This is a genomic window from Aliihoeflea aestuarii (genome assembly GCF_024105665.1).
GTDB lineage: Bacteria > Pseudomonadota > Alphaproteobacteria > Rhizobiales > Rhizobiaceae > Aliihoeflea > Aliihoeflea aestuarii.
The window spans coordinates 1-55,749 of record NZ_JAAAMK010000001.1; the positions used below are offsets into that span (position 1 = coordinate 1).

Consider the following 55,749-nt stretch of genomic DNA (forward strand, 5'->3'; position numbering starts at 1 on the left):
GTTGACGGTGGCAATGCGGGAAGGGACCCGGCCAAGCCTCGGTCTCGCCAGCAGGCGGATCAGGATTCCGACGGTATCCTTCCCGCATTCACTCTACACCACCCCGAACACACAGGATTCCTGTGACAAGCACAGGAATGACGGCATTAAAGTACCGCCGATCCACCAGTGCGATTGGCACCAGCATCTATACCAACCGTCATTCCTGTGCTCGCCTGCCCCCGTGCTTGTCACGGGGGGCACAGGAATCCATGCCTCACCATCTCAATCGATATACAGCATAACCTACCGCCCCTGCCGCTCCAGCCGCGTCAGGAACCATTGCGTCAGGCGCTGCCAGACTTCGTCCTTCTCGCCGGCATCTTCCACACCATGTTCGAGATTGGGATTGTCGTTGACCTCGATGACATAGATTTCGCCGCTTGGCATTTCCTTCAGGTCGACGCCGTAGAGCCCGTCGCCGACGCATTGCGCGGCGCGTACGGCCGTGTCGATCACATGGGCCGGTGCGTCGGTCAGCGTGAAGGCGCGGAATCCGCCCTCGTCCGGCTTGCCGCGCCGGTCGTGATTGACGATCTGCCAGTGCTTCTTGGCCATCAGATACTGCACGGCGAAGAGCGGCTGGCCGCCGAGCACGCCGATCCGCCAGTCGTAATCGGTCGGAGAGTATTTCTGAGCGATCAGCAGATCGGAATCCTCAAGCCATTTGGTGGCCAGCGTCTTCAACTCATCGAAATTGGCCGCTTTCTTCACGCCGCGCGAGAACGCGCTGTCGGGTATCTTCAGGACCAGCGGAAAGCCGAGCGTGTCGGCCGCGACCTGAAGATCGCTCACCCCGGCGATCATGACGGTCGGCGGAACCGGCACCTTGTTGGCGTCCATCAACTCGTTGAGATAAACCTTGTTGGTGCAGCGGATCATCGACAGCGGATCGTCGATGACAGGCATGCCTTCCTGCTGGGCGCGCCTCGCGAACCGATAGGTGTGGTTCGAAATCGACGTCGTCTCGCGGATGAAGAGCGCGTCGTAATTGGCGAGCTTCGGCAGGTCGCGCCGGGAGATCGGTTCCACCTCGACGCCCATCTTCGCCGCGATGCGCGACCAGTGCTTCAGCGACGCGATCGAGGATGGCGGCAACTCCTCCTTCGGATCGACCAGCGTGGCGAAGGAAAAGCGCGCGGGCGTGCGCTGCTTGGTGTCGCGCCATTCGCGCGCCGTGTAGATGTCGAGGCAATCGAGAAAGCGATTCTTGTCGTCCTCCTTCATGCGCGCCAGCGGCAGGAAGCCGATTTTGCCGATCGTCGCCCACTCACCATTGTCGCGGATGGTGACTTCGAGCGCAGGCGCGCGGAACCAGTCGAACAAAAGCCGTGCGAACCGGTCGCAGGCGCGCGACGGGCCGATACCGAAGAAGATGGAAATGCGAGCGGGGAAAATCCCGTCAAATTCCTTGCGGCAGCGGTTCAGCGTCTGTTCGAGTTCCGGCAGCGCGGCCTCGTAGAGCTTCTTCTCCGACAGGTCGATCATCGTCTCGACGGACGGAATGATCCTGTGGCCGCGCGAACCGGCCAGCAACGAGGCGTAGTAGCCACGGCTCTGATAGGCGTAGGAACCCGACAGATTGATGATCTTGGGGCGTTGCGCGCGGAAAAGCGAAGGATGCGTCAGGTAATCGCGATTGGTTATGATCTTGTGAGGCGTTTCGAACTGGTCGAGGTCGCTCTTGCGACCGGTCAGGATGACCCAGGTCATTTTCTCTTTTTGTCTCCGAGCATCACGGCGGCCCTCAAGGCGGGCTGTCCGAACTGAGCCATTCGCATGAACATCTCATAGGGAACCGGAACGTTCGCCGCGTCGGCCGCCGTTTCGCCATGCTCATCTTCGACCCACGGGTCGTGGATGAAGATGTGGTCGCCATCGTCGTCGATCGCCAGCACCCAATGCGGCACCTTCTTTCCGAACATCAGGAACCCGGAGATAAGAACCATCACGAGGCGTCCTTGTTTCAACGCCCTGCGAATATCGTCGAGAACGAAGGCTCGCTCATGGACCGGCACGCCATATTCCGCGATCCGCGCGCGAAAATCGATCTGCGCAAGCTGCATGACCCGCCGCTTTTCATGACTGCGCACCGATTGCAGGAAAAGGGGACCTTCCTGCGACACGAAGATTTCGGATTTCACGCCGTTCTCATGCGCCGCGACCGCCATTCCGAACGGCTCGCATCCGCCCGGCCCCGACATCATGAAGATCGTCGTCGCGTCGCGCCACAGCCGGATTTCCTTGACCGTGTCGGGAACATAGGCAGGATCGAAATGCGCCTTCGCCATCATCAGGCAGCAGGGGCCGCAGGTAAAATCGGCCGTCTGTTCGTAAAACGGCACCTTCGTCGAGCGGATTTCGCCGTGCAGCAGCTTTTCCATGCGGATCGCGGCGACACCGTCCTCGTAATAGCCCTTCTCGATGCCGATGCGGCGATAATGGTTCTTCTCGTAAAGCGAGATCGCGCGCGGGTTGTCCTCGCGTACCTCGAGCCGCAGGAGCATGCGGCCATGCTCATATGCCGCGTGCTCGGCGGCGGCCAGCAATATGCGTCCAAGGCCGCCGCGCCCCGACGCCGGATCGACGGCCAAGGAATAGAGCCGCGCCACGCCGCTGCCCTTTCGAAACAGCACCATGCTGTATCCGACGATCGCGCCCTGATGCTGCGCGACGGTCGTTTCGGCGGTCGGCCGTTCGATGAGCTGATGAAACGAGCGGCGTGAAATACGGTCCTGCTCGAAGACGCGCGCTTCGAGCAGTGCCAGCTCGTTCTCGTCGCCCACGCGCGCCGGGCGCAGGACAATACCGAACGTCGTCGTCGGTGCGGATGCCATTGCGGCGATTTCCTCGGGACAATCATGTACCGGCATCTGATCGATCATCCGGCCCGTCGGCAGCCTCCCGTGGCGCGACGGCAAATTCGCTTTCGCGCCTCCATTGCGGTCTTATTGTGGCCGACCGAACAAGGCCGTCAAGCCTGCTCATGGCGGCCTCGATATATGCTTCGTGCAGCCGCTTCTTGCTTCGACGGGTAGGCGCGCTAGAACAGAACTGCAAAGCGTTGGAGGGACACGACGTGCAGGAAATCGAAGCCACAACCGCCGAAATGATCACCTTCGGCCGAACGCTTTACGACGAAATCATGGCGCTCGTGATCACCTACGCCTTTTCCTTTCTTGGTGCGATCATCATCCTGATCGTCGGCTATACGATCGCCAATGTCGCGGAACGCTCGATCTACGCAGCGCTCAGCAAATTCAAGAGCTTCGACGAGACGCTGCGGCGCTTCCTGTCCAAGACCGTGCGCTATGCGATCCTGGTCGTCGTCGGCGTCACGGTGTTGTCGCAGTTCGGCGTGCAGACGGCCAGCATCATCGCCGCCATCGGCGCGATCGGCCTTGCCATCGGCCTTGCGCTGCAAGGCACGCTGCAGAACATCGCGGCCGGTATCATGCTTCTCGTCCTGCGCCCATTCCGTGTCGGCGAGTTCATCGCCACGCCGACAATCTCGGGCACGATCGAGGATATCGGGTTGTTCGCGACCGAACTTCGCGGCGCGGACGGCGTCTATATCTTCGCACCCAACAGCCTGCTCTGGAACGTGCCGGTCACGAACTCCTCGCGCAACGATTTGCGCCGCGCCGAGATCACGCTGACGGTGCCGGAAACGGAGGATGCCGAGAAGGTCCGCTTGAAATTGCTCGATCTTGCCTCGGACGACAAGCGCATCCTCGACAAGCCGTCACCGGAGGCGTTTCTCAGCACGGACAACGCTGCAATCGTCACGCTTCAATACTGGACCACGACGCGAAATTTCTGGCAGACGAAGGTTGATATGAGCCAGAAGGCGCGGGTCGTGCGTGCGGCCCCCACCGCGCTTCCATCACAATAGGGCGATGCCGGCTGCAATCTGGCGGATAATGACCTAGATTGATGGGCATGAGACACGCTGCCGCCCTTTTCATCCTCGTTCCGCTTCTGACAGCATCGCCGGCCCTGGCATGCCCCAGCACCATAACGATCACGCGCGGCGACACGCTGTCGGCCATGGCGGCGGCGTGCGGCATCAATGTCGAGACCTTGATGCAGGCCAATCCGGGCCTGCGCCCCAACCGGCTTCAACCTGGCATGATCGTGGATGTTCCGTCCCGCGCCCTCCCCTCGGCGCAGCTTCCCTATAACAGGCCGCAAGTCACAGTGGCCCCGCCGATCGCCTCCAGCGGACCGGGCATCCAGATGCCGACGAATATTCAAGGCCGCGAATACCGAACCGAGCGGCCGATCTATGTGGACCCAACCCGGCGGCTTTTTCCCAGTATCGTTCCCGGACCCGGCGAGCCCGGCTCGCCGGGGCGTCCGTTTCCGCTTCGATAGGTCGGAGTAGGACAGTTCAACGAAATTGAAGCATCCAGCGCTGCAATTCATTTCCGTTTGAAAAACCGCTCGGCTAGTGTCCCGCTTCAATCGAGACACGCGCCATGACCACGATTCCCGCCGACCGCCCAGCTACTCGCTCCGTGCCCTGGCTCCTCATCGTCTGCGGGTGCCTTATCGCGGCCATGGCGTTCGGCCCCCGTTCGGCGATGGGCTTCTTTCAATTGCCGATGCTGGCGGACAAGGGCTGGGACCGCACGACCTTCGGTCTCGCAATGGCGATCCAGAATCTGCTGTGGGGCCTTGGCCAGCCTGTCTTCGGCGCGATCGCGGACCGCTACGGCACATGGCGCGTGCTTTCCTTCGGCGGCCTTCTCTACGCGAGCGGTCTGGCGCTGATGTCGGTCGCGGACACGCCGACGATGCTGCATATCAGCGGCGGCGTGCTTGTCGGCCTCGGCGTGGCCGCAAGTTCCTTCTCCATCGTGCTCGCCTCGTTCGGGCGCAACACGCCGCCGGAAAAGCGCTCCGTCGTCTTCGGCATCGGCACCGCCGCCGGCTCCGCCGGCATGTTCATCTTCGCGCCCGTCAGCCAGGGCCTGATCGACGCCTATGGATGGTCCGACACGCTGCTCATCATGAGCGCGATGATGCTGATCATCCCCGTGCTCGCGATCCCGCTGGTGGGGAACTCGAAGACCGGCTCGGTGCCGCAGGCGCAGTTCGAGCAATCGATGGGCGAAGCTTTGCGCGAGGCGTTCGCGCACAAGAGCTACCTGCTGCTGGTCTCGGGCTTCTTCGTGTGCGGCTTCCAGGTCGCGTTCATCACCGCGCATTTCCCGGCCTATATCGGCGACCTTGGCATTGATGCCAGCTATGCCGTGCTGGCGCTGGCCCTGATCGGTTTCTTTAACATCATCGGATCGCTTGCCGCGGGCGTCATCGGCCAGAAATATTCGAAGCCGATGTTCCTCGTCTTCATCTATATCGGCCGCTCCATCGCCGTGACCGCTTTCCTTCTGTTGCCGCAGACACCTACCTCGGTGGTCGTCTTCTCGATCGTCATGGGCCTGTTGTGGCTGTCGACGGTGCCGCCGACCAACGCGCTCGTCGCCATCATGTTCGGCACGCGGTATCTGGGCATGCTGGGAGGGCTCGTCTTCCTGTCGCACCAGATCGGCTCTTTCCTCGGCGTGTGGCTGGGCGGCTATCTCTACGACGCTTTCGGTTCCTACAATCCCGTCTGGTGGCTGGGTGTCGCGCTCGGCATCTTCGCGGCCATCGTGCACTGGCCGATCAAGGAGCGCGCCGTCGACCGCCCCGCGCTGGTGGCTGCGGAGTAGGCTCGACAACGGACGCGCGCCATCGTCGCCGCGCCCGAAAGCCGGTTGGGGTGGGTCGGGAAGGCGACGGTCCGCGTCACGCTCTTTTTTGATTTTGTATGGTGCGATCGGCAGGACCGTCACCCGGCGCTGTCATGCTACGTCCCTTCTCCAGCGGCGGCGGGCAAGCCCGACGCTCTTGAGGATTGGTGCGCGGAATGGCGGCGCGCCGCTCGCTCGATCGTTTGAACGGAGCGCTGAAGTCCTGGCCGCAGCACGCCCGACTGAGCGGCTACGTTGGCCACACGATCGGAACGCCGGTCCCTCCCCGCATCAGAACGTCTCCGGACGCGTTCCCGGCGGGAGGAACTGAGGCGCATGATAAGGGAAGGTGGGGAGAGGATGGATAAGTTTTTGCGACGGGCGGGGATCGCCGTGCCCGTGGACATGGCGAGGCATAGATTCCTGTGACGAGCACAGGAATGACGGCATCAGGGTTTATGCCAATCTTCAGCGTTTGCGCTTTGCAAAGGGTTCCAAGCCACAAGGATGACGAGGCGGGACGGTTGGTGTCATGACCTCAGTCAGGACAACGAAGCAGGAAGGTTTTTGTCATGCCCCCTACCGCAGGAGCGGCGGGCGTTGCCCTCGGAAGGAGGAGCCGCGGTTCGGCGTTACGCGAATGGACAGGTCGAGGCGGGATTCCTGTGACGAGCACAGGAATGACGGCACAAGGGGTTTTGGAACCCAAAGCCGTCAGTGATTTGCAAAACCGCTACTCCCGTCATTCCTGTGCTCGTCACAGGAATCCAGGCCTCAACGTCCCGGCCGCGCTATCGGTGCCCAAAAACCAACACCATCACCGCGCAGCCAGATTTCCAATTGGAAAGATCGCGCAGGTTTCGGTGCCGATGGCGAGCAGTTTGCCGTTTTCATCCGTCATCCGCGCTTCCGAGACCGCCAGCGTGCGACCTTTGTTGACCACCTTGCCCTCGCAGGTGACCACGCCGGTCTTGTCGCTGATGGGACGCAGGTAGTTCACCTTCATCTCGACCGTGGAATAGCCCTCGCCCTTGTCCAGAAGCGTGTGGATGCAGCAGCCGAGCGCCGAATCCAGCACCGTCGCCGCCCAGCCGCCATGCACCGAGCCGAGCGGGTTGAAATGGCGCGCGCCGGGCATGCCCTGGAAGACCACCCTGCCCTCGTCCACCTCGACCAGACCGAAATTCATCCGCGCGGCGATGCTCGGCGCGGGATATTCGCCCTCAACGACGCGGCGCAGGAGTTCGAGCCCGGTATAGTGCGCGACATCCTCATGCGGGATGGTTCCCAACCCGCGCGGTGCGACATATCCGGGAAAAATCTCGACTTCGGTCATGCGGCATTCTCTCCGTTGTTCGATTTTGAAAAGGATTTTCGAAGCGCGCCCAGAAAGCCGATGCGCGAATCCGGTTCTTCCATTCCGCGCGGCTCATAAATATGCCGCGTCAGGAAAAAACCGGTCAGGCGGAAGGCTTCGGCGATCGTCGTCTCGTCGCAGCCCAATCGGGAGCCGCGTTGCAGGAATTCGGGCAGCGCCAGCATCTTGTCGCGCCACGGATCGCCCGCCGCCCGCGAGACGGCGCGGCCGCTCTTCGGCGAGACATAGGCAAGGTCTTCGCGCGCGCCCGTCGCAGCGCAGCGTTCGAGATCGAGGCCGAAGCCAAGCTCTTCCAGAATCAGCAACTCGAAACGGACGATCAGTTCGGCGGCCGAGGTGGGGTCTTCCAGATTGTCGAGCACGATGGAAAGCGTCTCATAAAGCCCTGAATGGGGGTCGCGCTCGGGCAGAAGGCGCAGATGCGCAGCCATCAATTGCAGGCCGTAGACGCTTGCCGCGCTCTCCATCAGGCGCGCCGCCTTCAGGTCCACCGGCTCGACGGCGAAGAAGCCCAGATGCTCGTCGAGCCGCGCACGCCAGACGAGTTCGACCTTGTTGCCGGGCTGGAGCACCGGTTGCATCCGGCGCGAGCGCCCGCCGCGCACGAGCCCCAGATGCCGGCCATGCGCCGGCGTCATCACTTCGAGGATGACGCTCGTCTCGCCATGCCGACGCGTGCCAAGGATGATGCCGTCGTCACGCCATTCCATCAGGCAACGTTCGGCGTCTTACCGGGGAAATTCAAGTCCCATCTCGCGGTAACGCTCGGGATCGTTGATCCAGTTCTCGCGCACCTTCACAAAGAGGAACAGATGGACCTTCTGCTCCATGATCTCGGTCAGTTCCTCGCGTGCGGCCTGACCTATGGCGCGGATGGTCTCGCCCTTTTTGCCGAGCACGATCTTCTTCTGGCTGTCGCGCTCGACATAGATGACCTGATCGATCTTGATCGATCCATCCTTCTTTTCTTCCCAGCGCTCCGTCTCGACATGGGACGAATAGGGAAGCTCCTGATGGAGACGCAGGAACAGCTTCTCGCGCGTGATTTCGGCGGCGAGCTGGCGCATGGGAAGATCCGAAATCTGATCTTCCGGGTAGTACCAGGGGCCCTCCTGAACGTTCTCCGCGAGATAATCGAGCAGGTCCGTGCAGCCCGAGCCATTGAGCGCGGAGACCATGAAGGTGCGCTCGAAGGTGACGTTTTCGTTGGCCTTGGCCGCGAGCGCCAGAAGGTCTTCGCGCTTGACCTGATCGATCTTGTTCAGGATCAGGATCTTCGGCTGACGGACGTTTTCCAGCCGCTGAAGGATCGTCTCGGCGTCGCCGCGAATGCCGCGTTCGGCATCGATCAGAAGCGCGACCATGTCGGCGTCCTTCGCCCCGCCCCATGCGGTCGTGACCATCGCCTCGTCCAGCTTGCGGCGCGGCTTGAAGATGCCGGGCGTGTCGAGGAAGACGATCTGCGCGCGGTTGTGGGTGGCAATGCCGCGCACGACGGCGCGCGTCGTCTGCACCTTGTGCGTGACGATCGACACCTTGGTTCCGACGAGCTGGTTGAGCAGCGTCGACTTGCCGGCGTTGGGCGCGCCAATCAGCGCCACGAAGCCGGAGCGCGTCGGGGCCTCGATGCCCGTTGTTTCGTCACTCATTCCGTTTCGTCCTTCCAGACGCCTTCACGCGTCAAAACCATGGCTGCCGCCGACTGTTCGGCCTCGCGCTTGGAGCGCCCGGTGCCCGCACCGGGCTTCACGCCGTCGATCAGCACGCTGACGGTAAAGACGGGATCATGATCCGGTCCCTCGCGACTGTCCACACGATAAGTCGGCGATGCCTTGACGCGCTGATGCGCCCATTCCTGCAATTCCGTCTTGGCGTCGCGCCGGCCGGCCGAAATGTTCTCAGCCCTGTCGCGCCAGTTCGCCAGAATGAAGGTGCGCGCCGCATCCAGCCCCTTTTCGAGGTAGATAGCTGCGATCAGCGCTTCCATCACGTCCGAGCGCGTGTTGACCCGCTTCCTGCCGGAGAGCGAGCCGAATTCGGCGCCGGCACGGATCAGCGGCGTCAGGGCGATCTCGTCGGCGAGTTCGGCCAGCGTCTCGGCGTTGACCAGCGCATTGAGGCGCACCGAAAGCTCGCCTTCGGCAGCGTCGGGGTAGGCTTCGAACAGCATCTCGGCAATGACGAGACCGAGCACGCGATCACCCAGAAACTCCAGCCGCTCGTAGTGACCGCCCGCCGCCGGCTGCGCGCTGGCATGCGTCAGCGCACGCGCAAGACGCTCGTGGTCGGACAGTGCGATGCCGGTTATCTTTTCCACGGCAGCGGCAAGCGCCGCGCCGTCGGGCGTTCCGCGTGCCATCAGTTGACCGAGTTCAGAAGGCGCGAGAAGCGCAGTTCGGTCGGCCAGCGCCAGATTTCCAGCGGGCTCGCGCCGCCGGCCATCGAGAAGAAGATGATGTTGGCGCGCCCGACCAGATGATCATAGGGCACGTAGCCGACCGAGAAGCGGCTGTCGGTCGAGTTGTCGCGGTTGTCGCCCATCATGAAGTAATGGCCTTCGGGCACGCTGAACTCGCGCGTGTTGTCACCGATCGAATTGGGCGTCAGGTCGAGCGTGTCGTAGGAAACGCCGTTCGGCAGGGTCTCGCGCCAGACCTCGACGGGCCGCGCCATCTCGGTGATATCGGGATTGTCGATCTCGTCGACCAGTTCGCGCTCGACCGCCTCGCCATTGATGAACAGCTGGCCAGCGCGCATCTGCACCGTGTCACCCGGCAGGCCGATCACGCGCTTGATGTAGTCGAGCGAGGGGTCCGGCGGGAACTTGAAGACCACCACGTCGCCGCGCTCGGGTTCCGCGCCCCAGATGCGGCCGTTGAAGAGCGGCGGTGAGAACGGCAGCGAATGGTTCGAATAGCCGTAGGCCCATTTGGTCACGAACAGATAGTCGCCTTCGAGCAGCGTCGGGCGCATCGAGCCGGACGGGATGGAAAACGGCTGGAAAAGAAGCGTGCGGATGACGAGCGCCAAAAGCAGCGCCTGCACGATGACGCTGACGGTTTCGCCGAAACCGCCCGATTTCTTCTTGTTCTGGTCAGACACGCAGCGATTCTTTCAAGGTTTTACGAAAAGCGGTCCGTCTTACCGCTTGCCGAGGTTTGCGGCAACGCCGTTGCGTCGCTTGGTCACGGCGCTGGTATGGCTTCGATGACGACGAAAGCCTGCGCCAGCGGGAAGTCGTCGGTGATGGTCAGGTGGATTGCGGCTTTGTGCCCGGGCGGCATCAAGGCGTCGAGCCGTGCGGCGGCCCCGTTCGTCAGCCGCATGGTGGGCTTTCCGCCGGGCAGGTTGACGACGCCCATGTCGCGCCAGAAGACACCGCGCGACAGGCCCGTGCCGAGCGCCTTGGCGCAGGCTTCCTTGGCGGCGAAGCGCTTGGCGTAGGACGCGGCACGCAGCTTGCGCCGGTCGGATTTGGCTTGCTCAATGTCGGTGAAGATGCGCTGGATGAAGCGTTCGCCGTGCCGCTCGATGGTTTTTTCGATACGGCGGATATCGATCAGGTCACTGCCGATGCCGATGATCATCAGATGTTCCGGCTGCCGGGCTTGACGGGAGGAATGGCGGCAAGTTCTGGCGGCAGCGCGTCGACAGGGTATGCCGGGACCTCATACTCGGCCAGCGAGATAAGCGGCACGCCGACATCGGCCTTGCCGGCCGAACGGTCGACGATGCAGGCGGCGGCAACGACATCGGCACCCAGCGCCTTGAGACACTCGACCGTCTCGCGGATCGACAGGCCCGTCGTCACGATGTCCTCGACGATGACCACTCTCGCGCCTTTCTCGATCTCGAAGCGGCGCAGACGGAACGTGCCCTGCTCGCGTTCAACCCAGACGGCCGGGACACCTAGATGCCGCGAAGTCTCGTAGGCCGGAATGATTCCACCGACAGCGGGGCCGACGACATAGTCCGGCTTGCCGACGCTTTCCTCGATCTTCGCGGCAAGAGCCTTGCAGAGCGTCTCGGTCTTGTCGGCGTGCATGAAGACGCGCGCCTTTTGCAGGAAGACCGGGCTGCGCAGGCCGGAAGTCAAGATGAAATGTCCTTCCAGAATCGCGCCCGCCTCGCGGAATATCCCCAATACGTCTTCGGTCTGCATCAGTGCCCCCTATCCGTTCACGCGGCGCACTTCCGAGACGCTCGCGTTTTCCTTTAGCTGCGTCATGAGCCGGTTCAGATGCTTCAGGTCCCAGACCTCGAGATCGAAGACCATTTCGGTGAAGTCCGGCGCGGTGCGCAGCATCGTCAGCGTATGGATGTTGGCGTCGTTGGACGCAATCACCTGCGAGATATTCGCCAGTGATCCGGGCTCGTTGATGGCGGTGACCGACACGCGGGCCGGAAACCGCTCGTGATTGGCCTCGTCGATGTCCCATCGCACGTCGATCCAGCTTCCGGGCTGGTCGTCGAAGGCGGTCAGCGAGGGCGACTGGATCGGATAGATCGTGATGCCCGATCCCGGTTGCAGGATGCCGACGATGCGGTCGCCGGGTACCGCGCCTTCGGGCGCGAATTTGACCGGCAGATCGCCACGCACGCCGCGGATCGGCACCGCGCCGGTTTTCCTGCGCCGCCCTTTTCGTTCCGGCGTTGCCGACGAACGCGGCATCTGGAAGAGCATGCCGGCGGCGTTGCGCAAATTGAACCAGCCTTCCTCGCGCTGGCGCGGGGGCTGCGCGGCGACGCGTTCGTCCTTGTGGTCGGGATAGACGGCGCGCATGACGTCCGGCGAGGCGAGTTCGCCGCGTCCGACCGCCGCCAGAACGTCCTCGATATCCTTGCGCGCCAGACGATGCAGGACCGGCTTCAACAGATCCTTGGAAAAAACCTTTCCCGAGCGCTCGAAGGCGCGCTCCAGAATGCGCATGCCAAGCCCGGAATACTGCTTGCGGATGGCGTTCTTGGTCGCGCGGCGGATCGCCGAGCGGGCCTTGCCGGTGACGACGACCGATTCCCATGCGGCAGGCGGCACCTGCGCCTTCGAACGGATGATCTCCACCTCGTCGCCGTTCTTCAGTTCGGTCATCAGGGGCATGATGCGGCCGTTGATCTTGGTGCCGACGCAGGTGTCGCCGACATCGGTGTGCACCGCATAGGCGAAATCGATGGGCGTCGCGCCGCGCGGCAGTGCGATCAGCCGGCCTTTCGGCGTGAAGCAGAAGACCTGATCCTGAAAAAGTTCGAGCTTGGTATTTTCGAGGAATTCCTCAGGATTGTCGCCTTCCGACAACTGCTCGATGGTGTGGCGCAGCCAAGCATAAGCATTCGTCTCCTTCGACAGCTTCAGCCCGCCATTGCCGGAATTGGCGACGCCGTCCTTGTAGAGCGTGTGCGCGGCGACGCCGTATTCGGCGATTTCCTCCATCTGGCGCGTGCGGATCTGCAATTCGACGCGCTGGCGCGATGGGCCGACAATTGTCGTGTGGATCGAGCGATAATCGTTCTGCTTCGGCGTCGAGATGTAGTCCTTGAACCGGCCGGGCACCATCGGCCAGGTCGTGTGGATCGCGAACAGCGCGCGGTAGCAATCCTCCTCGCGATCCACGATGACGCGGAAGCCGAAGATATCGGAAAGCTGCTCGAACGAAAGCGCCTTGGTCTCCATCTTCCGGAAGACGGACCACGGCTTTTTCTGCCGGCTCTTCACGGTCGCCTTGATGTCGTATTTTTCGAACAGGACGGAGAGCGACTTCTCGATGTCGCCGATCACGTCCTTCGAGCGCTCGTAGATATCGGCGAGGCGTTCCGTCACCGCGCGGTGCGCTTCGGGATTGATGGTGCGGAACGCGAGTTCCTCGAGCTCCTCGCGCATGTCCTGCATGCCCATGCGACCGGCGAGCGGCGCATAGATTTCCATCGTCTCCTCGGCGATGCGGATGCGCTTGTGCTCGGGCATATGGTCGAGCGTGCGCATGTTATGCAGGCGGTCGGCGAGCTTGACCAGGAGGACGCGCACGTCCTCGGCGATCGCCAGCAGGAGCTTGCGCAGATTCTCCGCCTGCTCGGCTTTCCTGGAGACGAGATCGAGCTTCTTGAGCTTGGTCAGCCCCTCGACGAGCTTGCCCATCTCCGGCCCGAACAAGGTATCGATTTCCTGACGGGTGGCAGACGTGTCCTCGATCGTGTCGTGAAGGAGCGCAACCGCGATGGTCGCTTCATCGACATGCATGTCGGTGAGGATGGCTGCGACTTCGAGCGGATGGGAGAAATACGGGTCGCCGGATGCACGCTTTTGATGCCCATGCTTTTGCATCGCATAGACATAAGCCTTGTTCAAAAGCGCTTCGTTCACGTCGGGCTTGTAGCGATGGACACGCTCGACAAGCTCGTACTGCCGCATCATGGAGACGAACCCCCGTCAAAAGAAGAAAATGCCGCGCAACCGTGGCAGCGCGGCACTTTACCTAGATAGAGGTCGAGTGACGGCAGCGAAAGAGCGCTTGCCGACTGGACCGATCAGAAATCGTCGCTCTTTTCCGGTGCAACGAGACCTTCGATGCCAGCGAGAAGGTCGTCTTCGCTCATGCGATCGAACGCGATGTTCTCTTCAGGCTCGTCCGCCGAAGCAGCGGCTGCGTTGTCGCCGGCGTCGGCAGCGATCGCGGGGGCAGCTTCCGCTTCCGGCTCGTCGACCTCGACATGCTTTTGCAGCGAGTGGATCAGATCTTCCTTCAGGTCTTCCGGCGAAAGCGTCTCGTCCGCGATTTCGCGCAGGGCAACGACCGGGTTCTTGTCATTGTCGCGATCGATGGTGATCGCGGCGCCCTGCGAAATCAGGCGGGCGCGATGGCCGGCGAGCAGAACCAGCTCGAACCGGTTGTCGACCTTGTCGATGCAATCCTCAACGGTGACGCGGGCCATGGGCTGCCCCTTTCATGTCTTCGAGTATCGGGAGATTGCGTGCTCCATATCGAAAATTTCGGGACTTGACAAGCATCGGCCGCGCCGTCCCGTGGCATCAAAATTCGTTGAGCCATTGCACGAGCCGCTTGGCGCGGCCGCCAAGGCCGACTATGTCGGAAGCATATTTCAACCGTCATTTCGATCAAAAAGCCACTGCCGAAGGACCTCAGCCATGTTCGACCCGCGCGAGAAGATCGCCCTTTTCATCGACGGAGCCAATCTCTATGCGACCTCGCGCGCGCTTGGCTTTGACATCGACTACCGCAAGCTGCTCAGCCATTTTCAAAGCGAAGGCTATCTTTTGCGCGCCTATTACTACACGGCGCTGATCGAGGACCAGGAATACTCGTCCATCCGCCCGCTGATCGACTGGCTCGACTACAATGGTTACACGGTCGTCACCAAGCCGGCCCGCGAATTCACCGATGCGACCGGCCGGCGCAAGATCAAGGGCAATATGGACATCGAACTGGCCGTCGGTGCTCTGGAACTTGCCGGCACGGTCGACCATTACGTGATCTTTTCAGGCGACGGCGATTTTCGCACCCTCGTCGAGGCGCTGCAACGCAAGGGACGCAAGGTTTCCATCGCCTCCACGATGACCTCGAACCCGTCCATGATCTCGGACGATCTGCGCCGGCAGGCCGATCATTTCATCGAACTCAGCGCTTTGAAGAGCAAGATCGGACGCGAAGGCGGCGAACGCGTCGCCAGACGTCCGGCGACACCGGAATTCATCGAGGACGACGAGCTTTGAGCGGGCGCATGCCCTCGATCGGCCCGGCCGAGCCATCGCCCGATTGTCCGCTGTGCCCGCGCCTGCACGGTTTCATCGCCGAGTGGCGGCGCAAGGAACCGCACTGGTTCAACGCGCCCGTGCCGACATGGGCGGACGCGGCCGGCGACGACAAGGTCGAACTCCTGATCGTCGGCCTTGCGCCGGGACTGCGCGGCGCAAACCGCACCGGGCGCCCCTTCACGGGCGACTATGCCGGCGACCTTCTCTATTCGACGCTGAAGCGGTTCGGCTTCGCCCGTGGCGAATTCAAGGCGCGCCCCGACGACAGCCTCGAATTGACTGGAACCGCGGTCACGAACGCCGTGCGCTGCGTGCCGCCGGAGAACAAGCCCGTCGGCGCCGAGATCAATACGTGCCGGCGGTTTCTCGTGCCGACCATGGCGCGGTTCGCGAATTTGAGGGCGATCGTGACGCTCGGACTGGTTTCGCACCAGTCGGTCGTGCGCGCGCTGGGCGGACGCGTCGCGGCCCACCCCTTCGGCCATGGCGCACAAGCCGAACTCGGCGGCCTGCGCGTGTTTTCGAGCTATCACTGCTCGCGCTACAACACGAACACGGGACGATTGACGGAGGAGATGTTCGTCGATGTTTTCGGCGAGGTGCGGGCGTTTCTGGGCGCAGACTGAGCGGTTATGGCTGCACGATGGTGCTGACCTGCGTCATCTCGGAGCAGATATGGCGAGGCATGGATTCCTGTGACGAGCACAGGAATGACGGCATCAAAGTTGACGCCAGCCTCCATCGCTGGCGATTGGGAAATGCCAATTATGCATCGTCATTCCTGTGCTCGTCACAGGAATCCATGCCCCTACAATCGATCGTCAATTCGCCGGAAAAAATCACACCAGCGATTTCAGCCTGCACCGAATTAACCGTGCGCCTTTAACAACCGGGCTTTTTCCCGGCTCCAGTCGCGCTTTTTCTCGGTCTCGCGCTTGTCGTGGAGCTTCTTGCCCTTGCCCAGACCGAACAGGAGCTTCGCGCGGCCCTTCTCGTTGAAGTAAATTTTCAAAGGGACCATGGTCATGCCCTCGCGCTCGACGCCCTGCGCCAGGCGAGCCATTTCCTTTTTCTTCAACAACAGCTTCCGGCGGCGGCGCGGCTCGTGGTTGAAGCGGTTTCCTTGCGTGTATTCAGGAATATAGGAGTTGATCAGCCAGATCTCTCCGCCTTCCGCCGACGCGTAGGATTCGCCGATATTGGCCTGCCCCTCGCGCAACGACTTCACCTCCGTGCCCGTCAGAGACAGGCCCGCCTCATAGGTATCCGTAACCTCATAGGCGAAACGCGCCTTGCGGTTCTCGGCCACCGTCTTCGAATTATTGTCTTTTTCCTTTGCCATGGTCCCAAATTGGTGCGTCGGCGTCAGTTGATCAAGCCGGCGTGGACCAGAGCGGCGTCGATGGCCTGCGCCGTCGACGGTTCGACGGTGACCAGCGGCGAGCGGACGCTGTTCTCGATCTTGCCGAGGCGCGACAGCGCATATTTCGCGCCCGACACGCCGGCCTCGATGAAGATCGCCTTGTGCAACGGCATCAGCCGGTCCTGCAATTCGATCGCCTTTTCCCGGTCGCCCGAAAGCGAGGCGCGCTGGAACTCGGCGCACAGGCGCGGCGCGACGTTGGACGTGACCGAAATCGCGCCCTGCCCGCCATGGGCGTTGAAGCCGAGCGCGGAGGCGTCCTCACCCGAAAGCTGGATGAAGTCCGGCCCGCAGGTGATGCGCTGTTCGGACACGCGCTCGATCTTGCCGGTCGCGTCCTTCACGCCGACGATATTGGCGAAATCCTTCACCAGACGTCCCATCGTCTCGGGCATCATGTCGATGACCGAGCGCGGCGGGATGTTGTAGATGATGACGGGCAGCTTGACGGCCTCGGCGACGGCCGCGAAATGGGCGTAAAGGCCACGCTGGTTGGGCTTGTTATAATAGGGCGTCACAACCAGAACGGCGTCCGCGCCGGCTACCTCGGCAAACTGGGCAAGTGCCACTGCTTCGGCCGTGCTGTTCGATCCCGCCCCGGCGATCACCGGCGCGCGGCGGGCCGCCGTCTCGATGCACAGTTCGACGACGCGGCGATGCTCTTCATGGCTGAGCGTCGGCGATTCGCCGGTCGTTCCGACAGGTACGAACCCGTTCGTGCCTTCCGCGACCTGCCATTCGATCAGGTCGCGATACGCTTTCTCGTCGAGCGCACCGTCCTTGGTGAAGGGGGTGACGAGCGCGGTCAGCGAACCTGTGAACATGATCGGATAGCTCCTGGGCGAAAACAGCGCATAAAGCGCCAATATGCCCGCCTTCTAGACGATCGCGGCCGCTTGCACCATAGTCTTGACGGCTTCGCCCGCCAAATTCCCGGCGAGAAAAACGGCCATTCATCGTATTTGATGCCTGCCGATAACCAATCGTTTACCTCGTCTTCACTCGTCAGACTGTACCTTTGCCTTTCCCGACCGAGACATCCACGACGAACGGCCCAGGACCGAACGAATGCAGCCCACACTCAGGACCCGCGTCGCGCTTACCGGCTTGACACTCGCCCTTCTGCCAAGCCTGGGCTTCGCCAATCCGGCATTGCCCGCCAATCCGCCGCTTCCAAGCCAGCGCCCCTACCAGGCCGTCGGCAATGTCGACAATTCGTTCACGACGAATTCGATCGTCGCGCAATCCGCCGCCGCAATGGCGACGGACCTCATCGTCACGGGCGACGTTTCCAGGCTGAAGGCCGGCCTCGACGCGCTGCAATCGGGCAACATCTCTCGCGCGCGGACCGCGCGAAACAATCTGCCGTCCAATTCGCTCGACCGCGCGATCCTTTCATGGGCGATCGCGACCAGCGGCGCCGAAGGCGTGCCGTCGTCCGAGATCGCCGAAGCGGCATTCGCGCTCAAGGGCTGGCCGGGCATGTCGCGGCTGCGGGCCAATTCCGAACGCGCGCTTTTGCGCGAGAACGCGGGGCCGCAAGCCGTTCTGCGCGCCTTTGGCGATACGCAGCCCGAAACCCGCGAAGGCACCATCGCGCTGACCCGCGCGCATCTGTCCGTCGGCAACACGCAGGCCGCCCGTGCGACGCTCGCGCCGTTCTGGCGCACCGAACGGCTGGAGCCGGGCGAAGAAGCTTCGATGATCCGTGAGTTCGGCCGCCTGCTCCCCGCGTCCGATCACTGGGCGCGGATGGAATCCATGCTCCACATCGACCGCGTCACCTCGGCCGAACGCGTGGCCGGCCTTGCCGGCGGCGAAGCGCTGACCAAGGCATGGGCCGCCGTCATTCGCGGCGAGAACAATGCCGGCCGTCTGCTCGCCGCCGTTCCGCAGGCCCAGAAGAAGGCCGGTTTCTATTTCGCGCAGGCGCGCCATCAACGCCGCGCGGAACGATACAAGGAAGCCGCGCAAACCATTTTGCAGGCACCGACGGGAGCCGCCAATCTCGTCAATCCGGACGCATGGTGGATCGAGCGGCGCGTTCTGGCGCGTGAACTGATCGACCTCGGCGAAAACCGGCTTGCCTATCAGGTTGCCGCCGGTCATTCGGCCGAAAGCCCTGCCAATGCCGTCGACGCCGAATTCCATGCCGGCTGGTTCGCCCTGCGCTTCCTCAACGATCCGCGCACCGCGCACAACCATTTCAACCGGATCGTGCAGATTTCCGAAGGCCCGATCTCGCTATCGCGCGGCTATTACTGGCTCGGCCGCGCCGCCGAGGCCGGCGGGCCGGGCACCGCGCGCGACTATTACCAGCGCGGCGCGCGCTACGGCACCGCATTTTACGGTCAGCTTGCCGCCGCCAAGCTGAACGCGACGACCATTTCGGCCGCCTTCCCCTCCGCTTCCGACGCCGACCGTCGCAATTTCGAAGGCCGTCAGGCAGTGCAGGCGATCCGCCGGCTCGAACGCGCCGGTCATCAGGGCCGGGCGAATACACTCTATCGCGATCTCGCGCTGCAACTCGACAGCGTCGGCGAACTTGCGCTTCTGGCCGTGATGGCGGAGCGCCGGGGCGATCATCCGCTCGCCTTGCGCGTCGGCAAATGGGCGGCGGGACGCGGTCTCGACGTCGGGGCGCTCGCCCACCCGGTCGGGGCCATTCCCGGCAACGCCAACATTTCGGCCGCCGGCAAGGCGCTTGCCTATGCGATCGCGCGGCAGGAAAGCGAATTCAACATCTCGGCGCGCTCGGGCGCAGGCGCGCTCGGCATCCTGCAATTGCTGCCGGGAACGGCGCGCGACATGGCGCGCAAGACGGGCGTCTCCTTCGACCAGGCGCGGCTCACGCGCGACGCCGGCTACAACGCCGCGCTGGGCGCCGCCTATCTCGGCGAACAGCTCGACCGCTTCAACGGCTCCTACATCCTCACCTTCGCGGGCTACAATGCGGGCCCGAGCCGTGCCGCGCAGTGGGTGAGCCGTTTCGGCGACCCGCGCGGGCAGAACATCGAACAGGTGGTCGATTGGATCGAGCGCATCCCGTTCCACGAGACGCGTTCCTACGTTCAGCGCGTGATGGAGAACTATCAGGTCTACAAGATGCGCCTTTCGGGGCGCGCGGATGTGGTGGCGGATTTGACGGGCGGACGGCGCTAGGAAAGTCTCAACCGTTACTTTTGAATAAACGAGAAAGGCGGAGAGGGCATGCCCTCTCCGCCTTAATTTTTTCAGCTTGTGAAGGACTAAGCCTTACTGCTGTTCGAAGGCGTCGACCTGATCGCACAGGCCGAGGGTCACCGTGCCATAGCTGCCGCGCTCTTCAAGCGCCCGATCACAAGCCTCGATGATCGAAGCCCGGTCGCCATCGGTCATTCCGGTGAATGCGGTGTTGAATTCGTCACCCTCATACACGGTCATCGTATCCATGTCGGAATAGAGGGGCGTAAAATCCGTGCCGCTTTCGAAGAAGGCGCGGTCCATGTCGTTCATCTCGGCCTGAACCGGATTGTCGGGCGTATCCGTAGGCGCCGACGTGTTCTGGGCGAATGCTGCGCCCGAAATGAGAAGCATGGCGGACGTCGCGGCGGCAAGATGGAATTTCATATTCTGTTCTCCTCGGTATTTGGAAACAAGACGCTGTCTTGAGTACCACCACAACGGCGGTTTGCCTTGCCGGTTCCACAAATTCGAAAAGCTTGCAGCCCTTTCCGCTCAAAAAAAAGACCCGCGGCAAAGCCGCGGGTCTCTTTAGACTTGGTACTTTCGAGCTTCTTAGAAGAAACGCGAGAAGCGAACGAAGCCCGAGGTGGAGTCGCCACCTTCGATGCCGCTGCCGAGGAAGCCGGCGTCGACGTCCGTGTAGACAACTTCCGTACGAACGGCGAAGTCGCGGACCGGGGTCCAGACGACGTTGAGCTCAGCGGCCCAGGCGTCAGCACCCGACGAAATGTCGGTGCCCGGAACGTAGATGTCGCTGATCCACTGACCGCCAACCGAAGCGCCGAAGGTCGGCGTGAACTGGTGGTAGTACGAACCGATGACCGACCACTCACCGCCATTGCCGTTGTAGGCGTTGTCGCTGTCGGCATAGTAACCGATCAGGCGGAGCGAGGAGCCTTCGTAGGCCGGGATGTTGAACTGCGCGCCGAGAGCGGCGGTGTAGCCCGAGTCGTCAACCTGACCAGCGATGAACGAGTTGCTAGTCGCAACGGCATTACCCGTGAAGCCGCCGGTACGGTCGTAGTCGTAACCGACCTGACCCCAGACGGAGCCCCAGCCCTGCGTGATGCCGACCTTGCCGACGACGTCCGGCACGTAGCCGTTGTTTTCGTAGGTACCACCACCAAAGGCGGCCGGAACAGCACCCGCAATGTTGGCGCGGTTGTCTTCGAGCGAAACCGTGGCGAAGAAGCCGTTGGAACCACCGAAGTTGTACTGCACCAGGTTGCGACGCTGGAAGCCGTAGTACAGGCCGCCATCCGAGTGCGAACCGAAGTTGGCAGCGCCTGCATTCGGCGTGAACGCCCAAGCCGAATCGTCACGACCCATCTTCAGGCCGCCGAGCTCGAGGAAGGCCTTGTTGTTGCCGACGGTGCCGTTGCCAGCCTGCGTCGTGGTGTTGCCTTCCCAGCGAACGTAACCGCGGAGCGTGCCCCACTCGGTGTCCGAACGAGCGTCGAAGAAGATACGAGCGCGGGCCAGCTTGTTGTAGCCGCCTTCGATGAAGCCCTGGTAGTTGCCGTCGAGGACCGAACCGGGAGCGAAAACGTCCGAATCGCTGGCGAAGCCGATCTGGTAACGGACTTCACCGCCGATGCGCAGGCAGGTCTCGGTGCCCGGGATGTAGAAGAAGCCGGCGCCGTAAACGTCGCAAACGCGAACGTATTCGACGGGCTCCGGCTCTGCGTAAACGATGGCGTCGGCTGCCTGGGCGCCCGATACGGCAACCAGTCCAGCGGCGGAGCCGAGAAGAAGGCTCTTGATGTTCATTTCTGACCTCCAGTCAAAAGTTGTTAAGCGGGTCTGGGCTCTTTTTGCTGAAGGACAGCGTTTCCCTGCCCCATCCCCAATTCCGAAAAAGGAGGTTTGTGTCCGCCCTTTCTCGATGCTGACAATACGCAGGACGCATTCCCGATCAACCGCGTTTGCATCTTAAACGCCCTTTGTGCCCTCGCAAGGGAAAGGCTTGTTGCAGAAAAGCCACGATTTGACCCCCGGCCTTTACGTTCTCTTAAGGGATGAGGCGACTTTGAGCCCGCAGCACGACAAGACCGGCGAGCCGCCGGGACGGAATCACGGGAATCGTCCGGACCTGCCCCGACGGATTCGCGAATCGTAAAGGCAACTCGATTTTCGACGTTGGAATCGAATGTCCGTATTGATTGTGCGGCTCTTCTTCTTTATCGACCGGGTCACCGGAGAGGTGGCCGAGTGGTCGAAGGCGCTCCCCTGCTAAGGGAGTAGGGCTCAAAAGGCTCTCGTGGGTTCGAATCCCATCCTCTCCGCCACCCTTATGACGAAGCGTTGTCATTTCAGCCTCTTGGATGCTTGTTTGTCCAACCTTTCGCCAAGGTTGGGAAAATTCTGTTCTCGATCCGATCTGTCGGGCATGCTTTTCACAGCCTCATCGGCAAGGCGTTGCTGATCGGCCGCGAGCGTATATCGCTCGACTTCCTTCAGGGTTTTGTGGCCTGTTATGGCCTGAATTCGCTTGGTGCTATTGCCGGCATCTGCCAAGCGCCGTGCTGCCGCTTTCCGTAGGCCATGCGCTGAGAGGCCTTTAAGACCCGCCGAATCACACTGCTCACGAAACCAGTTGCCGAAACCTGCTGGCGTGAACGGTGCGCCGAATTCGGTTATCAGGAACGTCATATTCGTGCGTGGAGCGTGCGCGAGGGCATCAAGCAGCGCGGCGTGCATTGTTATCTTTAGCGCCTGCCCAGTCTTGTTCTGCTGCACGGCGATCCGCGATCCATCCACATGCTGCCAGCCGAGCCGAACGACATCGCCGCGCCGTTGGCCGGTGTAGAGCATGAGAGCCATAGCTAGTCGCGCTCGTGAACCTATCGGGTGCCTTGCCTCGAAAGCCGCAATGTCTGCCTCGCTCCAGGTCGCAAAACCCTTTGCCTTCACGCGGAAGCCCTTGAGACCGCGAGCGGCGTTGGTTGGGATAAGTTCGATATCGACCGCAAAATCGAGAACAAGCCTTAAGAGCCGTAGCAGATTGTTCGCAGCATGCGGCCGATCCGACATTCCGCCGATGATGGCTTTGATGTGCTGCCGCTGAAGCAACTTCACTGGATCTTCGCCGTGCAGCCGCGCAAAACGGTCGAGAATGCCCCGGTAAGTCGCCTTTGTTGCTTCGGATAGTCCGAGGAATTCCGGTGACCGGTAGAATGAAAGGATGAGTGCCGCGACAGACCCCGGACGTGCGCGTTTCGCGCCAATTGCCGAAGTTGCCGCATCGAGGCCCTTGAGAGCCGATTCGTATGCCTGCCAGAAATCAGCCGTTTTTAGTAGCGCGGCGATTTCCCTCGCTTCGTCCGTGAGTATCCCACTGAGATAGGCAGAGAACAGCCCTTTCCGGAAACGCAACCGCGTCTTTCCGTGCCGATCGCGCGCGACGCTGACGTGAAGTGGAAGACCACCTCTATTTCTGCGAGGCATCGGTTAACACCCGATCCCAGGGGTTTTGTTCTGCGGCTCGCCCCTGTCCGCCGTCTGCCGTGATGACGCGTACGCCGTCCTTCGTCGCAACGAATTCTGCTATCTTCAATCCAGCGTTTTGCGCAGCTCTAATCGCTCTCGTGATTTCAATTTGCTTCACTGGAGACCTCACGACCATCGTTGTCCGTTGCAACCACCAGGCGTTCGATTTCAATCCCGGCTTCAAGTTCACTGTCCTCAGGGCAGTCCATAAGGATCTGGTGGCCGACAGCCACCAGCCGCTCCGCACCAATTACAAACCTGTTTCCTGCAGACCGGCTATCAATGTTCCGATAAAGATCTGCCGCGTCTGCTTGGTCGAGGTTCGCATGCGCATCATGGCTGCTGAATACAAAGCGCAAATTCAAAAGGCTGCGACGATCAAAATTCATCCACGCATATGAGCCGTCTTCTTGAAATTCGAAGCTCTTGATCGCGAACCCCGCACTCCCAAGCCCGCGGTTCATTGCCATGAGTAGAAAGGTGGCCAGCGAGCGGGCCTCGCCTTGAAACGCTTCCGACAGGCCAGGATGCAGTGGATGCCGCACGAGCTTGCAGTCGAACAACCGCCATGCAACGTCGGCTGCATCTGCCGGCCGGCGCGAAACCATGGCCAGGACGTGCAAGGCGGCCGCACCGATATCCATGTGGGGCGCATGCACGCCTCGCGGACCGGTTGGTATTTTGAGCGCTTCGCGCAGAGTGCGCGTTCTTTGATCCATCTCCGTTTCGGGACGATTCGTCATTGAAGCTAAAGCACTCTGTAGCTCACGAGACCGCATATCACTGCCCTTTTGGTAACTTTTACGAATAGGTACTGACCTAATCCCAACTCGTCAATGGTATTTTTTACTGTAAGAAACGGGTGTGGAAATTCCCCACCGACACGCTGTGGAACTTCCGCACCGAGGACTGGGGAATTTCCCCAGTTGGACTGGTGGATGAATTAGCCACCGATCGCTGCCCCACGTAACAGCCCGGCATAATTTTCGTGGGAGAGCCTGCTGGCGCGGTCTGCGATGTCTCTCGTGGCCCACAAGAGCGATTCGACACGCTTGAGCTTCAAGGTGTCTTCGGTCGAAAGCGGATCGCGATCGACGCTAACGGCCAAGTCTACGGCCATGTCGACGAGATCATGGCAATGCGTGATGTCCGCCAGAAGGTCATCTAAGGAGTAAGGGTTCTCCTTCATGACGTGCTCCCATACGCGCCATCTTGCCAGTGGAAAACCTCGACCGGCTTGCCGTAGCGGATGCCGCCATCCAGTTTCTCTTCGCTCCAATAGCCCGCGCGAATGTGCCGCCAACCGATATCCATTCTGCCGTCCATGACGATCGTCCAACGTCCGTTTTCGGCAATCTCCTCCATCGCCTGCATGGCCATCATCAAATGATGCTTGAGGCGATCGTGCGCGCCAAAGCGCGTCGCATAGGCCTCGTCCGTAGAAACCTCGACCAATCTTTCCTCTGCCGACGATGCGCGCACTGTTAGAAGTGTCATGGACGCTGCCAATGCCGATATCGCACCGCGCCTCGAAACCTTCGGTATGGAACTCAATTCCATAGTCGAAGGGATCGAATCCTTTTCAGGCAAAGCTTCGCCAACGGCGAATTCCATTGCGGATCGCATCATTTGCTCCTATTATGTGGCGTATCAAGTGATTGCTGGCATATCACTAGATTGGTTAACGATCAATAGGAAATCATCTGATATGGCTCAGATCACTGGCGCGCAGATCCGGGCGGCTCGCGCATTGCTGCGGTGGCGAGCCGATGATTTGGCCTCTGAAGCAAACATTGGCGTGGCAACCGTTCGACGGGCCGAGCAGGAAGATGGCCCTGTATCCATGACGTCTGCCAACGCAGCAGCGATCAAACGTGCACTCGAATCCTCAGGCGTCATTTTCATCAACGATGACGATCAAGGCCCCGGCGTTCGCCTCCGAAAGGATTCCGTGGCGGCGTAGAATTCAGAACGAATTCTTGCCGGGAATACGATGTGGTCCCAAAAGACATTCCAGCGTGGAATGTTTGAAAAGCCATTCCGGCCGGGAATAGCTGGCGTCCATACGCCATCCCTATATCCTGACTTCCGATAACCTCTATTTCCGGAACCCAGCCTCTGCCGGTGTCGCAAACTGATGGCAGAGCTTGTCTGCCGAGACACAAGATGTAAGGAATGGAGAATTATTTAGGGAGGTTTTAATGGCTGTATATCTCGTGACTTGGGACTTGAACAAGCAACAACAGAATTATACCCGAGCGCGTCAGATTTTAGTGGACCACCTCGAGACTTATCCGCATGTCAAGGATCCCGACTTAGATTCAGTTTGGTTCATCCAATCAGCCTCCGATGCTAGTACGCTCGAGGCAGAAATTCGACGTAGGATGGGTGAGACCGACCGGTTGATAGTCACGCAATTGGTGACTGGTCAACATCAAGGGTGGCTTGCGAAGGACGTATGGGCTTGGATAGATGCCCGCGTTTGATGGTGCGAGGCGACAAATGGAACTCAAAGATTTTGTTTCTCAAAGCATTCGCGAGATAATTGCGGGCATCGTTGAAGCCCAATCCGCTGATCAAGGCGATCTGGTCAACGCAAATTCGCTATCGGCAGCGTCAGGCGGGAATCTTTTCAACGCAGGCACTCACGGAGTTTTCACGCGCATCGATTTTGACGTGGCCGTAACCGCCGAAGTTTCTGGCTCGGCAGGCGCGGGCTTAAAGGTGTTTGGGTTGGGAGCAGAGGCAGCTGCTGACCGAAAGCATACTGGCGCTAATCGCCTCACTTTCAGCGTGCCGGTTCGACTTCCGGATGGGGACGCTACCAAAGGCGAGGAAGTGAAACGCAGGTCGGCGGAACGTCGTGCCCAGCTATTGCGAGACAGCGCCCCCACGCCGATTGGTTTAAGATAATCCCATCCAGAACTTGGCCGCACGGTTGACGACGGTCATGGCAGCATTCTGCCATGCATCCGCGTCAGAAGCTGTCACACCCCGCGACAGCATTTCGGCGCGCGCTTCGGACAGCGAAGCCATGGCATCCGCCAGGAAGGTTGGCACGGCGACCTTGCAACCGGCAGGGCAGCGTCGGCGCATTTGCTCGGCGAGCGTGTATCCGCACGCCGAGCCGATTTGGATGAACTCGTCGCGGTTCTTCGCTTCACCCCATTCGAGATCTGTCTCAATCATGCGACGCGCTTTCGACCCTGCGCTTTCATCGCGCGGCGCTGCTGCCGGCTCATGCCGTCGATGGCAGGCGGCATCATCGGAATGACCTTCGCGATCGGCCGATCTTTCGTCGGATCGATCAGCTCGCCAACCGCGTCATTCCAACGGTGAATGGTTTCGACCTTGACGCCCTTCGCGGTGACAGTTGTCATGTCCACATGCCCGCCGGTAGAGCTGAACAGCCCTTCGAAATATGGCGACGGCTTCGGGTTCTTCCGAGCGAACTGCATCATCGAAAGGCCAGCATCCCGAATCCACTCGTGAAAAACATCACCATCGCGAACCGGCCGAACGCCCATGTCATCCAGCGTCAGCCCCTCGTCGCAGTTCAAGCCGGTAAAAAAGTCCGGCTGGTGATGGATCTTGTCACTTGGCCAGCGGTCACTGCCTGGGATCTGGAAAAACACGTTTCGAACGCCATGCGTTTCCGACAGTCCGGCGATGAAAACTTGCGTGTGGAACAGCGTCCCAGCGTCGTCGATGCTCGCCATCAGTTCCGGCAACTCGGATTCGAACATCGACGTGGCTTTGTCGAAGCCATCGGCCTCGATGCGTTCGAGCAGCCCTTCAACGAGGATCTTGCCAAGGCCCGCGTTACCGCGAGACGCGATCGCGAGTGGCACCTTGTTCGATACGGTCACCTTCCGCTTTATTCTCGTCAGCCGGCCGGTTACATCGTAGGCGGCACCGTCCGTAAAGATAAACGATGCTTTCGGAGCCTCATAGGCGACGATGGCGCTCATTGATCATTCTCCTGCTCATGGGCCGCAGCCAGTTTCTGAATTGCGATTCTCTGTCCTGCCGAAAACTTGATATCGGCGCGCTTGGCGTCACCGAGGCAGTCCTGCGCATACCGCAGGCTATTTGCCTCAAGGGTGGTCAGGCCGATCAACTGCGCCTCCAGCTCCTGCTGCCGGATGAAGTCGTAACCTTTCGACGTCAGGCGATCGTAAGCTTCCTCCAGCTTCTTCGCTTCGCGCGCGGCCTTCGCCAGCCCCTTGTCATCGACGGTCGATGGCAGCGTGGCTGTCGTGGTGATCGCCGGGAGCACTGTTGAGCTTTCGCGGCTGCGGAAAGCATGGTTCCAGGCGGCATCGCCCTTGCCCTGCATTTCGACTGAAAGCGCGGCTGCCGCCTCTGCCTCCTGCCGCAACTCGCGCGCCCGATCGCCGAGGCCATCAGTAGCGACGCCCAGCAAGCCAAGAACGCCCGACAGCGCCCATTCTGTGCCCTCGACAATAGATGCCAGCATCCGGTTCCAGTCCGCGCCAAGCTGCGCAACTGCGCTCTGCCAGTAGTAGGAAAAGGCGTTGAGAATGGACTTGGAGCGATCAAAAATGTCCGCGAAAGCATCGCCCCAGCTTTCCGCGCTGCGACGTGCTTCGATAAGCTGGTGTACCAGTTCACCGAGCAACACCACGGCCGCGCCGATACCGATCCGGATCAGCGCCGTCCGGAGCAAAGCGAGCGCCCCTGTGAGGCCATGCGTCGCAAGCTGCGCCGCCACCATCGCGCCGACGTAGTAGGTGCCGTACGCCGTCGCGGCGGTTGCCGCATAGGTGACCATCCGCTGCATGTTGTCGGCGATGATGACGAGACCAGCCGCGAAGCTCTCGGATGCGCCGCCCGCCTGATCCATCATGCCGATGGTCATAAGCAGCGAGTTTCTGATCAGTGTCATTCCGTCCGCGATCGTCGCGGGCATCCGGTCGGCTTCTTCGCGCAGCGTTTCGAGCTGCGATGAAAGGCCAAGCATTACCTCGCGCGTGATCTTGCCATCAGACGCCATCTTGCGCAGCTCGAGGACATTCACGCCCATCGAATCGGCAAGTGCCTGCGCGAGCCGGTCGCTGCCGGTCATGACCGTGTTGAACTGGTCGAGGTTCATCTTGCCGAGCGAAATTGCGTCAGACCATGCGCGCTGGACGCTTTCAGCGCGTTGCCCGCGTGTCGCGCTGATCACCAGCGCATTGTTGAAGCTTTCGACCAGGTCGAGCTGGTCGCTGATCGAGACGCCCAGCGCTGTCAGCGACGTTGAACTCGATAGCCAGCTTTCGGCCGTGCGATCGAGATCCGAATAGGTTCGGCGCGCCATCTGACCCAGGCGCTCAAGAACCGCCTGCCCGCCTTCGAACGATCCGGTCGCATTGACGACGCGCGCCTGTATCTCGCTCCATTGATCGGCCATGTTGCCGAGCATCTTGACGCCCTGAAAACTCAGATACGCCAGCACGAGCTGCGAGACGGAGCTTTTCAGGCGGTCTATCAGCCCGGTCGATTGATCCACCGACGCGGCGGTGTTGTCGTTCGACGCCCGGAAATTGTCGTTCGCGGCGGTCGCGGAAAGGTATCGCTCGCGCAGCTGCCCCATGGCGCGATTGTATTCGGCCTGCGTCGCCAGCCCCTGTTGGAATGCGCGATCGAGCGTTTGCTGCCCGCGCTCCAACTGGCTTTGCGCTCGAAACTGTGAATCGATCTGTCCGCGCAGGCGATCATATGCGCCGGCTGCTGAAAGCTGACGACGGGAGGTCGTTTCCGTGGTGCGGGCGACGGTCTCGCTGCTCTTGGCGAGATTGTCCTGCGCGTCGGAAACCGACCGCAGATCCTGCTCCAGTTTGTCGAGACCTTCCTGTGTGCCTCGAATGTGAACTATGCGAACCGTGCTTTGAGCGCTCATCGTGTCGCTTCCTGTTTCGGAAAGGGAGATGGCGGCGATCACCGTCGAGAATTGACCGCCGCCTGAGCCTTGCCACCTTGACCCCTATGAAACGAACGGCGCAGGGAGGTGACTTACCGTTTTCGGCCTAGCTCATTGGCCTCAGGAAATAGCGCGCCGGATTAATTGCCGCCCTCAGATGCAACGCCGATGCGCATCAGGCGAATGGCGCGCGGATCACGCACGCCGCCACCGACACGTTTCGTCGCGTAGAAATGCACGAACGGCTTGTTGGTGTAGGGATCGCGCAGCATGCGGACGCCGATGCGATCGTTAATGACGTAGCCCGCCTGAAAATCACCGAACGCGATCGGGAGCGCATCGGCCGCGATATCAGGCATGTTCTCGTCAATCTCGACAGGGTAGCCGAGCAGCGTTGCCGGCTGGCCTGCGACGTAGGTTTCGCGCCACAGATAGTTGTCCTGCCCGTCCTTCATCTTCGCGATCGTCGCCGCCGTGGTTGAGTTCATCAGCCAGCGCGCATTTCGACGGTAGGGCGCAGGAAGGCCATACACGAAGTCGATAAGACTGTCGGCATTGCCGAGCGCCGCCGCAGCGCCGCTCGCCATAACGTCCAACGTGCCACCCGGATGAACCGTGGCGCTTGTTCCGCCTGGAACGTATGTCAGCAAGCCGCGCGGCTTGTTGATCCCGTTGCCGGCGATGAACGAGACACCTTCCTGCTTGGCAAATTCCTCCGCCAGCTCGTCGGTGATGAAGTTAGCGACGTTGTAATCAGCGTCGTCGAGCAGACGCTGCGTGATGGCGGGGTTCGCGTAGATCTCGCCATGCGTAAATTCGATCGGCTCGATCGTTCCGCTTTCGGTCTGCGGTCGCGCGGCGGTCTCACCGACCCAACCCGATCCCCAGCCCTTGCCGTTCCAAAGCGTCGAATAGCCACCGACAGTGGTCGAGACGACGCGCGCCAGGCGGCGCATCGGAGACAGCGGCTCAAGGGCGGCAATGATTTGCCGATCCCACTCGACTGGCGCGAGATAGCCACCCGAATTCGGCGTGCCGACGCTCATGCTGGCTTGGATGGATGCTCGCAGGCCATTGCGCTGAGCGTCGCGCACTTCGGACTCGTCTCGGCCGTCACGGATCCAGCCGCCGAACGAGGCTGTATATGCTGGATCCGGCGAGCGCATAGCGGAGGGCTGTGCCGTTGCTGGCCCCGTCTGCATCTGCGCGATACGGGTGTTGATGTCGTCGAGCATTTCTCGATGCTCGGCAAGGGTTCCATCCTGTCTGGCACGGAACGCCGACAGGTCGGAATTCATTTCGGCCAAGACCGTGGCGAGGTCGGTATTACGGCTATTGGCGTGGATAGCCACGATTCCGCGATGACGGGTAAGCGCGTTCATAGACGCGATCCTTTTCGGATATCCAGAGCGGACGCCGACATGCAGCGAAACGCCTCCGGAGAGGTTGAAACTGACAGGGGAAAATAGGCAGCGTCGCGCGTACCTTAGAGCCGCTACGGCAGGCTCGTCGTCGGCGCTACGGCAGCCGACCGTTTCAAACGCCTGACCTTGGCTGAGCAGCGTCGCGCGTACTCCGAGGGGGTTATTCGCCCCGTCACCAAAGCCGAACGGCTCTTGATTCGAGATCACTGTACGACCTTCAAATCTGGTTTGTCGAGATTGCGCAGACCAAACGCGAAATTTTCCACAAGCGCCGCCATCTCATCGGCACTCGACCCCATGCCTATGCCAATAGCGGATGCGCCCCGTAGCGCGCCCTCAATGATCGCTTCAGGCGCATATCCGGTATGCGATACCAGCCGGGAAACGGAACGGCTGACGGCGCGAACTTGCAGCTCGTGTAGCTCGTCGGGTGAATGTTCGGTCGGCTTCATCGTCATTGGCTCCATGGCTCTAAAATCGAAAGAAATCGGGAGAAATTCGTCGCGCTCGGCTGCACCGTCTGTCGCGATCCCTTGCGTTTCAAGGGTTTTCAGAAGGTCGCCGTTGACTGAGACGGCGTCCGACGCCTCAAAATTCGCCTGAGCGGAAATAAAATCTGCGAATGAGAGGGGGACGGGTCTAGCGGTTGGGTCGGTCGCGACTTTCGACCCGCCCCCCGCCTTCAGCTTCGCCTTGTGCTTTCGGTTCGTCCGACGGTGCTGCTCCTGCCAGCAAGCGGCGGAGCACGTTCGGGCATGGCGTCCTCTGCCCCGGCGCGGCTGGATGACTGGGCTGCCGCAGATCAGGCAAGGAACCTCGACGAACAACGGACGGCCTGCACGTGCTCGCGCTCGCTGCGCAGCCATCTTCGAAGGATTAGCCGCGCGCCAGGCATTTCGCTGACGGCGGACCAATTCAGCCTTGCAAGCGGCCGAGCAGTGCATCGCTTGCCGACCACGCGAGCCAGCCTCAAAGCTTTCACCGCAAACGGCACAATTCCCGATCCGCATCAGCGCTCCCCCATCTGCGCTAACCATGCGGCGGCGCGCTCGTGCTTTGGCAGTCGGTTGATTTCGGCCGCGATCTTGCGGTAACGCGCCGCCTCCGCAGCATCGGCCTTCGCGGCGCTTCTCCCGCCCACAACCGGGAGTAGCATTGGCACCTGCTTCGACGGCAAGCGCCTATTCGTCATAAGCCCATTCGAGGGTTCGGCAGATCGCAGCCGAGAAGGGGCTGGCTTCTGCCCCTCAACCTGCTCAGGTTCTTTCAACTGGTTCCTTCGACTGGTTTGTAGGCACGGTTGTTCCTGTTCAACCGGCACGCTTGTTCCTGTTGAACAGGCACGGTTGTTCCTGTTTGCCGCGTCCATAGAAGCGCCCTTCATCAACGAATTCCACTCTGAGACGACGCGCGCGAAGGTCGCCCAAAGCGGCGTGTAGCTCGCGCAATGAGAGTGACCGCCGTGGCTGACCTTCTCGAACAGTGGTGCTGGTCCGTCGCAAAGCTCTTTCGTCGCCTTACGCACCATCCGAACAGATATGCCGAGGAGCGTAGCGAGACGTTCGTTGCTTGGATCGCAACGGCCTGTCTTGTGATTGAAGTGATCGAGGATGGCGGCCGCAACGCGCCGAGTGTCGCCGGTGAAGCCAGGCGCTAGTCCGATCGCCTTGAGCGCGATCAGAACGCTGCTCTCTGGCAAGCGTGACATCAGCGAGCGGCCTCGCGGATTGCGCAGACGGCCTCATGGGGCGTCAGACCAAACCGCCGTCGCAGAGCTGGAATTATCGGCCGTTCGCACCGGTCACGGTTTGAACGATACCAATCGGCGGCGGTCGAAATCGCCTCTGTGCTCTCGTGACAAAGACCTGTTTTTCCGCCAATTGGGAGGTTGGACGCGCGCGTTAATTGCGCAATGTTTTCAGTGAGCGGTTTTGATGGGTTGGGATTTGTAAGGGCTTGAGAATTATGGCGTGTGTTGCGCCCATCCTCTCCGCCATCGCCGCCGATTGCCCTCTATAGCTCGATATTGCCGCCGATCACCGCATCCCGCCATGTAAACCGCCGATTCTACGCTACAGCCTGATAGATGCTCATTGCTGCGCAATTGGAGTTGATTTCATGGCCCTCCAGAGCAGCACGACGAGCACCAGATTGGCAACGGCGAGAGCGGCCAGCGCCACAAGGGTTTGATCGGTGCCTGCAACAGATAGCAGGATCGCGCCCACGGTGGGGCCAACGGCTTGGGCGATGAGACTGGGCCGAGCAAGCCGTCCCATGATCGGCGCATAGCGCGAGGGACCGAACAGGGCGAGCGGGAGCGCGCCCCTGGCGATCGAGAAGATGCCGTTGCCGGCCCCGTAGAAGATGAGCGACAGGCCGATGATGGGGAAGCCCGCCGCCAGCATCGACATCCCGGCCGCGCTCAGTACGGAGGCGATCGCAAGCGTCCAGAACGGATGATGCCTTCCCCCGCTCGCCATTTCACAAATCCGGCCCGCGACCTGGGCTGGGCCGATCAGCGCGCCGAGTGCCACCGCCTCGGCGAGCGATAGTCCGCGTTGCTGCAACAGGGTGAGCAGATGAACCGATATGATAGTGACGCCGAGCCCGGCCAGCACCGTGATCGCCATCACGGTCAGATAGGCTCGGCGCTCTTGACCGCGAAGCTCGATGCGCGGTGTTTCGTGCTTCCCGCCAACCGGCTTGGGCTCGCCGTTGCTCGGAAGGACCAGCAGCACGAGCGGCAGGCAGATCGCGAGATGAATGCCGGCATAGGCCAAACACGCCCCGCGCCATCCCCAATGCTCCAGAAACAAGGCCGAGAGCGGCCAGCAGACAGTGCTTGCGAAGCCGCCCCATAAGGTCAGGGTAGTGATGGCGGATCGGGCGGAACGGCCATAATAGCCGCCGAGCGTGGCAAAGGCCGCGTCATAGAGGCCGCCCCCCATTGCGATGCCGAGCACGATCCATCCGAGAACGAACACCCATAGCGACGGTGAAGCCGCAAGGATGACGAGACCGGCAGCGAGCAGAAGGCAAGCCAAAACCAGGACGGGCCGCCCTCCGTATTGGCCGATTGCATCGCCTACGCGCGGGGAAACGATGCCGGCCGCGAGCAGGCCGATGGAGAGCGCGCCGACGATCCACGAAAGCGACCAGCCCGTGTCGGCCGCGATCGGGGCTGCGAGAACAGCCAGCAGGTAATAGGAGCTGCCCCATGCGAAAATCTGCACCACGCCGAGCGCGGAGATGACGGGCCACCGTCTTGGCCCGGATATACCCGTCTGCGCCGGCAGGTTCGTCATCAACGGACGCGCTTGAGCGCCATGCGCTCTTCCAGCTTATCGGCCGTTTCCTTGCGCTCGCTGTAGCGATCGGTGAGGTAGGGGGCGATATCGCGGGTCAGGAGCGTGAACTTCACCAGTTCCTCCATCACATCGACCACCCGATCGTAATAGGATGAAGGCTTCATCCGGCCTGCTTCGTCGAACTCCTGATATGCCTTGGCGACCGAGGACTGGTTTGGGATGGTGATCATCCGCATCCATCGGCCAAGGACGCGAAGTTGGTTGACGGCGTTGAAGCTCTGCGAGCCGCCGGAGACCTGCATCACAGCTAGCGTGCGACCTTGCGTTGGGCGGACCGCGCCCATCGCGAGCGGTATCCAGTCGATTTGCGCCTTGAGGATTCCGCTCATGGCGCCGTGGCGCTCGGGACTGGTCCAGACCTGCCCTTCGGACCATTGCGACAGTTTCCGAAGTTCTTGCACTTTTGGATGATCGACGGGCGCACCATCGGGTAGCGGCAGGCCGTGCGGATCGAACACACGGGTTTCCGCGCCGAAATGGTTGAGCAGTCGTTCGGCTTCGAGGGTGAGCAGCCTGCTGTAGGAGCGTTCGCGCAACGAGCCATAAAGCAGCAGAATGCGCGGCGGATGAGCGGAAGGCGTCGTTCGCAGGCGCTCGATGGATGGGTTGTCGAGCGCGGCGCGAACCAGATTGGGAAGGTCGGAAACCGTCATGGTTTGGCCTCGGCACGCACGGCAACGGGTGTCCTTGTTTCAGGAAACCATCTTGCGCCGAGCCTGAGCGAGACATGGACGAGCAGGATGAGTGCTGGCACTTCCACGAGCGGCCCGATGACGGCGGCGAAGGCCACCGGCGAGGCGAGGCCGAAAGCGGCGATGGCGACCGCGATGGCCAGCTCGAAATTATTGCCCGCCGCCGTGAAGGCGATCGCCGTTGTGCGCGGATAGTCCGCCTCGATCAAGCGCCCCATCGCAAAGCTGATGAGGAACTGGATGATGAAATACAGCGCCAGAGGGATCGCTATGCGCAGCGCATCGAGAGGCAACGCCACCACATCCGCGCCCTTGAGGCTGAACATCGCGATGATGGTGAACAGCAGGGCTGCAAGCGTTATCGGGCTGATGCGCGGCAGAAATTCGCGCTCATACCAATCCCCACCCTTGCGGGCGACGAGGATGCGCCGCGTCAGGTATCCGGCGAGGAACGGGATGCCGAGATAGATCAGCACCGCTTCTGTGATGGTCCAGAAGCCCACATCGATCACGCTGCCCTCAAGGCCGAAGAGAGGCGGCAGGACGTTGAGGAAGAACCACGCATAGATCGAGAAGAACAGAATCTGGAAGATCGAGTTGAAGGCGACGAGGCCGGCGACATACTGGTTGTCGCCGCGCGCGAGCTGGTTCCAGACCAGCACCATGGCGATGCAGCGGGCAAGCCCGATCAGGATCAGCCCCGTCATGTATTCCGGGTAGTCGCGCAGGAAGATCACCGCCAGGGCGAACATCAGCGTCGGGCCGATGATCCAGTTCTGCACCAGCGAGAGGATCAGCACCCGCTTGTCGGAAAAGACTTGATGCAATTCCTCGTAGCGGACCTTTGCGAGCGGCGGATACATCATCAGGATCAGGCCGATGGCGATCGGAATGTTGGTGGTGCCGATCGACATGGCGTTAAGAGCATCCGGCAGGCCGGTGAACAGCGTGCCAAGCACGACACCAAGCGCCATCGCGGCGAAAATCCACACCGTCAGATAGCGGTCGAGGAAACCAAGGCGGGACGCTGGCTTGAGGGAAGCCATGAGTATTCTCCAATTGCGGGCTTGTGGAGGCTAAAAGTCAGGCGGAAGCGACGCGCCGTCCGTGTTCGTCGATGATGCGCTCGCCGTCTTCTTTCACGAACGCGCCGCGCTGCGGGGGCAGCAGATCGAGCACGGCTTCCGAAGGGCGACAGAGCCGCACGCCTTGGGGGCTGACGACGATCGGACGATTGATGAGAATGGGATGCTCCATCATCGCGTCGATCAACGAATCGTCGCTTAGCTCGGTATCAGCCAAACCCAATTCTGTGTGAGGCGTGCCCTTCTCGCGCAGGAGATCGCGCGGTGCGATTCCCATGCGGGCGATGAGTTGGACAAGCAGCGCGCGGGACGGCGGCGATTTGAGGTATTCGATCACATGCGGCTCGACGCCGGAATTGCGGATCAGGCCGAGCGTGTTGCGCGAGGTGCCGCAATCGGGGTTGTGGTAGATGATGACGTCCATCGTCGCCCTCACGCTGCGCTGTCGCGGGGCGAAGTCGCCCCTTCGCTCTGGCCGATTTCGACCAGCCTGGTCCGAAGGGAGGACCTGTCGAGGCTGGCGAAGGGGAGTGCGGTGAAGATCGCGATGCGGTTTTTCAGATAGCGGAACGCGATCACGAAAGCCGCCTTGCGCTCGATCTCGGTGCCCTCGACCGCGGCGGGGTCTTCGATCCCCCAATGCGCCGTCATCGGCTGGCCCGGCCAGACCGGGCACGCTTCGCCGGCCGCGTTGTCGCAGACGGTGAACACGAAATCCATGACCGGGGCATCAGGAGACGCAAATTCGTCCCATGCTTTCGAGCGCAGGCCATCGGCGAGATAGTCGAAGTTCGCCAGCGTCGTGATGGCGAGTGGATTGATCGTTCCCTTGGGCTGGCTTCCGGCAGAGTAGGCACGGAAGCGGCCCGCGCCATCCTTGTTCAGGATGCTCTCGGCCAGGATCGAGCGCGCCGAGTTACCGGTGCACAGGAACAGGACATTGAAGATGCGTTCGGGCGTGGCGTTATCAGGCATGGGCGTTGTCCTTGGCAGAAACACAACAGGCGGCGAGTGCGGCGACAGCCGGGGTGCAGACTTCGGGATGCCCCTGGCAGCAGTCGCGCATGAGAAATTCGACCAGGCCGGACAGCGCCGGATAGGCGGCGCTGTAGATGATCGAACGCCCGTCGCGGCGTGACGCGACGAGGCCGGATTGTTCAAGGTGGCTCAGGTGGAAGGACATGCGCGACGACGATGCGCCATCCATCGCTTCCCCAATCGCGCCGGCCGGCATCCCTTCCGGGCCAGCCGTCACCAGCAGGCGGACGATGCGCAGCCGGGTTTCCTGGGAGAGCGCCGCAAACGCTGAGAGGGCTTGCTTTTCATCCATTATCGCCTCAATGTCTCAAGAGTTGTTGAATAAATGAATACACGCTGATGAACGTTCGCGCCAGCCCCTTAATCAGCGAATTTCCCGATGATGCCCCGCTCGGGTCGATCCTCGACGTTTTGGACGCCCATGCCAACAAGGCTCTTGTCCTCACCCTTGGCAACGAGCGAGTGCAGGCCGGCTATCGCATCATGGAGGTCAAGACCGGTTCCTTCGTCACGCTCGATTGCGGCGGCAATCGCGATGCGTGGCGGGAAACGATTTTGCAGGGAGAGGACATACCCTTGACCCACGGCAGCGCTCCCATGACCGTCGCAAAATTCCTGTCGATCCTGGGCCAAGTCGGCAACAAGGTTCAGCTCGACATGGACGCGCGGCTGACCTGGGAAGTCAGCCGACCGGACGATCCAATGCAGGTCTATGACGTGGCCGACATCGAGATCGACAACGATCGGGCGATTGTGCGGCTCTCCCCACGCCCGGCAATCTGCAAGCCTAGGCGCCGCGCGCAACAGGCGAGAGTGTCCGCCTGTTGCGTGTAAGTTCACTCTGGAGCCATTGCTATACCCGTACGGTCCCTGAGTTGGGTTACAAAGGTAGGGCTATAGCGTAGATGTAGTTCTCGGTTCGATCGGCTTCGGCCCGCCATCTCCGCGCAGGTGCTCTGAAATCCCTTCTCGCACTGCTAGCGTCTGCAGATCCGATAATCCCGCAACGTCTCGCCTTGCATATCCACCTCCATCAGTCCTATCGCGATGAAATGCCGGAGGCGGGACGCGACGAATATATAGCCGAGTGGATTGCGAGGATCACTACCGCTCATGACGTCACCAACGACTCGCGCCGCCAAAGTCCACGTACGGGGGCACAGGCCTAGAATGAAGTCGTCATGCGCCGTAATGGGTCTGAATAATAGTCGCCCTTGCGAGTCGCATTCTCGCAAAAGTTCCGGCCTTGCCGCAATGCGGGGATACTCTTCCGCCATCGCGGTCACATCTGCAGGTGAAATAAGAACGGCCTTCGGCGCAAATTTTGCCAGTGTTTTGGGTGAATGAACCGCAACCGAATGAAGTTCAACTTGTGGGGACACGGGAACACGCCACATGGCAACATTTTCTGCAGTCAGCCAATGACATGCCATTCGCAGAAGCACGTAGTCGCCCCCGCTTTCGCTGCCCCAGATGAGAATGCGTCGCGGCTTCTCGGCCGCGACGCATTCTCGCAGATCGCGCCACGGTGCAAAAGCATCGTCCCGAGCCTGACACGGCAGTTCATCACTGTCGTCCGGAACCACGAGCGACCTCCAGAAGGCTGCGCGTGCGCGCCCATCGGACAATGGCCCCAGTTCAAGCGCATCCATGATGGAGAATACCTTGCCCGGAAGGCCGAATTCGCGAATGGCGGCGCGAAGGGAGCCGGCAGCGCTGTTAGAAACAACCAAGTGGAGGTCTGTCATCAAGCCTGCCTCTGAGGGGTTTCACCATGCAGCACCGCCGCTGTTCGGTTGGTCGCTTCGCACCATTCTATACCGTTTGCTCGCAGTTCACTCCAGGATGGTCAGAGAGGGCTACAGCGTCGACGTCGTTCTCCGTTTCGGCGGCTTCGGCCCGCCACCATCGCCGATCATCCAGGATTTAGCGACGATCCGCAGGAACGCGTTCGCCTGTCCTACCCGCCGGTTCCGATATTGACGAGGATGCGCGAGCCCACTTGAACGAACGAATACTGGGTCGCGCCTCGTATCCACGAGGCCGATATCGTTTCGACGGCGTCATTCCTGTCGAAATTGTCCGGCGGGCCAAGCCGCTCCGACAAGGCGCCCAGGAATTCGGAAGGTCCCTCCGTCGAATATGCGCATGCCGTATGTCCGTTCGGGCCGACCGCGATCCAGAACGACAATGATTCGAGCTTGCCGGCCTCCTCCCGCTGCCAGCCCACGATTTCCACCGAACCGCCATTGTAGGCAACGAAGCTGGTATGCCACTCCTGCGTTTCCGCATCGGTCAGCCGCCGCCAGCCAAGTTCGTCGCCCTTCTGCGCCACCACCGACACCGCAGGCGCCTCACAAATATCGAAAAGCCGGTCCACGGTGATGTCGATGGACATCGCCGTCACCGTTCCAATAGTCGCGAACACCGCGCAAACGGTGCCGAGAGCCGTCATAAGCATTTGGTGCATACCGTTCCTCCGTTTCGCGCATTTTGCCTCAGTTGAAGCGTTGCAGCCATTTGCGGGTCTCTTCGCGTTCGTCTTCGCCGCCGCCCAGAACGAACAGCCCGCGCTTGTATCCGGAAAAGCGGATGGGCCGAACCGTTTGGGCAATGCGTCGATATTCGTCCGGTACGATGGCCCGGCTGCCATCGCCGAGTTGCGGAACGTCGCCTGCCAGGAGGATCGCGCCGGTCGGATAGAGATGAACCTGACAGGCCGGCCCAAGCCGCTGCGCGATTTCTTCCGCACCGCCGAGCCGCGTCAACGCGTCATCGCCCAGCACCGTCAGCCAGTTGATCGATTCGATCGATGCGGCGTCCGCTGCGGACGCCTCCACCAGGAACATGCCCGGATCGGAGAAGTCGAGGCCGGGAAAGCGCTTCAGAGCGGGCATCAGCGCCCTGACGCCGCCGGCGCCGAACTCGCCATGCTCCAGCAGCACGCTGTAACCCGCCGTGCCGTGCGCTGCCTCCAGCGACGCCGCCCATCTACGCGTCGTTTCGACGAAATGCACATATCCGTGCGCCGCGACGAAGGATGCCGGGAAATAGACGCTCAGATACGAAAGGCCGAGCGGCATGAGGGGCTCGGTACCGGCCGCACTGAACGACATCGACACCGGGACCGGCTCGTCGACGACCGCGCCGCCGGGATAGCCGAAGACGCCGGCGTCGAACGGCTCCTCCGGCGGCAACGCCTCAGCCTGTTGCGCATAATGGTCGATATAGGTGTCGTCGCAGATCCGGCTCAGGCGGTTCGCGTCGACCTTGAGATAATGCGTAAGTTCTTTGCCGAAGAAACCGTGATAGTCGCGCACGATCGCTGCGAGCGCCGTGCGTCGTTCGACCGTTTCGCCGCCTTTGAAATAGAGTTCGACGGTGAAGCCAACCCGGCCGATCGTAAAGCCGCGATCGTCGGTCAGCCTGATCTCATCGATTGCCTCGTCAGTCCTCATGGTGGGTGCGAGGATACTGGCTATGATATAAGTGATCTCGACACGCTCTGCGTCATCGCCGGCCGACACAAGGCCCTGCGTCAGATTTGGCAACACCTCGAGGCCGACCTCGACGATCTGTTGCGCGCCCCGAAAGTAAGTTTCCTCGTCGGCAGCTTCCTGCATTATCTGAAAGCCTGCCTCGATCGCCAGGGCAGCAATTGGAAAGCTTATGGCAAGCGCCGTGCGCAATAAAAAACCACGAAGGGAACTGCATCACGAGGTCATATCCTGCCAATTCGAGTGCGGAAGACGAATTTGGGTAAAAAAGATTCGCTCGCATCGCCGAGGTGTCTCCTGGATTGTCAGTTGCCGAAGAAGACGTCCTCGGATCCGGTTTCCGCGTGGCCGCCGCAGTCAATGGCATCGCCGATCCGGCCTGCTGGTCGGCCGTTGATGAACACGGAACCGGAGCCGTCTGCGAGCGCCCGGCCATGCGGCCCGGCATGGCCGGCGGTGCAGGCATGAGGTTCATAAGTGCCCCCTACCCGCATGAGCGGCCGCCCGTTCACGAAAACGTCAGGGCTGCCGCTGTTCGCTGCCGAGGGCGGAAAATGGCAGCACGGCCTGAGCCTATATCGTCCTTGCGGTGGGCTGGGGGCATCAGGATCGCCCTCTTCCGCTACCTGCCGATACTCCGAAAATCCGCCTCCAAGGCGTGCCGCCAAACATGGCGTTGCCGATGACGAAGTAACCGAGCAGAACGCCGAACACGGCCAGAGCCCATAGGCCCTGTACATCGAAGAACCAGCCGCGCAATTGCCCTGTCCACCATGCAACGACATAGCCCGGAACCCAAAAAGCCGTCAGGAAATCCAGCATGAACGACACGATCGACCGCCAATATTCCCGCTTCTGAACGAGGCTGAACAAGCGACGAAGGACAGTTCCTCCGAAGAACATGTCACCGACGAAGAAGTAGGCGGCAACCAGCGCCATCGAAAGAAGAATTGCGGCTGCGTCACTATATGAAAATCCCAAGAGCGCCCAAACCATGCCAGCGACCAAACTGAACGGGATCAGCGCAATGGAGAACTCCAGCATAAATACGCCGATCGTTTTCCGGTAGGATGGAGCAGCCCTATCCATGTTCAGCCACCGGAACGTTCACGCGCATAATCTTCCTCAGTTGTTCCAAGGCAGAAAAGCTCCTGACCGTCGAAATAAAGAAGCGGATAGCAATTTCCGTTCTGGGAGGCCGCGCATTCGTTCTGAGCAAGGGCGGATTGTTCTGCGTCGAGCCCGTCAGGGAACCGGGCCAGAATGATATTCCGGCCGACGTTCGGTAGAAGCACCATCGCCTCCTGTCCCTGCGTAAAGCGATCGTGCACCGATTTGGAACGCATCAGAGTGAGAGCCTCGCTGTCCTCCGGGTAAAGACGGCTCGACAAAGCCAGGTCGTAAGCCTTCTCCGGGTGGTTAGAGACCAGTTCTTCGAGTCGTTCTTCATATCGGAAAAACCAACACTCAGCGGCAGCAGCTTCTGTACCCAGCCCATCGATTGATAGCGCTTCGGCGATCGGCGCCGACTGCTCTGAAGAACAAGCCGAGAGCACTATTGTGAGCGTCACACTTAAGGCGGTGAAGCGCGACGACCCATTGCGATTTTCTTCGCGCGTGGTCGGGTTTCGGCTTGATTGGAACTGCCAGCCTCCACACCTAACTCACAAATATTTCTGATAAAAAATTGTATATTATATATGCCACAATAAAACACGGCATCGCAATAATCCAGAATTTAAACTGATTAATAATTCCCACCTTAACGGTACATTTATAGTTAGCCGCGCAGTCCGGCGACGATGCGCGCCTGAAGGGCATCCGGCGAGGATTCCACGACGCGCTGCCGGCCAACGAACGGCAAGGAGACGAAACCGGCCTGATCGACGGTAAAACGACCGAGATTCATCACTTTGGCGTCGGCGGCGGACATCAGCCCTTCTTCGCTGCGGTCGATGATGGTGACCTCGATGACATCCCCTGCGCGCAGACGCTGCGCAGCGGGCGACGCCGTCCTCAATGTGCCGAGACCCGCTCCGGAGCTTGCCGAGCGGGCAGTCGTCGGCGCATAGCCGATCGGAGCCTGGGACAGTTCGAGCACCGGGAAGCGCTCGTTCGAATTGGGCATCGTCGCATTGCGAATATCTGAAACGAGGGGACCATCTGACGGAGCTGCACAAGCGGCAAGAATCAAGACGAGTGCAATAGATCCAAGTATCCGCATGTGTTCCGCCCCTCACAACGATTATTTGAAGACATAGCAGGAGACTTCCGGGCGACAACGTAATAGTGTCGATATATCTCGGCTTTCATGATGCACGAAGTCCTGTTGTTGCAGAATTGCAACCACGCTGTTCTTCAAAGGGGATGGCGGAGCCGAAACAGGCACGGAAGGGGCGTTTCTGCCCGCAGGGCAATCGGCAAACAAGGCTTCACGGCTCTGCCAATCGCTCTGCATCGATACTGCACAGAACGAACGAATCGCGACGCTTGCTGCACGCGCCAGGCTGGGGCAGCCTCGACGGCCGCGAGCGGGGCGCGCGTCGAACTAGCAGCATCTGCGTACCGGGAATCACTACTTTCAAGCCTAAGCAGGACACAGCATCTTGGTTGGATGTACGGGACCAGACCCGATTTTAATCGCCTCGCGCGACACCCGTTCGCTCGATTGCCGTCGGTGGCGCGCAGGCCGGCCAGTTGATGCGGCACACGCGCTCGGCCATGATAGGCGTTCGAAACCAGCTACATCCGAACTACCTGTACCGAGAGGCTGCTTCAAAGAACTTCATGGCGCAGGCGCCGACCATGTCGGTGTTCCCCGGTGCGGCGATCTTCCTCGTCGTGCTCGGCTTCAACCTTCTGGGCGACGGGTTGCGCGATGCGCTCGACCCGCGCGAAAACTGATCAACCGCAAGGACACATAAAAGAATGTTCACGACCAGACCCGAACTTCTCGGGACCTTCGGCGCCGTCACCTCCACGCACTGGCTGGCCACCGGCAGCGGCATGTCCATGCTGGAACGCGGCGGCAACGCATTCGACGCGGGCGTCGCCAGCGCGTTCGTCCTGCAAGTGGTGGAGCCACATCTGGTCGGGCCGGGCGGTGACGTGCCGATCGTCTTTCATTCTGCAAAGACGGGCAAGACAGAGGTTCTGTGCGGGCAGGCGACGGCACCGGCGGGCGCGACGATCGAGCATTACCGCGCCGAGGGGTTGAAGCTCATACCCGGCAACGGTCTTCTGGCGACGGTCATTCCGGGCGCGTTCGACGCCTGGATGGTTCTGCTACGCGACCACGGCACAATGACCGTGCGCGACGTTCTGGAGCCGGCGATCCATTACGCGCAGAACGGCCATCCGCTTTTGCCGCGCGTGGCGAACACCATTGCCGGCCTCAAGGACTTCTTCGAGAAGGAGTGGCCGACAACCGCCGAACTCTTCGTGCCGAAGGGTGCGTTGCCGCAGGCGCGCAAGCTCTTCCGCAACGAGAAGCTGGCCGAAACGTGGGCCCGCATCATCAGGGAAGCCGAGAGCGCGGGGGCGGATCGCGAACGCCAGATCGAGAAGGCGCGCGAGGCGTTCTACAAGGGCTTCGTCGCCGAAGCGATCGACGCCTTCGCCCGTGACAACGCCGTCATGGACGAAAGCGGCGAGCGCCATCGCGGCGTCATCAGCGCCGACGACATGGCGGGCTGGCAGGCGACCTATGACGCGCCGGCGTCGCTCGACTATGGCGACTTCCGCGTCCACAAGACCGGCCCTTGGGGCCAGGGACCGGTCTTCCTGCAAACGCTTTCGATCCTGAAGAACTTCGACATCGGCGCCATGGGGCACTCGTCCGCCGAATTCGTCCATGTCCTGACCGAGGCCATGAAGCTCGCCTTCGCCGACCGCGAAATCTACTATGGCGATCCGAACTTCACCGATGTGCCACTGGACGCGCTTTTGTCCGACGCCTACGGGACTGAGCGCGCCCGGCTGATCGGCGACAACGCCTCGCTGGACCTGCGGCCGGGCACCGTCGACGGACGCGCCGAACAGGTCGCGCGCGGACTTGCGGCCCTCGAACGCCTTTCGCTCACGGGCACCGCATCCGCCGCCAACGAGCCGACGACCGCCGAAATGCGCTCGGCCCGGCGCGGCGACACGGTTCATGTCGATGCGGTCGATCGCTGGGGCAACATGATGGCGGCGATGCCGTCAGGAGGCTGGTTCCAGTCCTCACCGGTCATTCCCGAACTCGGCTTCATGCTGAACACGCGCGCCCAGATGTTCTGGCTGGAGGACGGCCTGCCGACATCGCTCGCACCGGGAAAACGCCCGCGCACCACGCTGACGCCGACGCTCGCGGAAAAGGACGGCAAGCCCTACATGGTGTTCGGTTCGCCGGGCGGCGACCAGCAGGAACAGTGGCAGCTCCAGTTCTTCCTGCGCCATGCCCATCACGGCCTCAATCTGCAGGAGGCGATCGATCTGCCGATGAGCCATACGGGCCACTTCCCGTCATCCTTCTATCCGCGCCAGCGCCGGCCCGGAAACCTGACGATCGAGGAGACGTTCGGGGAAGAGGTGCTTGCCGATCTGGTCGCGCGCGGCCACGACGTGGAACGCTCGCCAGAATGGACGATCGGCCGCCTCGTCGCCGCCGCGCGCGATGCGGACGGCCTGCTGCATGCCGCCGCCACCCCCCGCCTCATGCAGGCCTATGCGGCGGCGCGATAGATCGGAGCACGTCCGATGATGTGTGCCGGGGCCTGCCGAAGGCTCCGATTCACGCGTCGTCCTTGCGCATAAAGTCGCGAGTCCCGCCATGATGATGGCCGGCGTCGCCGGATGCCCATCCGATGTCGCATTCATGCGACTGGAATCAATCGACAGATGATTTAGTCATGGCATTCAGGTGCCGTGGCCGGCGACGGGCATGGAGAATTGGGAAGCCGGTCGAAAACCGGCGCTGCCCCCGCAACGGTGGTGGAGAGAAAGCGGCGACGGGAGCCACTGGGCGGATGCGCCTCGGGAAGGTGTCGCGGCAGGCCCCGAAGAAGGGCCGCTCCAGAGTCCGGAAACCAGCCTGAACGACGATGAACCGACTGATCGCGGTGGGCGATCGAGAGGCGAATGCGTGCGAAGCGGCCATTGGCTCCTCGCCCTTCTCCTTTGCCATCTCCACCAGTTCAGTCCTCGCATGAGGCAGGACAGGACATGGACACGCGCAAGGACATGCTGGAACGGCTGAAAAGCCATCAGCCGGGCTACAGCCTCGACCAGGCTTTTTATACCGATCCCGAATTCTTCAAGCTCGACATGGAGCTTATCTGGTATCGCGACTGGCTGTTCATCGGCCATGATTGCGAATTGCCCAAGCCCGGCAGCTACATCACGGTCCAGATCGGCGAATACCCGGTCGTCGTGGTGCGCGACGCAAAGGGAACGATCCGCGCCTTCCACAACACATGCCGCCATCGCGGCTCGCGGGTCTGCACGGCGGCGAAGGGCACGGCGGCAAAGCTCGTCTGCCCCTATCACCAATGGACCTACGATCTGGATGGGCGCCTCGTCTTCGCGCGCCAGATGGGCGCGGAGTTCGACGCCTCGCAGTTCGGCCTGAAACCGATCGCCTGCGAAAGCGCCGCCGGATATCTGTTCGTTTGCCTTGCCGACGAACCGGCCGATTTTGCCCCCGTTCGCGCCAGGCTCGAGCCCTATCTCGCGCCCCATCGCCTGACCGAGACCAAGATCGCGTTCGAATCGACGATCATCGAGAAAGGCAACTGGAAGCTCGTCTGGGAGAACAACCGCGAGTGCTATCACTGCGCGGGCAACCATCCCGAATTGTGCAAGACCTTCCCCGAGGCACCCACCGCCACCGGCATTCAGGGTTCGAAGAGCGATCCCGAGATCGTCGCGCACTGGGAAAGATGCGAGGCGGCGGGATTGCCGAGCACGTTCGAGATTTCCGATGACGGACAGTATCGCGTCACCCGCGTGCCGCTGCTGCGCGATGCGGTGAGCTACACGATGACGGGCAAGCGCGCGGTGAAGAAGAACCTGTCCGATTCGGTATCGACCGACCGCATCGGCGCGCTTTTGCTCTATCACTATCCGACGACGTGGAACCATGTGCTCGGCGACCATGCCGTCACCTTCCGCGTGCTGCCCATCAGCGCCACGGAGACGGCGGTGACGACCAAGTGGCTCGTTCACAAGGACGCCGTCGAGGGCGTTGATTACGACCTTGCCGAACTCACGCACGTATGGACCGAAACCAACGATCAGGACCGGCGGATCGTCGAGGAAAACGCCTTCGGCATCACCTCCCCGGCCTACCGGCCCGGCCCCTATTCCGAAGAACATGAAGGCGGCGTCATGCAGTTCGTCGAATGGTATTGCAATTTCGCCGAAGATCGGCTGACCGGCGACGCCAAGCCGGCGCTGCGCAGCGTGGCCTAGAGAGGATGTCTATGCTCGACGTTGCCCCCCTCTGCCCTGCCGGGCATCTCCCCCGCAAGGGGGGAGATCACGCTCGTCATAGATGCAGGCTGACCTCGCCACTTGCGGGGAGGATGGGCGATCAATGAACGCGACATCGCTCTACAAATATCTCGACGAGATGGTGCCCTGGGACGACCGGCTCCAGGTGCTGGAATGCCTGCGTGTGGTCGACGAGGCGCCGGACGTGAAGAGCTTCGCCTTCCGCTCCGACAGCCAGACATGGTTCCGATACCAACCCGGCCAGTTCATCACGCTGGAACTGCCGGCCGAGCCGGAACCGCTGATGCGCACCTATACGCTCTCGTCGAGCCCGTCGCGGCCGTTCTCCATCGCCGTGACGGTCAAGGCTCAGGCGGATTCGATCGGCACGCGCTGGATGTTCGACAATCTGAAACCGGGTGACCATATCCGCGCTTTCGGGCCGTCAGGCGATTTCTCGCTGCACAATCACCCGGCGGCCAAGTATCTGTTCCTGTCGGCCGGCTCGGGCATCACCCCGATGATGTCGATGCTGTTGTGGCTCAATGATTTCGCGCCGCAGACCGATGTCGCCTTCATCAATTGCGCGCGGCGCTATGACGATTTGATCTTCCGGCGCGAACTGGAACTCGTCGGCAATTATATGCACGGCCTGTCGCTCGACTTCCTTCTGGAGGAACGGGCGCGGCGCGAGGGCGGGTTCGGCCATGTCGGGCGGATCGATGCCACAAGGCTGAAGCTGATCGCGCCGGACTTCGCCGAGCGGGAAATCTTCTGCTGCGGGCCGGACCCGTTCATGCGCGCGGTGCGCCAGATCCTCGAAGCGGAGAGCTTCGACATGGCGCATTACCATCAGGAGAGCTTCGGCGCGCCAACCATAGAGCGCGTGCAGGCGCCGTTCGAGGAAATCATCAACGCCGAACCGCCGGCCGATGCGCAACCTGTGCGCTTTGCGCTTTCGGATGTCGAAGCCTCGTGCCTGCCCGATCAGACGATCCTGCAGACCGCGCGCGCGGCGGGCGTGCGCATTCCCGCCGCCTGCGAATTCGGCCTGTGCGGCACCTGCAAGACGTTGAAGCTCTCCGGCGACGTGGAGATGAGCCACAATGGCGGCATTCTCGATCACGAGATCGAGGAAGGCTACATTCTCGCCTGCTGCTCGCGCCCGCTCGGGCCGGTAACGGTAGACGCTTGAACTAACCGCGCGCGGCGGCGAGCGCCTTCGGCAGCTCGGCTTCGAAAAGATCGATTTCTGCCGCCGGGCCGACCGAAACGCGAATGCAGCGGTCGAGAACCGGGGCCATCGGCTTGCGCACGAAGATTTCGCGCGCAATCAGTTCCTGCATCACTTTCATCGCGAAAGCGCCGTCGCTTTTGCAATCGATGGTCACGAAGTTCGTTGCCGACGGGATCGCGGAAAACCCGTTCGCCGCTGCGATGGAAGACAGGCGGTCGCGGCAGGCAGCAACATCGGCGATCACCGATTGAAGATATGGCTCGTCGTCGAGCGCCGCGAGCGCGGCGACCTGCGCCATGCGCGTCATGCCGAAATGGTTGCGGACCTTCTCGAACGCGTTGATCGTCCGGGCTTCGCCGATGGCGTAGCCGCAGCGCAGGCCGGCCAGACCATAAGCCTTCGAAAATGTGCGCATGCGAAGCACATTGGGACGCGTCACATCGAGCGGCAAGAGCGTGCCGTGCGGCGCGGTTTCGCCATAGGCTTCATCGAGAACGAGCATCGTCGTTTCGGGCAACGCATCGATGAAGCGTTCCACTTCATCCGCCGGCCACCACGTGCCCATCGGATTGTCGGGATTGGCCAGATAGACGAGCGGCGCGTTTTCGCGCTTGACCGCGTCGAGCAGCGCGACAAGGCTTTCCCGGTCGTCCTCGTAAGGCACGGTGACGAGGCGGGCGCCGAAACCGGCGACGTGGTAGTTGAACGTCGGATAGGCGCCGAGCGACGTGACGACGGGTTGGCCGCTGCCTGCCCAGAGGCGAACGATGAGGCCAAGGAGCGCGTCGATCCCCTCCCCGATGACGATGTTCTGCGGCGCAACGCCAAGTTTGTGCGAAAGCTTGGCGCGCAAATCGGCGCTCTCCGGGTCGCCATACATCCACATGCCGCCGGCTGCTGCGGCGATCGCCGCCTGCACCTTCGGCGACGGTCCGAACCCGCTTTCATTGGCCCCGAGGCGGGCGCGGAACGGGCGTCCTCTTTGCCGCTCTTGTGCTTCCGGGCCGACGAAGGGCACGGTTGCGGGCAGGCTTTCGGCAAGTGGGGTCAGGTGCGGTCGGTTCATGGCGGAGGTCTCTGTTGTTCGCCGTCGCACTACCGCCCGACCGCCGACAAGACAACAAGAAAGCCTGCCTGGCCGATGCTGCCATTGCAGAATATGCAACGAGCTCTGCAAATCAAAGGCTGGCCGCAAGCTGTCCGAGGGCGGAAATCTCGCGAGCCGTCGCCGCATCGTCGCTCGCGTCGGGCCGCGACGATGTCTTGGCGATGGTGATCCGCCGAACCGGATCGGTCCAGACCCACTGACCATGAATGCCGACGCCGCAGAACGAGCCATTTGCATCGCCCACCTGATACCAGCAGGAGCGGTAGCGACCATCGGCGAACATGTCGGCGAAATTGCCGTCGACCCACGCCTGCCGGTCGCCGTTTTTCAAGAGATCGTCGATCCAGCCGGACGGGACGATTTCCTGCCCCGCAGGACCGCGACCTCCATTGCGCACGAGTTCGCCTAGGCGTGCGAGATCGGCGACGGTGATGCAGATGCCGCCGGCTGCGCGTGCGGTGCCGACGCGGTCGACGGTGACGTAGGAGGCGCCCGTTGCGCCCATCGGCTTCAGGAGCCGCTCGGCGAGATAATCGTGATACCGCCGGCCGACCGCGCGTTCGACGACGAGACCGAGGAGGTCGGTGTTCGGCGAAGCGTAGTAGAAGCGCTTGCCGTGATCGCCACCGGCGCGCGGGGGCAGCGTGGCGAGGAATTCCTCCATCGTCTGCGCCGTCGTGTCGGCTCGTTCGGGGTTCCAGAGCATGGCACGTCGGTAGCGGTCGAAGGCGCTGTCGCGGTCGGTATACTCCTCCTCGAACTCGACATCGACGGTCATGTCGAGAAGGTCGCGCACGCGGGCAGTGCCATAGGCGCTCGACTGCGGCATCGGCACATAGCGCGTGATCGGCGCATCGGGATCGAGCAGCCCCTCGCCCGCCGCGATTCCGGCAAGCAGGCCGGTCACCGATTTCGAGATCGAGAAGATGACGTGCGGCCACTCCGGGTCGCAATGCGCCGCGCGCCAGTCGGCGATGCGTTCACCGTCGCGCAGGATGACGAGCGCGTCTGTATAGGAAGAGCGCAGATGGTCGACGACATTTTTGGAAACGCCGCCGAGCTGTAATGAAAGATCATCCAGAAGCGCACTGCCGACCGAAACTTCCGGCTGTTCCTTCGGTGCCGTCATCGTGGCGACCGGCACGAACTCGCTGACGGACTGGAAGCTCAGTGTCGAGAAGGGATGATCGCGCCAGTTCGAAAGATTTACGTCGCCGCGCATTGCCATCGAAGTCTCCTTTGCCGGGACTCCGTCAAACCCGCTTCGCACCATTCCAGTCAAGCCGTTCGGTTTTGGTCCAGCGTCTATTCCGCCGCCTGAGCCAGCGAAGTCGGCACATAGTTGAGGATCGGCGACAGCCAGCGTTCGACCTCGGCGACGTCCATCTTCTTGCGGGCCGCGTAATCCTCGACCTGATCGCGCTCGACCTTGGCGACGCCGAAATAGTAGCTGTCGGGGTGCGCGATATAGAGCCCCGAAACGGAGGAGCCGGGCCACATGGCATAGCTTTCCGTCAGTTCAACGCCGGCCGCGTTCTCGGCGTCGAGAAGCTGGAAGAGCGTCGCCTTTTCCGTATGGTCGGGCTGGGCCGGATAGCCCGGCGCGGGCCGGATGCCGGCATAGCCTTCGCCGATCAGGTCTTCGTTGGACAGCGTCTCGTCCGACGCGTAGCCCCAATATTCGGTACGCACCTTCTGGTGCATGCGCTCGGCGAAAGCCTCCGCGATACGGTCGGCAAGCGCCTTGACCATGATCGAGGAATAATCGTCGTTGGCGCGTTCGAAACGCTCGGCGATCGCGACTTCCTCGATGCCGGCCGTGACGACGAAGCCGCCGACATAGTCGGGCCGCCCCTGCGGCGCGACGAAATCAGAGAGCGCGACGTTCGGCCGTCCTTCGCGCTTGGCAAGCTGCTGACGCAGGGTGAAAAAGGTCGCAAGTTCCTCATTGCGCGTCTCGTCGGCGAACAGGCGAATGTCGTCACCGACCGCATTGGCCGGCCAGAAGCCGATGACGGCGCGTGGACGGAACCAGTTTTCGTCGACAATCTGCTTCAGCATGGCCTGCGCATCGGCGAAAAGCTGGCGCGCGGCCTCGCCCTGCTTTTCATCGTCCAGGATGTTAGGGTAGCGGCCCTTGAGTTCCCATGTCTGGAAGAAGGGCGTCCAGTCAATGTAACGGGCAAGCTCGGCCACGTCCCAATTGTCGAAGGTTTTCGTTCCGAGGAAGGACGGACGCGTCGCCTCGTAGGCCGACCAATCGACCTTCACCGAATTGGCGCGCGCGGCGACGAGCGGTAAACGCTGCTTCTCGGCCTCGCGGCGTGCGTGAGCTTCCGCGACCTTGGCGTATTCCGAGCGCGTTTCGCTGACGAAGTCCGCCTTCTGGCGATCCGACAGAAGCGAGGAGACGACGCCCACCGCGCGGCTCGCATCCGTTACATAAACGGCCTGCCCGCGCTCATATTGCGGATGGATCTTCACCGCGGTGTGGACGCGGCTCGTCGTCGCGCCGCCGATCAGGAGCGGGATGTCGAAGCCCTCGCGTTCGAGTTCAGAGGCGACATGCACCATCTCGTCCAGCGAAGGCGTGATGAGGCCGGACAGACCGATGATGTCGGCCTGTTTCTCGCGGGCGATGTCGAGGATTTTGGTCGACGGCACCATGACGCCGAGATCGATGACCTCGTAATTGTTGCAGGCGAGCACAACGCCGACGATGTTCTTGCCGATGTCGTGGACGTCCCCCTTGACCGTCGCCATGACTATGCGGCCGGCAGACTGGCGCTGCTCGCCGCCATTGGCGCGCTTTTCGGCCTCCATGTAAGGCAGGAGCACCGCGACCGCCTGTTTCATGACGCGCGCGGACTTCACCACCTGCGGCAGGAACATCTTGCCCGCGCCGAACAGGTCGCCGACGACGTTCATGCCCGCCATCAACGGGCCTTCGATGACATGCAAGGGGCGTTCGGCGGCCTGCCGCGCCTCTTCGGTGTCGGCCTCGATATGGTCGGTGATGCCGTTGACGAGCGCGTGTTCCAGCCGCTTTTCGACGGGCCATTCGCGCCACGCCAAATCTTTTTCGCGCGCCTCGCGGCCGCCCTTTCCCTTATAGCGCTCGGCCAGATCGAGAAGACGCTCGGTCCCATCCGAACGGCGGTTGAGCACCACATCCTCGCACGCCTCGCGCAGTTCCGCGTCGATCGTCTCGTAGACGGCGAGCTGGCCGGCGTTGACGATGCCCATATCCATGCCCGCCTGAATGGCGTGATAGAGGAACACGGCGTGCATCGCCTCGCGCACCGGTTCGTTGCCGCGGAATGAGAAGGACAGGTTAGAGACGCCGCCGGAAATGTGAATCCCAGGAAGCGTTTGCGTCAGTTCCCTTGCCGCCTCGATGAAGTCGACGCCGTAATTGTCGTGCTCCTCGATACCGGTCGCGACTGCGAAGACATTGGGATCGAAGATGATGTCTTCCGCCGCAAAGCCCGCCTGTTCCGTCAGGAGCTTGTAGGCGCGGGTGCAGATTTCGACCTTGCGCTTGCGGCTGTCGGCCTGCCCGGCCTCATCGAAGGCCATGACGACGACCGCCGCGCCATAGGCACGGCACAGCCGCGCGTGGTGCAGAAAAGCCTCCTCGCCCTCCTTCATCGAAATGGAATTGACGATGGCCTTGCCCTGCACGCATTTCAGGCCCGCTTCGATGATCTCCCATTTGGAGCTGTCGATCATCACCGGGACGCGGGCGATGTCCGGCTCGGCGGCGATCAGGTTCAGAAACTCGACCATCGCGGCCTGCGAGTCGATCAGGCCTTCGTCCATGTTGACGTCGATGATCTGCGCGCCGTTTTCGACCTGATCGCGTGCGATATCGAGCGCGGTCGCATAGTCGCCATTGGTGATCAGCTTGCGGAATTTGGCCGAGCCGGTGACGTTCGTGCGCTCGCCGACATTGACGAAGGGAATGTCGGAGGTGAGCGTGAAGGGTTCGAGGCCCGACAGACGCATGAGCGGCTTTTTCTGCGGGATCGCGCGCGGCGGATACTTCGCGACCTCGGCGGCGATGGCCGCGATGTGCTCTGGCGTCGAGCCGCAGCAACCGCCGACGATGTTGACCAGCCCTTCGTTCGCGAACCGGCCGATCTGCGCGGCCATTTCGGCCGGCGTCTCGTCATATTGGCCGAATTCGTTCGGCAGGCCGGCATTGGGATAGGCGCAGGTGAGCGTGTTCGCCGCGCTTGAAATCTCGGCGAGATGGGCGCGCATCTGGTCCGCACCGAGCGCGCAGTTGAGGCCGACCGAGAACGGGTCGGCGTGGCGGATCGAGTGCCAGAAGGCAGTCGGCGTCTGGCCGGAAAGCGTGCGGCCCGAAAGGTCTGTGATGGTGCCGGAAATCATGACGGGAAGGTCGACGCCCTTTTCCTCGAACACCTCGCGGCACGCGAAGATGGCCGCCTTGGCGTTGAGCGTATCGAAGATCGTCTCGATCAGGATCAGGTCGGCGCCGCCATCGATCAGGCCGACGATCTGTTCGGCATAGGCGATGCGCAGATCGTCGAAACTGACGGCGCGGTAGCCGGGATTGTTCACGTCGGGCGAAATCGACGCCGTACGGTTCGTCGGCCCAAGAGCGCCGGCGACGAAGCGGCGTTTGCCATCCTGCTTTTCGGCTCGGATTGCGGCGCGCTTGGCCAATCTCGCGCCGTCGCGGTTCAGTTCATAGACCTGATCCTCCATGCCGTAATCGGCCTGCGCGATGGAGGTGGAGGAAAAGGTGTTGGTCTCGAGAATGTCCGCGCCGGCCAGCGCATAGCGATAGTGGATGTCCTCGATCGCCCCCGGCTGGGTCAGGATCAGAAGATCGTTGTTGCCCTGCTGGTGGCATGCGCAGCCGTCGAATTTGTCGCCGCGAAAATGATCCTCGCCGAAGCCGAGCCCCTGAATCTGCGTGCCCATCGCGCCATCGATGATCAAGATGCGCTCGCTCGCCGCCTGCTTCAGCAAGGCGGCGACATCGTCCTTTTCGCGGGGGGCACCAAACAGTTCGTCGATCACGGGCAGTCTCCATCATAAGGCTTGATTGCTCACATAAAGATATCTTTATGTCAACATTGATATCCCGATCTTGAATTAAATGAACGTTCGTTTTATTCATGGATTTCGGGAGGATATCTTGGCGCGCACGATCGGATCGGACGGCGAGAAAACGCAGGCGGCGCTGCGCGAAGCAGCGACGCGGCTGATTGCGCGTCACGGCTATGAAGCCGTCTCGATGCGGCGACTCGCCGATGAAGTGGGCGTTCAGGCCGCCGCGCTCTATCGGTATTTCCCGACGAAGGAAGACCTGCTGTTCTCCCTGATGCGCGCCCATATGGATTCGCTCATTGCCGGCTGGTCCGATCTTGCCGATGACACGGCCGATGCGGAAACGCAGCTTGCCGCGTTCGTGCGTAACCATATCGCGTTCCATCTGGCGCGGCGCGGCTCGACCCATGTCAACAATCTGGAGCTGCGCAGCCTGTCGCCGGACAGGCTGTCGTGCATCGTCGCGCTGCGCGAAGCCTATGAGGGACAGTTGCGCGCGATCCTGCAGCGCGGCGCATCGCAAGGCACTTTCGATGTCGAAGATGCCGCGCTCGTTTCGATGGCGATCCTCCAGATGATCACCGGCGTCATCGTGTGGTTCCGGCCCGACGAACGCCTGTCGATGGACGAAATCACCGACCGTTACCTGACTATGACGCTGCGCCTTGCGGGCGCGAAGCCGCAGATTTGAGGGAGAGACGAATGTACGACCACACGATGAAGTTCGGTCATGGCGAGGATATCGACGCGTTGCGCGAGACCGTGCGGCGCTTCGCGCAGGAGCGGATCGCGCCGCTTGCCGCAGAAATCGATTCCTCGAACGCGTTTCCCAACCAGCTCTGGCAGGAAATGGGCGCGCTCGGGTTGCTCGGCATCACGGCCGATCCCGACCATGGCGGCTCGGGCATGGGCTATCTCGCCCATGTCGTCGCGATGGAGGAGATCAGCCGTGCATCGGCCTCCGTCGGACTTTCATACGGTGCGCACTCGAACCTTTGCGTCAACCAGATCAATCGCTGGGGCACGGATGAGCAGAAGGCGAAATATCTGCCGGCGCTCTGCTCGGGCGAGGCTGTCGGTGCGCTTGCCATGTCCGAATCCGGTTCGGGGTCCGACGTCGTCTCGATGCGCATCCGCGCCGACAAGAAGAACGATCGCTACGTTCTCAACGGCACCAAGATGTGGATCACCAACGGGCCGGACGCCGATACGATGGTGATCTATGCCAAGACCGATCCGGAGCGGAAATCGCGCGGCATTACCGCATTCGTCGTCGAGAAGGACTTCAAAGGATTCTCGGTGGCGCAGAAGCTCGACAAGCTGGGCATGCGCGGATCGAACACCGGCGAACTCGTGTTCGACGATGTGGAAGTGCCGTTCGAGAACGTGCTTCACGAGGAAGGGCGCGGCGTCGAGGTGCTGATGTCCGGCCTCGACTATGAGCGCACGGTGCTCGCCGGCGGGCCGCTCGGCATCATGGCCGCCTGCCTCGACGTGGCGGTGCCTTACGTTCATGAGCGCAAGCAGTTCGGGCGACCGATCGGCGAATTCCAGCTCGTGCAAGGCAAGCTCGCCGACATGTATTCAACGCTTTCGGCCTGCCGGGCCTATGTCTACGCGGTGGCCACCGCCTGCGACCGGGGTGAGACGACGCGCAAGGACGCCGCCGGCTGCATCCTCTATGCCGCCGAAAAGTCCACGCAGACCGCGCTCGACGCCATCCAGCTTCTCGGCGGCAACGGCTATATCAACGAATAT

General features: G+C 61.7%; 55 protein-coding genes, 1 tRNA gene, 1 pseudogene and 1 riboswitch (1 of these 58 only partly in view). Of the genes and pseudogenes, 16 read left to right on the forward strand and 41 right to left on the reverse strand.

The annotated features are described in order from the left end of the window. Positions 1-285: 285 nt before the first annotated feature. Positions 286-1,752, reverse strand: a complete 1,467-nt coding sequence (locus GTW25_RS00005) for a RimK family ATP-grasp domain-containing protein (RefSeq protein ID WP_252909895.1) — start codon at positions 1,750-1,752, stop codon at positions 286-288. Then, positions 1,749-2,876: a GNAT family N-acetyltransferase/peptidase C39 family protein gene (locus tag GTW25_RS00010; RefSeq protein ID WP_252909897.1), complete on the reverse strand. Its 1,128-nt coding sequence runs from the start codon at positions 2,874-2,876 to the stop codon at positions 1,749-1,751. The genes GTW25_RS00005 and GTW25_RS00010 overlap by 4 nt, the downstream gene beginning before the upstream one ends. A 242-nt stretch (positions 2,877-3,118) precedes the next feature. Here GTW25_RS00010 and GTW25_RS00015 point away from each other — a divergent pair, with 242 nt between their 5' ends. The 3 genes from GTW25_RS00015 (at position 3,119) to GTW25_RS00025 (ending at position 5,759) form a co-directional block, all read left to right on the forward strand. Continuing rightward, positions 3,119-3,934: a mechanosensitive ion channel family protein gene (locus GTW25_RS00015; RefSeq protein WP_252909899.1), complete on the forward strand. Its 816-nt coding sequence runs from the start codon at positions 3,119-3,121 to the stop codon at positions 3,932-3,934. A gap of 47 nt (positions 3,935-3,981) precedes the next feature. After that, entirely contained in the window at positions 3,982-4,416 is a 435-nt protein-coding gene (locus GTW25_RS00020; RefSeq protein ID WP_252909901.1) for a LysM peptidoglycan-binding domain-containing protein, read from the forward strand. A gap of 104 nt (positions 4,417-4,520) precedes the next feature. Further along, positions 4,521-5,759, forward strand: coding sequence for an MFS transporter (locus tag GTW25_RS00025; protein WP_252909902.1), 1,239 nt, complete (start codon positions 4,521-4,523; stop codon positions 5,757-5,759). A gap of 838 nt (positions 5,760-6,597) precedes the next feature. Here the strand turns inward: GTW25_RS00025 and GTW25_RS00030 are convergent. The 9 genes from GTW25_RS00030 to rpoZ all read right to left on the reverse strand — a co-directional run bounded on the left by GTW25_RS00030 (position 6,598) and on the right by rpoZ (position 14,082). Beyond that, complete coding sequence (locus tag GTW25_RS00030) at positions 6,598-7,116, reverse strand: PaaI family thioesterase (protein WP_252909903.1); 519 nt, start codon at positions 7,114-7,116, stop codon at positions 6,598-6,600. Further along, on the reverse strand, positions 7,113-7,868 hold the full coding sequence (recO, locus tag GTW25_RS00035) for a DNA repair protein RecO (RefSeq protein WP_252909905.1): 756 nt from the start codon (positions 7,866-7,868) through the stop codon (positions 7,113-7,115). Before recO ends, GTW25_RS00030 begins: the two co-directional genes overlap by 4 nt. Positions 7,869-7,886: 18 nt before the next feature. Further along, positions 7,887-8,807, reverse strand: a complete 921-nt coding sequence (era, locus tag GTW25_RS00040) for a GTPase Era (RefSeq protein ID WP_252909906.1) — start codon at positions 8,805-8,807, stop codon at positions 7,887-7,889. Beyond that, positions 8,804-9,517 (reverse strand): ribonuclease III, encoded by a 714-nt coding sequence (rnc, locus tag GTW25_RS00045; protein ID WP_252909908.1) that lies wholly within the window; start codon positions 9,515-9,517, stop codon positions 8,804-8,806. The genes era and rnc overlap by 4 nt, the downstream gene beginning before the upstream one ends. Next, a complete protein-coding gene (gene lepB / locus GTW25_RS00050) occupies positions 9,517-10,260 on the reverse strand; it encodes a signal peptidase I (RefSeq protein WP_252909910.1) in 744 nt (247 codons plus the stop codon). The genes rnc and lepB overlap by 1 nt, the downstream gene beginning before the upstream one ends. Positions 10,261-10,343: 83 nt before the next feature. After that, positions 10,344-10,745 (reverse strand): holo-ACP synthase, encoded by a 402-nt coding sequence (gene acpS / locus GTW25_RS00055; protein WP_252909912.1) that lies wholly within the window; start codon positions 10,743-10,745, stop codon positions 10,344-10,346. Beyond that, positions 10,745-11,320, reverse strand: coding sequence for an orotate phosphoribosyltransferase (gene pyrE, locus GTW25_RS00060; protein WP_252909913.1), 576 nt, complete (start codon positions 11,318-11,320; stop codon positions 10,745-10,747). The genes acpS and pyrE overlap by 1 nt, the downstream gene beginning before the upstream one ends. 9 nt (positions 11,321-11,329) lie before the next feature. Continuing rightward, positions 11,330-13,564, reverse strand: a complete 2,235-nt coding sequence (locus tag GTW25_RS00065) for a RelA/SpoT family protein (protein ID WP_252909914.1) — start codon at positions 13,562-13,564, stop codon at positions 11,330-11,332. Between the two features lie 113 nt (positions 13,565-13,677). Then, on the reverse strand, positions 13,678-14,082 hold the full coding sequence (gene rpoZ, locus GTW25_RS00070) for a DNA-directed RNA polymerase subunit omega (RefSeq protein WP_252909919.1): 405 nt from the start codon (positions 14,080-14,082) through the stop codon (positions 13,678-13,680). A 214-nt stretch (positions 14,083-14,296) separates the two neighbouring features. On the opposite strand from rpoZ, the gene GTW25_RS00075 reads away from it, so the two are divergent. Further along, positions 14,297-14,881 carry a LabA-like NYN domain-containing protein gene (locus tag GTW25_RS00075; RefSeq protein ID WP_252909920.1) on the forward strand — a complete coding sequence of 195 codons (585 nt, stop codon included), beginning with the start codon at positions 14,297-14,299 and terminating at the stop codon, positions 14,879-14,881. An 8-nt stretch (positions 14,882-14,889) separates the two neighbouring features. Further along, on the forward strand, positions 14,890-15,549 hold the full coding sequence (locus GTW25_RS00080; RefSeq protein WP_252910633.1) for a uracil-DNA glycosylase: 660 nt from the start codon (positions 14,890-14,892) through the stop codon (positions 15,547-15,549). A 242-nt stretch (positions 15,550-15,791) separates the two neighbouring features. Here the strand turns inward: GTW25_RS00080 and smpB are convergent, their stop codons facing one another. Next, positions 15,792-16,265: an SsrA-binding protein SmpB gene (gene smpB / locus GTW25_RS00085; protein ID WP_252909929.1), complete on the reverse strand. Its 474-nt coding sequence runs from the start codon at positions 16,263-16,265 to the stop codon at positions 15,792-15,794. Positions 16,266-16,288: 23 nt separating this feature from the next. Beyond that, positions 16,289-17,170, reverse strand: a complete 882-nt coding sequence (gene dapA, locus GTW25_RS00090) for a 4-hydroxy-tetrahydrodipicolinate synthase (RefSeq protein WP_252909930.1) — start codon at positions 17,168-17,170, stop codon at positions 16,289-16,291. A gap of 244 nt (positions 17,171-17,414) precedes the next feature. Between dapA and GTW25_RS00095 the strand changes: the two genes are divergently transcribed. Further along, complete coding sequence (locus GTW25_RS00095; protein WP_252909931.1) at positions 17,415-19,508, forward strand: lytic transglycosylase domain-containing protein; 2,094 nt, start codon at positions 17,415-17,417, stop codon at positions 19,506-19,508. A gap of 93 nt (positions 19,509-19,601) precedes the next feature. Here the strand turns inward: GTW25_RS00095 and GTW25_RS00100 are convergent, their stop codons facing one another. Beyond that, the gene (locus tag GTW25_RS00100; protein ID WP_252909932.1) at positions 19,602-19,955 is read right to left on the reverse strand and encodes a hypothetical protein; all 354 of its coding nucleotides are present in this window, start codon (positions 19,953-19,955) and stop codon (positions 19,602-19,604) included. Positions 19,956-20,123: 168 nt separating this feature from the next. After that, positions 20,124-21,341: a porin gene (locus tag GTW25_RS00105; RefSeq protein WP_252909933.1), complete on the reverse strand. Its 1,218-nt coding sequence runs from the start codon at positions 21,339-21,341 to the stop codon at positions 20,124-20,126. Between the two features lie 427 nt (positions 21,342-21,768). On the opposite strand from GTW25_RS00105, the gene GTW25_RS00110 reads away from it, so the two are divergent. Next, positions 21,769-21,859, forward strand: a tRNA-Ser gene (locus tag GTW25_RS00110). A 19-nt stretch (positions 21,860-21,878) separates the two neighbouring features. Here the strand turns inward: GTW25_RS00110 and GTW25_RS00115 are convergent. From GTW25_RS00115 to GTW25_RS00130, 4 genes are all read right to left on the reverse strand, one after another. Next, positions 21,879-22,946, reverse strand: coding sequence for a tyrosine-type recombinase/integrase (locus GTW25_RS00115; RefSeq protein WP_252909934.1), 1,068 nt, complete (start codon positions 22,944-22,946; stop codon positions 21,879-21,881). Positions 22,947-23,164: 218 nt separating this feature from the next. Then, positions 23,165-23,779 (reverse strand): hypothetical protein, encoded by a 615-nt coding sequence (locus tag GTW25_RS00120; protein WP_252909935.1) that lies wholly within the window; start codon positions 23,777-23,779, stop codon positions 23,165-23,167. 224 nt (positions 23,780-24,003) lie between these two features. Further along, on the reverse strand, positions 24,004-24,249 hold the full coding sequence (locus GTW25_RS00125) for a hypothetical protein (RefSeq protein WP_252909936.1): 246 nt from the start codon (positions 24,247-24,249) through the stop codon (positions 24,004-24,006). After that, positions 24,246-24,569: a hypothetical protein gene (locus GTW25_RS00130; protein WP_252909937.1), complete on the reverse strand. Its 324-nt coding sequence runs from the start codon at positions 24,567-24,569 to the stop codon at positions 24,246-24,248. Before GTW25_RS00130 ends, GTW25_RS00125 begins: the two co-directional genes overlap by 4 nt. On the opposite strand from GTW25_RS00130, the gene GTW25_RS20535 reads away from it, so the two are divergent. Together GTW25_RS20535 and GTW25_RS00140 are read left to right on the forward strand one after the other, a co-directional pair. After that, positions 24,556-25,023 (forward strand): hypothetical protein, encoded by a 468-nt coding sequence (locus tag GTW25_RS20535; RefSeq protein ID WP_308206214.1) that lies wholly within the window; start codon positions 24,556-24,558, stop codon positions 25,021-25,023. The genes GTW25_RS00130 and GTW25_RS20535 overlap by 14 nt on opposite strands. A gap of 539 nt (positions 25,024-25,562) precedes the next feature. After that, positions 25,563-25,973, forward strand: coding sequence for a hypothetical protein (locus GTW25_RS00140; RefSeq protein WP_252909938.1), 411 nt, complete (start codon positions 25,563-25,565; stop codon positions 25,971-25,973). Here the strand turns inward: GTW25_RS00140 and GTW25_RS00145 are convergent. From GTW25_RS00145 to GTW25_RS00200, 12 genes are all read right to left on the reverse strand, one after another. Further along, positions 25,965-26,249 carry a hypothetical protein gene (locus GTW25_RS00145; protein ID WP_252909939.1) on the reverse strand — a complete coding sequence of 95 codons (285 nt, stop codon included), beginning with the start codon at positions 26,247-26,249 and terminating at the stop codon, positions 25,965-25,967. The genes GTW25_RS00140 and GTW25_RS00145 overlap by 9 nt on opposite strands. Next, positions 26,246-27,031 carry a hypothetical protein gene (locus tag GTW25_RS00150; protein WP_252909940.1) on the reverse strand — a complete coding sequence of 262 codons (786 nt, stop codon included), beginning with the start codon at positions 27,029-27,031 and terminating at the stop codon, positions 26,246-26,248. The genes GTW25_RS00145 and GTW25_RS00150 overlap by 4 nt, the downstream gene beginning before the upstream one ends. Further along, positions 27,028-28,965 carry a tape measure protein gene (locus GTW25_RS00155; protein WP_252909941.1) on the reverse strand — a complete coding sequence of 646 codons (1,938 nt, stop codon included), beginning with the start codon at positions 28,963-28,965 and terminating at the stop codon, positions 27,028-27,030. The genes GTW25_RS00150 and GTW25_RS00155 overlap by 4 nt, the downstream gene beginning before the upstream one ends. Positions 28,966-29,126: 161 nt before the next feature. Beyond that, positions 29,127-30,617: a phage major capsid protein gene (locus GTW25_RS00160; protein WP_252909942.1), complete on the reverse strand. Its 1,491-nt coding sequence runs from the start codon at positions 30,615-30,617 to the stop codon at positions 29,127-29,129. Beyond that, on the reverse strand, positions 30,614-31,237 hold the full coding sequence (locus GTW25_RS00165; RefSeq protein WP_252909943.1) for a hypothetical protein: 624 nt from the start codon (positions 31,235-31,237) through the stop codon (positions 30,614-30,616). Before GTW25_RS00165 ends, GTW25_RS00160 begins: the two co-directional genes overlap by 4 nt. A gap of 182 nt (positions 31,238-31,419) precedes the next feature. Continuing rightward, positions 31,420-32,118: a helix-turn-helix domain-containing protein gene (locus GTW25_RS00170; protein ID WP_252909944.1), complete on the reverse strand. Its 699-nt coding sequence runs from the start codon at positions 32,116-32,118 to the stop codon at positions 31,420-31,422. A gap of 382 nt (positions 32,119-32,500) precedes the next feature. Next, positions 32,501-33,715, reverse strand: a complete 1,215-nt coding sequence (locus GTW25_RS00175) for an MFS transporter (RefSeq protein ID WP_252909945.1) — start codon at positions 33,713-33,715, stop codon at positions 32,501-32,503. Then, complete coding sequence (gene arsH / locus GTW25_RS00180; protein ID WP_252909946.1) at positions 33,715-34,431, reverse strand: arsenical resistance protein ArsH; 717 nt, start codon at positions 34,429-34,431, stop codon at positions 33,715-33,717. Before arsH ends, GTW25_RS00175 begins: the two co-directional genes overlap by 1 nt. Continuing rightward, the gene (gene arsB, locus GTW25_RS00185) at positions 34,428-35,516 is read right to left on the reverse strand and encodes an ACR3 family arsenite efflux transporter (RefSeq protein ID WP_252909947.1); all 1,089 of its coding nucleotides are present in this window, start codon (positions 35,514-35,516) and stop codon (positions 34,428-34,430) included. The genes arsH and arsB overlap by 4 nt, the downstream gene beginning before the upstream one ends. Positions 35,517-35,553: 37 nt before the next feature. Then, entirely contained in the window at positions 35,554-35,979 is a 426-nt protein-coding gene (gene arsC / locus GTW25_RS00190; RefSeq protein ID WP_252909948.1) for an arsenate reductase (glutaredoxin), read from the reverse strand. 8 nt (positions 35,980-35,987) lie between these two features. Then, a complete protein-coding gene (locus GTW25_RS00195) occupies positions 35,988-36,530 on the reverse strand; it encodes an arsenate reductase ArsC (RefSeq protein WP_252909950.1) in 543 nt (180 codons plus the stop codon). Next, positions 36,523-36,885 (reverse strand): ArsR/SmtB family transcription factor, encoded by a 363-nt coding sequence (locus tag GTW25_RS00200; protein WP_252909953.1) that lies wholly within the window; start codon positions 36,883-36,885, stop codon positions 36,523-36,525. Before GTW25_RS00200 ends, GTW25_RS00195 begins: the two co-directional genes overlap by 8 nt. Positions 36,886-36,932: 47 nt before the next feature. Here GTW25_RS00200 and GTW25_RS00205 point away from each other — a divergent pair, with 47 nt between their 5' ends. Beyond that, positions 36,933-37,427 carry a DUF6428 family protein gene (locus tag GTW25_RS00205; RefSeq protein ID WP_252909955.1) on the forward strand — a complete coding sequence of 165 codons (495 nt, stop codon included), beginning with the start codon at positions 36,933-36,935 and terminating at the stop codon, positions 37,425-37,427. A 143-nt stretch (positions 37,428-37,570) separates the two neighbouring features. On the opposite strand, the gene GTW25_RS00210 is transcribed toward GTW25_RS00205, so the two are convergent. The 7 genes from GTW25_RS00210 to GTW25_RS00240 all read right to left on the reverse strand — a co-directional run bounded on the left by GTW25_RS00210 (position 37,571) and on the right by GTW25_RS00240 (position 42,218). After that, complete coding sequence (locus GTW25_RS00210; protein WP_252909957.1) at positions 37,571-38,341, reverse strand: DUF1835 domain-containing protein; 771 nt, start codon at positions 38,339-38,341, stop codon at positions 37,571-37,573. 212 nt (positions 38,342-38,553) lie between these two features. Beyond that, positions 38,554-39,063, reverse strand: coding sequence for a hypothetical protein (locus GTW25_RS00215; RefSeq protein ID WP_252909959.1), 510 nt, complete (start codon positions 39,061-39,063; stop codon positions 38,554-38,556). Between the two features lie 28 nt (positions 39,064-39,091). Then, positions 39,092-40,216 (reverse strand): type VI immunity family protein, encoded by a 1,125-nt coding sequence (locus tag GTW25_RS00220; protein ID WP_252909960.1) that lies wholly within the window; start codon positions 40,214-40,216, stop codon positions 39,092-39,094. Between the two features lie 179 nt (positions 40,217-40,395). Then, positions 40,396-40,584, reverse strand: a complete 189-nt coding sequence (locus GTW25_RS00225) for a PAAR domain-containing protein (protein WP_252909961.1) — start codon at positions 40,582-40,584, stop codon at positions 40,396-40,398. A gap of 109 nt (positions 40,585-40,693) precedes the next feature. Then, complete coding sequence (locus GTW25_RS00230; protein ID WP_252909962.1) at positions 40,694-41,179, reverse strand: hypothetical protein; 486 nt, start codon at positions 41,177-41,179, stop codon at positions 40,694-40,696. Positions 41,180-41,181: 2 nt separating this feature from the next. Then, a complete protein-coding gene (locus GTW25_RS00235; RefSeq protein WP_252909963.1) occupies positions 41,182-41,661 on the reverse strand; it encodes a hypothetical protein in 480 nt (159 codons plus the stop codon). Between the two features lie 209 nt (positions 41,662-41,870). Continuing rightward, positions 41,871-42,218: a polysaccharide biosynthesis/export family protein gene (locus GTW25_RS00240; protein WP_252909965.1), complete on the reverse strand. Its 348-nt coding sequence runs from the start codon at positions 42,216-42,218 to the stop codon at positions 41,871-41,873. Positions 42,219-42,865: 647 nt separating this feature from the next. Between GTW25_RS00240 and GTW25_RS00245 the strand changes: the two are divergent. From GTW25_RS00245 to GTW25_RS00260, 4 genes and pseudogenes are all read left to right on the forward strand, one after another. Then, positions 42,866-42,994: pseudogene (locus tag GTW25_RS00245) on the forward strand (ABC transporter permease); the annotation flags it as partial. A 24-nt stretch (positions 42,995-43,018) separates the two neighbouring features. After that, positions 43,019-44,812: a gamma-glutamyltransferase family protein gene (locus tag GTW25_RS00250; protein ID WP_252909966.1), complete on the forward strand. Its 1,794-nt coding sequence runs from the start codon at positions 43,019-43,021 to the stop codon at positions 44,810-44,812. Positions 44,813-44,971: 159 nt separating this feature from the next. Then, positions 44,972-45,179: riboswitch (cobalamin riboswitch) on the forward strand. 113 nt (positions 45,180-45,292) lie between these two features. Then, positions 45,293-46,540, forward strand: a complete 1,248-nt coding sequence (locus tag GTW25_RS00255; protein WP_252909968.1) for an aromatic ring-hydroxylating oxygenase subunit alpha — start codon at positions 45,293-45,295, stop codon at positions 46,538-46,540. Between the two features lie 124 nt (positions 46,541-46,664). Next, positions 46,665-47,756 carry an FAD-binding oxidoreductase gene (locus GTW25_RS00260; protein WP_252909970.1) on the forward strand — a complete coding sequence of 364 codons (1,092 nt, stop codon included), beginning with the start codon at positions 46,665-46,667 and terminating at the stop codon, positions 47,754-47,756. A 1-nt stretch (position 47,757) separates the two neighbouring features. On the opposite strand, the gene GTW25_RS00265 is transcribed toward GTW25_RS00260, so the two are convergent. From GTW25_RS00265 to metH, 3 genes are all read right to left on the reverse strand, one after another. After that, positions 47,758-48,864: a pyridoxal phosphate-dependent aminotransferase gene (locus GTW25_RS00265; protein ID WP_252909971.1), complete on the reverse strand. Its 1,107-nt coding sequence runs from the start codon at positions 48,862-48,864 to the stop codon at positions 47,758-47,760. A gap of 112 nt (positions 48,865-48,976) precedes the next feature. Continuing rightward, positions 48,977-50,134 carry a serine hydrolase domain-containing protein gene (locus GTW25_RS00270; protein WP_252909973.1) on the reverse strand — a complete coding sequence of 386 codons (1,158 nt, stop codon included), beginning with the start codon at positions 50,132-50,134 and terminating at the stop codon, positions 48,977-48,979. 77 nt (positions 50,135-50,211) lie between these two features. Beyond that, positions 50,212-53,967 carry a methionine synthase gene (metH, locus tag GTW25_RS00275; protein WP_290127866.1) on the reverse strand — a complete coding sequence of 1,252 codons (3,756 nt, stop codon included), beginning with the start codon at positions 53,965-53,967 and terminating at the stop codon, positions 50,212-50,214. 112 nt (positions 53,968-54,079) lie between these two features. On the opposite strand from metH, the gene GTW25_RS00280 reads away from it, so the two are divergent. After that, complete coding sequence (locus GTW25_RS00280; RefSeq protein WP_252909975.1) at positions 54,080-54,682, forward strand: TetR/AcrR family transcriptional regulator; 603 nt, start codon at positions 54,080-54,082, stop codon at positions 54,680-54,682. 11 nt (positions 54,683-54,693) lie between these two features. Further along, a protein-coding gene (locus GTW25_RS00285; RefSeq protein ID WP_252909977.1) for an isovaleryl-CoA dehydrogenase crosses the window boundary here: on the forward strand, positions 54,694-55,749 show its 5' portion. Its footprint extends 108 nt past the window's final position; only the first 1,056 of its 1,164 coding nucleotides appear in the window; it begins with the start codon at positions 54,694-54,696; its stop codon lies off the right edge, out of view.

Bases quoted from the DNA above. Each gene is read 5' to 3' on its own strand.
- GTW25_RS00005 (WP_252909895.1), bottom strand. From the start codon at position 1,752: ATGACCTGGGTCATCCTGACCGGTCGCAAGAGCGACCTCGACCAGTTC.
- GTW25_RS00010 (WP_252909897.1), bottom strand. From the start codon at position 2,876: ATGGCATCCGCACCGACGACGACGTTCGGTATTGTCCTGCGCCCGGCG.
- GTW25_RS00020 (WP_252909901.1), top strand. From the start codon at position 3,982: ATGAGACACGCTGCCGCCCTTTTCATCCTCGTTCCGCTTCTGACAGCA.
- GTW25_RS00025 (WP_252909902.1), top strand. From the start codon at position 4,521: ATGACCACGATTCCCGCCGACCGCCCAGCTACTCGCTCCGTGCCCTGG.
- GTW25_RS00030 (WP_252909903.1), bottom strand. From the start codon at position 7,116: ATGACCGAAGTCGAGATTTTTCCCGGATATGTCGCACCGCGCGGGTTG.
- recO (WP_252909905.1), bottom strand. From the start codon at position 7,868: ATGGAATGGCGTGACGACGGCATCATCCTTGGCACGCGTCGGCATGGC.
- era (WP_252909906.1), bottom strand. From the start codon at position 8,807: ATGAGTGACGAAACAACGGGCATCGAGGCCCCGACGCGCTCCGGCTTC.
- rnc (WP_252909908.1), bottom strand. From the start codon at position 9,517: ATGGCACGCGGAACGCCCGACGGCGCGGCGCTTGCCGCTGCCGTGGAA.
- acpS (WP_252909912.1), bottom strand. From the start codon at position 10,745: ATGATCATCGGCATCGGCAGTGACCTGATCGATATCCGCCGTATCGAA.
- pyrE (WP_252909913.1), bottom strand. From the start codon at position 11,320: ATGCAGACCGAAGACGTATTGGGGATATTCCGCGAGGCGGGCGCGATT.
- GTW25_RS00065 (WP_252909914.1), bottom strand. From the start codon at position 13,564: ATGATGCGGCAGTACGAGCTTGTCGAGCGTGTCCATCGCTACAAGCCC.
- rpoZ (WP_252909919.1), bottom strand. From the start codon at position 14,082: ATGGCCCGCGTCACCGTTGAGGATTGCATCGACAAGGTCGACAACCGG.
- GTW25_RS00075 (WP_252909920.1), top strand. From the start codon at position 14,297: ATGTTCGACCCGCGCGAGAAGATCGCCCTTTTCATCGACGGAGCCAAT.
- GTW25_RS00080 (WP_252910633.1), top strand. From the start codon at position 14,890: ATGCCCTCGATCGGCCCGGCCGAGCCATCGCCCGATTGTCCGCTGTGC.
- smpB (WP_252909929.1), bottom strand. From the start codon at position 16,265: ATGGCAAAGGAAAAAGACAATAATTCGAAGACGGTGGCCGAGAACCGC.
- dapA (WP_252909930.1), bottom strand. From the start codon at position 17,170: ATGTTCACAGGTTCGCTGACCGCGCTCGTCACCCCCTTCACCAAGGAC.
- GTW25_RS00095 (WP_252909931.1), top strand. From the start codon at position 17,415: ATGCAGCCCACACTCAGGACCCGCGTCGCGCTTACCGGCTTGACACTC.
- GTW25_RS00100 (WP_252909932.1), bottom strand. From the start codon at position 19,955: ATGAAATTCCATCTTGCCGCCGCGACGTCCGCCATGCTTCTCATTTCG.
- GTW25_RS00105 (WP_252909933.1), bottom strand. From the start codon at position 21,341: ATGAACATCAAGAGCCTTCTTCTCGGCTCCGCCGCTGGACTGGTTGCC.
- GTW25_RS00120 (WP_252909935.1), bottom strand. From the start codon at position 23,779: ATGGATCAAAGAACGCGCACTCTGCGCGAAGCGCTCAAAATACCAACC.
- GTW25_RS00125 (WP_252909936.1), bottom strand. From the start codon at position 24,249: ATGAAGGAGAACCCTTACTCCTTAGATGACCTTCTGGCGGACATCACG.
- GTW25_RS20535 (WP_308206214.1), top strand. From the start codon at position 24,556: ATGGACGCTGCCAATGCCGATATCGCACCGCGCCTCGAAACCTTCGGT.
- GTW25_RS00140 (WP_252909938.1), top strand. From the start codon at position 25,563: ATGGAACTCAAAGATTTTGTTTCTCAAAGCATTCGCGAGATAATTGCG.
- GTW25_RS00145 (WP_252909939.1), bottom strand. From the start codon at position 26,249: ATGATTGAGACAGATCTCGAATGGGGTGAAGCGAAGAACCGCGACGAG.
- GTW25_RS00150 (WP_252909940.1), bottom strand. From the start codon at position 27,031: ATGAGCGCCATCGTCGCCTATGAGGCTCCGAAAGCATCGTTTATCTTT.
- GTW25_RS00155 (WP_252909941.1), bottom strand. From the start codon at position 28,965: ATGAGCGCTCAAAGCACGGTTCGCATAGTTCACATTCGAGGCACACAG.
- GTW25_RS00170 (WP_252909944.1), bottom strand. From the start codon at position 32,118: ATGTCACGCTTGCCAGAGAGCAGCGTTCTGATCGCGCTCAAGGCGATC.
- GTW25_RS00175 (WP_252909945.1), bottom strand. From the start codon at position 33,715: ATGACGAACCTGCCGGCGCAGACGGGTATATCCGGGCCAAGACGGTGG.
- arsH (WP_252909946.1), bottom strand. From the start codon at position 34,431: ATGACGGTTTCCGACCTTCCCAATCTGGTTCGCGCCGCGCTCGACAAC.
- arsB (WP_252909947.1), bottom strand. From the start codon at position 35,516: ATGGCTTCCCTCAAGCCAGCGTCCCGCCTTGGTTTCCTCGACCGCTAT.
- arsC (WP_252909948.1), bottom strand. From the start codon at position 35,979: ATGGACGTCATCATCTACCACAACCCCGATTGCGGCACCTCGCGCAAC.
- GTW25_RS00195 (WP_252909950.1), bottom strand. From the start codon at position 36,530: ATGCCTGATAACGCCACGCCCGAACGCATCTTCAATGTCCTGTTCCTG.
- GTW25_RS00200 (WP_252909953.1), bottom strand. From the start codon at position 36,885: ATGGATGAAAAGCAAGCCCTCTCAGCGTTTGCGGCGCTCTCCCAGGAA.
- GTW25_RS00205 (WP_252909955.1), top strand. From the start codon at position 36,933: ATGAACGTTCGCGCCAGCCCCTTAATCAGCGAATTTCCCGATGATGCC.
- GTW25_RS00210 (WP_252909957.1), bottom strand. From the start codon at position 38,341: ATGACAGACCTCCACTTGGTTGTTTCTAACAGCGCTGCCGGCTCCCTT.
- GTW25_RS00215 (WP_252909959.1), bottom strand. From the start codon at position 39,063: ATGCACCAAATGCTTATGACGGCTCTCGGCACCGTTTGCGCGGTGTTC.
- GTW25_RS00220 (WP_252909960.1), bottom strand. From the start codon at position 40,216: ATGCAGGAAGCTGCCGACGAGGAAACTTACTTTCGGGGCGCGCAACAG.
- GTW25_RS00225 (WP_252909961.1), bottom strand. From the start codon at position 40,584: ATGCGGGTAGGGGGCACTTATGAACCTCATGCCTGCACCGCCGGCCAT.
- GTW25_RS00230 (WP_252909962.1), bottom strand. From the start codon at position 41,179: ATGGATAGGGCTGCTCCATCCTACCGGAAAACGATCGGCGTATTTATG.
- GTW25_RS00240 (WP_252909965.1), bottom strand. From the start codon at position 42,218: ATGCCCAATTCGAACGAGCGCTTCCCGGTGCTCGAACTGTCCCAGGCT.
- GTW25_RS00250 (WP_252909966.1), top strand. From the start codon at position 43,019: ATGTTCACGACCAGACCCGAACTTCTCGGGACCTTCGGCGCCGTCACC.
- GTW25_RS00255 (WP_252909968.1), top strand. From the start codon at position 45,293: ATGGACACGCGCAAGGACATGCTGGAACGGCTGAAAAGCCATCAGCCG.
- GTW25_RS00260 (WP_252909970.1), top strand. From the start codon at position 46,665: ATGAACGCGACATCGCTCTACAAATATCTCGACGAGATGGTGCCCTGG.
- GTW25_RS00265 (WP_252909971.1), bottom strand. From the start codon at position 48,864: ATGAACCGACCGCACCTGACCCCACTTGCCGAAAGCCTGCCCGCAACC.
- GTW25_RS00270 (WP_252909973.1), bottom strand. From the start codon at position 50,134: ATGGCAATGCGCGGCGACGTAAATCTTTCGAACTGGCGCGATCATCCC.